Source organism: Nitrosomonas sp. HPC101, from assembly GCF_009833125.1.
In the GTDB taxonomy this organism is placed as follows: Bacteria; Pseudomonadota; Gammaproteobacteria; order Burkholderiales; family Nitrosomonadaceae; genus Nitrosomonas.
Map to the genome: position 1 here is coordinate 171958 of NZ_QRCC01000001.1, position 57671 is coordinate 229628.

General features: G+C 49.9%; 48 protein-coding genes, 2 tRNA genes and 1 pseudogene (2 of these 51 only partly in view). 26 read left to right on the top strand and 25 right to left on the bottom strand.

Annotation, left to right across the window (positions count from 1 at the left end):
* The 5 genes and pseudogenes from btuB to ABO04_RS00775 all read left to right on the top strand — a co-directional run.
* Nucleotides 1-777 carry the 3' end of a TonB-dependent vitamin B12 receptor gene (btuB, locus tag ABO04_RS00755; RefSeq protein WP_160808702.1) on the top strand. It extends 1062 nt beyond the left edge of the window, so the window shows 777 of its 1839 coding nt (coding positions 1063-1839); its start codon lies beyond the left edge, outside the window; it ends in the stop codon at nucleotides 775-777.
* A gap of 11 nt (nucleotides 778-788) precedes the next feature.
* Complete coding sequence (locus ABO04_RS00760) at nucleotides 789-1373, top strand: hypothetical protein (protein ID WP_160808703.1); 585 nt, start codon at nucleotides 789-791, stop codon at nucleotides 1371-1373.
* A 1-nt stretch (nucleotide 1374) separates the two neighbouring features.
* Nucleotides 1375-1983 carry a cob(I)yrinic acid a,c-diamide adenosyltransferase gene (gene cobO, locus ABO04_RS00765; RefSeq protein WP_160808704.1) on the top strand — a complete coding sequence of 203 codons (609 nt, stop codon included), beginning with the start codon at nucleotides 1375-1377 and terminating at the stop codon, nucleotides 1981-1983.
* A gap of 357 nt (nucleotides 1984-2340) precedes the next feature.
* Entirely contained in the window at nucleotides 2341-2679 is a 339-nt protein-coding gene (locus tag ABO04_RS00770; RefSeq protein WP_160808705.1) for a hypothetical protein, read from the top strand.
* Nucleotides 2680-3545: 866 nt separating this feature from the next.
* Nucleotides 3546-3725, top strand: a pseudogene (locus ABO04_RS00775) (IS3 family transposase); the annotation flags it as partial.
* Between the two features lie 972 nt (nucleotides 3726-4697).
* On the opposite strand, the gene ABO04_RS00780 reads toward ABO04_RS00775, so the two are convergent.
* The 10 genes from ABO04_RS00780 to ABO04_RS00825 all read right to left on the bottom strand — a co-directional run bounded on the left by ABO04_RS00780 (nucleotide 4698) and on the right by ABO04_RS00825 (nucleotide 12733).
* Nucleotides 4698-5297 (bottom strand): hypothetical protein, encoded by a 600-nt coding sequence (locus tag ABO04_RS00780; protein WP_160808706.1) that lies wholly within the window; start codon nucleotides 5295-5297, stop codon nucleotides 4698-4700.
* Nucleotides 5287-8184: a DUF927 domain-containing protein gene (locus ABO04_RS00785; protein WP_160808707.1), complete on the bottom strand. Its 2898-nt coding sequence runs from the start codon at nucleotides 8182-8184 to the stop codon at nucleotides 5287-5289. The genes ABO04_RS00780 and ABO04_RS00785 overlap by 11 nt, the downstream gene beginning before the upstream one ends.
* Complete coding sequence (locus ABO04_RS00790) at nucleotides 8181-8615, bottom strand: hypothetical protein (RefSeq protein ID WP_160808708.1); 435 nt, start codon at nucleotides 8613-8615, stop codon at nucleotides 8181-8183. The genes ABO04_RS00785 and ABO04_RS00790 overlap by 4 nt, the downstream gene beginning before the upstream one ends.
* On the bottom strand, nucleotides 8612-8923 hold the full coding sequence (locus tag ABO04_RS00795; protein WP_160808709.1) for a hypothetical protein: 312 nt from the start codon (nucleotides 8921-8923) through the stop codon (nucleotides 8612-8614). The genes ABO04_RS00790 and ABO04_RS00795 overlap by 4 nt, the downstream gene beginning before the upstream one ends.
* Before the next feature lie 323 nt (nucleotides 8924-9246).
* Nucleotides 9247-9441 (bottom strand): hypothetical protein, encoded by a 195-nt coding sequence (locus tag ABO04_RS00800; RefSeq protein WP_160808710.1) that lies wholly within the window; start codon nucleotides 9439-9441, stop codon nucleotides 9247-9249.
* Nucleotides 9434-9655 (bottom strand): AlpA family phage regulatory protein, encoded by a 222-nt coding sequence (locus ABO04_RS00805; protein ID WP_160808711.1) that lies wholly within the window; start codon nucleotides 9653-9655, stop codon nucleotides 9434-9436. Before ABO04_RS00805 ends, ABO04_RS00800 begins: the two co-directional genes overlap by 8 nt.
* Nucleotides 9656-9763: 108 nt before the next feature.
* The gene (locus ABO04_RS00810) at nucleotides 9764-10306 is read right to left on the bottom strand and encodes a hypothetical protein (RefSeq protein WP_160808712.1); all 543 of its coding nucleotides are present in this window, start codon (nucleotides 10304-10306) and stop codon (nucleotides 9764-9766) included.
* Nucleotides 10307-10433: 127 nt separating this feature from the next.
* Nucleotides 10434-10805: a hypothetical protein gene (locus ABO04_RS00815; RefSeq protein WP_160808713.1), complete on the bottom strand. Its 372-nt coding sequence runs from the start codon at nucleotides 10803-10805 to the stop codon at nucleotides 10434-10436.
* 73 nt (nucleotides 10806-10878) lie between these two features.
* Nucleotides 10879-12144, bottom strand: coding sequence for an integrase arm-type DNA-binding domain-containing protein (locus ABO04_RS00820; RefSeq protein ID WP_160808714.1), 1266 nt, complete (start codon nucleotides 12142-12144; stop codon nucleotides 10879-10881).
* A 502-nt stretch (nucleotides 12145-12646) separates the two neighbouring features.
* A tRNA-Leu gene (locus tag ABO04_RS00825) sits at nucleotides 12647-12733 on the bottom strand.
* A gap of 566 nt (nucleotides 12734-13299) precedes the next feature.
* Here ABO04_RS00825 and ABO04_RS00830 point away from each other — a divergent pair.
* Nucleotides 13300-15468: a bifunctional (p)ppGpp synthetase/guanosine-3',5'-bis(diphosphate) 3'-pyrophosphohydrolase gene (locus tag ABO04_RS00830; RefSeq protein ID WP_160808715.1), complete on the top strand. Its 2169-nt coding sequence runs from the start codon at nucleotides 13300-13302 to the stop codon at nucleotides 15466-15468.
* A gap of 559 nt (nucleotides 15469-16027) precedes the next feature.
* Here ABO04_RS00830 and ABO04_RS00835 read toward each other — a convergent pair.
* From ABO04_RS00835 to argS, 3 genes are all read right to left on the bottom strand, one after another.
* Nucleotides 16028-16678, bottom strand: a complete 651-nt coding sequence (locus tag ABO04_RS00835; protein WP_160808716.1) for a thiol:disulfide interchange protein DsbA/DsbL — start codon at nucleotides 16676-16678, stop codon at nucleotides 16028-16030.
* Nucleotides 16679-16806: 128 nt separating this feature from the next.
* Complete coding sequence (locus tag ABO04_RS00840; RefSeq protein WP_160808717.1) at nucleotides 16807-17454, bottom strand: SPOR domain-containing protein; 648 nt, start codon at nucleotides 17452-17454, stop codon at nucleotides 16807-16809.
* 23 nt (nucleotides 17455-17477) lie between these two features.
* Entirely contained in the window at nucleotides 17478-19244 is a 1767-nt protein-coding gene (gene argS, locus ABO04_RS00845; protein WP_160808718.1) for an arginine--tRNA ligase, read from the bottom strand.
* Between the two features lie 181 nt (nucleotides 19245-19425).
* Between argS and ABO04_RS00850 the strand changes: the two genes are divergently transcribed.
* The 12 genes from ABO04_RS00850 (at nucleotide 19426) to ABO04_RS00905 (ending at nucleotide 31294) form a co-directional block, all read left to right on the top strand.
* Nucleotides 19426-20085, top strand: a complete 660-nt coding sequence (locus ABO04_RS00850) for a hypothetical protein (RefSeq protein WP_160808719.1) — start codon at nucleotides 19426-19428, stop codon at nucleotides 20083-20085.
* 153 nt (nucleotides 20086-20238) lie between these two features.
* Nucleotides 20239-21132, top strand: a complete 894-nt coding sequence (gene folD / locus ABO04_RS00855; protein ID WP_160808720.1) for a bifunctional methylenetetrahydrofolate dehydrogenase/methenyltetrahydrofolate cyclohydrolase FolD — start codon at nucleotides 20239-20241, stop codon at nucleotides 21130-21132.
* Nucleotides 21133-21167: 35 nt separating this feature from the next.
* Nucleotides 21168-23825 (top strand): pyruvate dehydrogenase (acetyl-transferring), homodimeric type, encoded by a 2658-nt coding sequence (gene aceE, locus ABO04_RS00860; RefSeq protein ID WP_160808721.1) that lies wholly within the window; start codon nucleotides 21168-21170, stop codon nucleotides 23823-23825.
* A 74-nt stretch (nucleotides 23826-23899) separates the two neighbouring features.
* Nucleotides 23900-25255, top strand: coding sequence for a dihydrolipoyllysine-residue acetyltransferase (gene aceF / locus ABO04_RS00865; protein WP_160808722.1), 1356 nt, complete (start codon nucleotides 23900-23902; stop codon nucleotides 25253-25255).
* A 51-nt stretch (nucleotides 25256-25306) separates the two neighbouring features.
* Nucleotides 25307-26002, top strand: coding sequence for a nicotinate-nucleotide adenylyltransferase (gene nadD / locus ABO04_RS00870; RefSeq protein WP_160808723.1), 696 nt, complete (start codon nucleotides 25307-25309; stop codon nucleotides 26000-26002).
* Complete coding sequence (gene rsfS / locus ABO04_RS00875) at nucleotides 25999-26364, top strand: ribosome silencing factor (RefSeq protein WP_160808724.1); 366 nt, start codon at nucleotides 25999-26001, stop codon at nucleotides 26362-26364. Before nadD ends, rsfS begins: the two co-directional genes overlap by 4 nt.
* Nucleotides 26365-26604: 240 nt before the next feature.
* The gene (rlmH, locus tag ABO04_RS00880) at nucleotides 26605-27072 is read left to right on the top strand and encodes a 23S rRNA (pseudouridine(1915)-N(3))-methyltransferase RlmH (RefSeq protein ID WP_160808725.1); all 468 of its coding nucleotides are present in this window, start codon (nucleotides 26605-26607) and stop codon (nucleotides 27070-27072) included.
* 79 nt (nucleotides 27073-27151) lie between these two features.
* Complete coding sequence (locus ABO04_RS00885; RefSeq protein ID WP_160808726.1) at nucleotides 27152-27775, top strand: Maf family protein; 624 nt, start codon at nucleotides 27152-27154, stop codon at nucleotides 27773-27775.
* 33 nt (nucleotides 27776-27808) lie between these two features.
* Nucleotides 27809-29131, top strand: a complete 1323-nt coding sequence (locus ABO04_RS00890; protein ID WP_160808727.1) for a ribonuclease E/G — start codon at nucleotides 27809-27811, stop codon at nucleotides 29129-29131.
* A 214-nt stretch (nucleotides 29132-29345) separates the two neighbouring features.
* A complete protein-coding gene (locus ABO04_RS00895; RefSeq protein WP_160808728.1) occupies nucleotides 29346-30068 on the top strand; it encodes an energy transducer TonB in 723 nt (240 codons plus the stop codon).
* A gap of 3 nt (nucleotides 30069-30071) precedes the next feature.
* Nucleotides 30072-30860, top strand: coding sequence for a MotA/TolQ/ExbB proton channel family protein (locus tag ABO04_RS00900; protein WP_240141357.1), 789 nt, complete (start codon nucleotides 30072-30074; stop codon nucleotides 30858-30860).
* A complete protein-coding gene (locus ABO04_RS00905) occupies nucleotides 30860-31294 on the top strand; it encodes a biopolymer transporter ExbD (RefSeq protein WP_160808729.1) in 435 nt (144 codons plus the stop codon). The genes ABO04_RS00900 and ABO04_RS00905 overlap by 1 nt, the downstream gene beginning before the upstream one ends.
* A gap of 195 nt (nucleotides 31295-31489) precedes the next feature.
* Here ABO04_RS00905 and rlmB read toward each other — a convergent pair whose 3' ends face one another.
* Together rlmB and rnr are read right to left on the bottom strand one after the other, a co-directional pair.
* Nucleotides 31490-32242, bottom strand: coding sequence for a 23S rRNA (guanosine(2251)-2'-O)-methyltransferase RlmB (gene rlmB / locus ABO04_RS00910; RefSeq protein WP_160808730.1), 753 nt, complete (start codon nucleotides 32240-32242; stop codon nucleotides 31490-31492).
* Nucleotides 32243-32268: 26 nt separating this feature from the next.
* Entirely contained in the window at nucleotides 32269-34461 is a 2193-nt protein-coding gene (gene rnr / locus ABO04_RS00915) for a ribonuclease R (protein WP_240141358.1), read from the bottom strand.
* Nucleotides 34462-34566: 105 nt separating this feature from the next.
* On the opposite strand from rnr, the gene ABO04_RS00920 reads away from it, so the two are divergent.
* The 7 genes from ABO04_RS00920 to ABO04_RS00950 all read left to right on the top strand — a co-directional run bounded on the left by ABO04_RS00920 (nucleotide 34567) and on the right by ABO04_RS00950 (nucleotide 44191).
* Nucleotides 34567-34651 (top strand) — tRNA-Leu (locus ABO04_RS00920).
* A gap of 466 nt (nucleotides 34652-35117) precedes the next feature.
* Nucleotides 35118-36272 (top strand): DNA polymerase IV, encoded by a 1155-nt coding sequence (gene dinB / locus ABO04_RS00925; RefSeq protein WP_160808732.1) that lies wholly within the window; start codon nucleotides 35118-35120, stop codon nucleotides 36270-36272.
* 240 nt (nucleotides 36273-36512) lie between these two features.
* The gene (locus ABO04_RS00930) at nucleotides 36513-37802 is read left to right on the top strand and encodes a TolC family protein (protein ID WP_160808733.1); all 1290 of its coding nucleotides are present in this window, start codon (nucleotides 36513-36515) and stop codon (nucleotides 37800-37802) included.
* Complete coding sequence (locus ABO04_RS00935) at nucleotides 37799-38968, top strand: efflux RND transporter periplasmic adaptor subunit (protein ID WP_160808734.1); 1170 nt, start codon at nucleotides 37799-37801, stop codon at nucleotides 38966-38968. Before ABO04_RS00930 ends, ABO04_RS00935 begins: the two co-directional genes overlap by 4 nt.
* Nucleotide 38969: 1 nt before the next feature.
* Complete coding sequence (locus tag ABO04_RS00940; RefSeq protein ID WP_160808735.1) at nucleotides 38970-42104, top strand: CusA/CzcA family heavy metal efflux RND transporter; 3135 nt, start codon at nucleotides 38970-38972, stop codon at nucleotides 42102-42104.
* Nucleotides 42105-42137: 33 nt separating this feature from the next.
* Nucleotides 42138-42809: a response regulator transcription factor gene (locus tag ABO04_RS00945; RefSeq protein WP_160808736.1), complete on the top strand. Its 672-nt coding sequence runs from the start codon at nucleotides 42138-42140 to the stop codon at nucleotides 42807-42809.
* Nucleotides 42806-44191 carry a sensor histidine kinase gene (locus tag ABO04_RS00950; protein WP_160808737.1) on the top strand — a complete coding sequence of 462 codons (1386 nt, stop codon included), beginning with the start codon at nucleotides 42806-42808 and terminating at the stop codon, nucleotides 44189-44191. The genes ABO04_RS00945 and ABO04_RS00950 overlap by 4 nt, the downstream gene beginning before the upstream one ends.
* A gap of 744 nt (nucleotides 44192-44935) precedes the next feature.
* Here ABO04_RS00950 and ABO04_RS00955 read toward each other — a convergent pair.
* The 9 genes from ABO04_RS00955 to ABO04_RS00995 form a co-directional block, all read right to left on the bottom strand.
* Nucleotides 44936-46240: a M18 family aminopeptidase gene (locus ABO04_RS00955; RefSeq protein ID WP_160808738.1), complete on the bottom strand. Its 1305-nt coding sequence runs from the start codon at nucleotides 46238-46240 to the stop codon at nucleotides 44936-44938.
* 331 nt (nucleotides 46241-46571) lie between these two features.
* The gene (locus ABO04_RS00960) at nucleotides 46572-47918 is read right to left on the bottom strand and encodes an ATP-binding protein (RefSeq protein WP_160808739.1); all 1347 of its coding nucleotides are present in this window, start codon (nucleotides 47916-47918) and stop codon (nucleotides 46572-46574) included.
* Complete coding sequence (locus ABO04_RS00965; protein WP_160808740.1) at nucleotides 47915-48601, bottom strand: response regulator transcription factor; 687 nt, start codon at nucleotides 48599-48601, stop codon at nucleotides 47915-47917. The genes ABO04_RS00960 and ABO04_RS00965 overlap by 4 nt, the downstream gene beginning before the upstream one ends.
* 68 nt (nucleotides 48602-48669) lie before the next feature.
* Nucleotides 48670-48972, bottom strand: a complete 303-nt coding sequence (locus tag ABO04_RS00970) for a PepSY domain-containing protein (protein ID WP_160808741.1) — start codon at nucleotides 48970-48972, stop codon at nucleotides 48670-48672.
* Between the two features lie 83 nt (nucleotides 48973-49055).
* Complete coding sequence (locus tag ABO04_RS00975; protein WP_160808742.1) at nucleotides 49056-49409, bottom strand: hypothetical protein; 354 nt, start codon at nucleotides 49407-49409, stop codon at nucleotides 49056-49058.
* Between the two features lie 139 nt (nucleotides 49410-49548).
* The gene (locus tag ABO04_RS00980) at nucleotides 49549-51138 is read right to left on the bottom strand and encodes a type I restriction-modification system subunit M (RefSeq protein ID WP_160808918.1); all 1590 of its coding nucleotides are present in this window, start codon (nucleotides 51136-51138) and stop codon (nucleotides 49549-49551) included.
* Nucleotides 51139-51168: 30 nt separating this feature from the next.
* Complete coding sequence (locus ABO04_RS00985; protein WP_160808743.1) at nucleotides 51169-52179, bottom strand: virulence RhuM family protein; 1011 nt, start codon at nucleotides 52177-52179, stop codon at nucleotides 51169-51171.
* The gene (locus ABO04_RS00990; RefSeq protein ID WP_160808744.1) at nucleotides 52176-53504 is read right to left on the bottom strand and encodes a restriction endonuclease subunit S; all 1329 of its coding nucleotides are present in this window, start codon (nucleotides 53502-53504) and stop codon (nucleotides 52176-52178) included. Before ABO04_RS00990 ends, ABO04_RS00985 begins: the two co-directional genes overlap by 4 nt.
* Nucleotides 53497-56490: a type I restriction endonuclease subunit R gene (locus tag ABO04_RS00995; RefSeq protein WP_160808745.1), complete on the bottom strand. Its 2994-nt coding sequence runs from the start codon at nucleotides 56488-56490 to the stop codon at nucleotides 53497-53499. The genes ABO04_RS00990 and ABO04_RS00995 overlap by 8 nt, the downstream gene beginning before the upstream one ends.
* 188 nt (nucleotides 56491-56678) lie before the next feature.
* Between ABO04_RS00995 and ABO04_RS01000 the strand changes: the two genes are divergently transcribed.
* Nucleotides 56679-57332 (top strand): alpha/beta family hydrolase, encoded by a 654-nt coding sequence (locus ABO04_RS01000; protein ID WP_160808746.1) that lies wholly within the window; start codon nucleotides 56679-56681, stop codon nucleotides 57330-57332.
* On the opposite strand, the gene hemF is transcribed toward ABO04_RS01000, so the two are convergent.
* Nucleotides 57301-57671 carry the 3' portion of an oxygen-dependent coproporphyrinogen oxidase gene (hemF, locus tag ABO04_RS01005; RefSeq protein ID WP_160808747.1) on the bottom strand. Its footprint extends 535 nt past the window's final position, so the window shows 371 of its 906 coding nt (coding positions 536-906); the start codon falls outside the window, past its right edge — the gene reads right to left on this strand; it ends in the stop codon at nucleotides 57301-57303. The genes ABO04_RS01000 and hemF overlap by 32 nt on opposite strands.

Here is a 57671-nt window from a genome sequence, read left to right on the forward strand (position 1 = left end):
AATTGGGGTGTATTTGCACAACACCAGATTTCATTAGCTGCGCACAAGCTGCAGCTTTCATTACGCCATGATGATAGTCAGCAATTCGGCAGCCAGGTAACCGGTGGCGCCTCCTGGGGTTATTTGTTGACTAAACAAATCAGGCTGACTGCCGGCTTTGGCAGCGCATTCAAGGCGCCTACTTTCAATGAGCTGTATTTCCCTGGATTTGGCAACCCCCATCTCAAACCAGAAAATGCCCGTACAGTAGAACTGGGTGCAACCGGCCGGTTTGCCTGGGGCAACTGGTCACTTAACCTGTATGAAACCTGGATTGATGATTTGATCTCATTCAATGCTGCAACCTTCGCTCCGGATAATATAGACAAGGCACGCATACAAGGGTTAGAAGCTATTCTCAACACCGAAATCAAGGGTTGGCTAATCCAGTCCAATCTCACCTTTCTGAATCCGGAGAACCGTTCCAGAGGGATGAATAAAGGCAATATTCTGCCACGGCGCAGCAAACAGGCTTTTCGGATCGATGCCAGCCGTCAGCTCGGTGACTTTGTTGTTGGGGCAATGTTTCTCGCAGAAACCAATCGCTATGATGATCTGGCAAACAGCCAGAAACTAGATGATTACGTCAAAGTCGATCTGCGGGCAGAATATCTGATCAATTCACAGTGGCGCATCCAGGGGCGAATCGAAAACCTGTTTGACAAGGACTACGAAACCGCTGCATTCTTCAACCAACCCGGGCGTAACTTTTTTGTGACCCTGCGTTATCAACCATAGGATTAAAAAATATGCTGACATTGCCATTGCGACATCAATACCTGATCGGATCGATCCTGATCGTCCTGATGATCGTCACACGTGAATATCACTTCGCCTCACTGCACAATCTGCCGGGAGCCTCCTGGGCAGTTTTTTTCCTTGCCGGCATCTACCTCAGCTCAAACTGGTCACTATTCGGCTTCCTGGCACTTGCCTGGGCGCTTGATTCCTCGGCCTATTTCACCGTTGCAGAAAGCGAATTTTGTCTGACCTCGGCCTATGTTTTCCTGCTGCCCGCCTACAGCGCACTCTGGGCAGCCGGTCGCTGGTTCGCGACCCGCTATCAATTTTCATGGCGAGCGCTGGCACCCCTGTCCATCAGCCTGCTGATCGGAACAATCGTCTGTGAGTTGTTCTCCAGTGGAGGATTCTATTTCTTCTCCGATCAATTTGAAGAAACCACATTCACTGAATTCTGGCAGCGTGAATTGCACTACTTCCCGCTTTATCTCCAATCCTTGCTGTTGTATGTCAGTACTGCGGCTGCAATACATACCTTGTTTGTGTTAACTCATAGGACACGCCAACCACAAACTAATGTAATCGGCCAGTAAGATGGATCCCGAAACAGGCCAGTCACAACGCTATCAGTCCCGGATGCAGCGCCAGAAAGCAATCGTGGATGCAGCGATTGTCCGTGCCAATAAAAGCAAAGGGCTGTTGCTGGTGCTGACCGGCAACGGCAAGGGAAAATCGAGTTCCGCCTTTGGTATGGCTGCCCGTGCGCTGGGACATGGCATGCGCGTGGGCGTCGCACAATTCATCAAAGGACGCTCCGATACCGGCGAGGAAGCCTTCTTCAGACAGCAGAAAAACATCGTCTGGCACGTGCTGGGGGAAGGGTTCACCTGGGATACGCAGGATCTTGCACGTGACAGAGAGACCGCCCGGCGTGGGTGGGTAGTCGTACAAACCATGCTGTGCGATACATCAATCGATCTGCTGATACTTGATGAACTCACCTACCCGCTCAAATTTGGCTGGCTGGAAATCAACGAGATCTTGGCCGATCTTCAGAACCGACCAGCCATGCAGCATGTCGTCATTACCGGTCGTGCAGCACCGGATGTTTTGTGCCAGGCGGCCGATACTGTCACTGAAATGCGCGACGTCAAACATGCCTTCCAAACTGGTATCCAGGCACAAACCGGGATCGATTACTAATATACCTCCCTGTGTTCATCAAGCTTACAGGCCACTCCCGTTCTTTGCCATACAAACCTAAAAACCACACTCAAACAATAAAATTTTGTCTGAGATACATAAAAACAGTAGAATTTCTAGGATATATGCGCACCAATCTATTTAACAATACAGAGTGACATATAGAAAAAATGAACATAAACCGTGTTATATACGCAGATTCATTAACAGTTGCGAAGTTGCTGAATGTACGCATGTCACAAAAGAAATAATATTGCAGAAATTGGATATGGCAGCAAAGCTTCACGCAGCATGATCTGATCTGGGCAGGCGTCCCTGCAGGGTATATACGCATTCCTGGAATTATCAAAAATAACCATGCTTAAACTTGTACGAGACAAAGGACCAAAAGAAACAATCAATACACTCATAGTTGCCGAAAAGGCCAAGATCAACCATCAGGATATTGAAGAACTGCTGCTGAAGTATCAAAGGAGCTGCCCCGAAGACGCCGCCAGAAACATAACAGAGGTTACAAATCCAAATCAGGAAAAACATGAAGGCCTGAGGGTGTTTGTAATCCAAACACGGATAGCGCTTATGCTGGCAAACTCCTATGGGATTGAGGCATATCAGACTTTAAAAACATTCATGGACAGACAAGGTTACAAGACGCAACTCAGTTCTGTGCGCGCAGCTCCGGAACAGGAAGATTAAATCCACAGTAATCAAACACTGTGCTTGATCCCGGCTTACTTTAGGAAAGCATTAACAGGAGATCCGGAGACAATTTTATGAGTGCGGTGAAGTTTTTCATTGGATACCAGGCGAGTGTCACTATGACGGAACATCACATCGGCCATAGAAAAGGCGAGAAAGTGAAACCTGCAAAATAGCAATCGCGGAAAAAAACTTTTACCAGATCACTGAGACTGGCGCCAGGAAGGGGAATCAAGCTCCTCTGATGTTATCGTCACAGGATTTTGAGTGCCATGTAATGAGCATATAAATCAGCAGCCTGTCTCCAAAACCCATTCCACACTTTTCAGAAAATTACTACTCAGCAACGCCCTATACCATGCGGATCAAAAATTGATTGCGGAACAGTTTTCACCGTTTTACTGGTGCCACAATTACTAAGAAGGGTCCCCCACCGTTAGGGGTAACGGCAGGGGTGGATCTGTCAGAACGACAGTTTCCGGCAAAAATAGTGAGTCGCCTCACACGAACATGTTACCTGCTACAAAAAATTACTTTCACTGGCAATGAAGGGTTTTTACCCCCTTTATTTGCGTTAAGAAATATATTTTTTGTGGTAGTCATTAATCCTTGATGCCCAAAAGCTGACTGCTCTTGAGAAGTTGCTGATCACCGGATGGATAGAGGTATCTGCACTGGTGGCAAGGCAGGAATGTAGGGTAAGTAAGAACCACTTACTGCACAAAAAACCATTCGTCAGTACGACACATTGATCCAACGACGATTCGGCACAAGGTGAAGCAGTACAACGCAGAACAAAATGGCCAGCCAGGTATCGGCAAGCCGCTCGCTGCCGAGCGACAGCGTATCCGGAAATACGACGCAACAGCAGGCATGACTTGCCCATGGCCGCCAACGTGCTTAACCGGCAGTTCAATCCGGTCGCGCCAGACACCGCGTACATCTCGGATATTACGTACATCCGCACTGGTTTTGGATGGCTTTATCTGGCCATCGTACTAGATCTGTACGCCCGCCGAATCGTCGGTTGGGCGATGGCCCCGAAAGCGAGAAGCCTCAGCATCACTCAAAGCTTTACAAGATCAATTCCGGAAAGCGAGGGAGAGAGCAGGCATAAATAAAACGCTTTTTCGGTTCCGTGATCAAGGGCAAAGGCAGGAACGGACAAGACAGAATTAAGCGGTGATATCAAGCAAGCGCAGAAACAACCGGGATACGCAAGCGTCATCACAACTGAACATTATGTCAGAGCCAGAAAAGGTGAAGCCGACAAAATAGGAATTGTGGGAATGATTAAAAATTAATCAACTCAATAAGTCTTTGAGGGAGGGTCAACCACATACAACCTATTAAACCAGTATGAATGCTTGATCTCACACATGATGACAAATAGATATACCCCCAAATGTACCCCCAGATTACATCCGCTTGCCCCCTACCAATTACGCGGGTATGCACAAAGAGGAGGGCGATCGATCTGGAAGGTAAACAGTCCAGACTTTTGACCATCCCCCGGCTGATTCTTTTTCAGAAATTCTTCTGGTTTATTTGTGATTTTAATCTCTCTCACAGATGAGAATCTCTATCATTTAATATGAGAATATTTCTTATTTATTAAGATGATTTTTTGCTCGCTTTTTTATTTGAGGCAACCCTCTTTCCGGGTGTGTTTTCCCCTTCACCCCCCCACCCTATCCCAGAAATGTCGGGCAAGTCGGGAAAGTCGGGCATTCGTCCGGAAACCCGCATGGATACTGGATTTTACCTGCCCAACTTTATCTTTTTGAGGCAAAAACAATGTAGGGCAGCCCGACTTTTGGAGGAGTTTTTCACCTTTCCCAGGGCAAAATCGGGGGTGAATTGATGTCCTATTTTGCCCTGGAATTTGTCTCAAACAACACAGAAAAAGTGAGTTTTAGGATCAAGAAACGGGGCTCTTTTTGCCCCGCTTTCCCTGTTGAAATCTGTCAGTTTCCCCAACAAAAAACAGAATTGCAGGCTGCCCTATTTCCGTGTCAAACGGAAGAATTATTGAAAGGGAGGTAGTCTATGCAGGTATCAGGAGCGAGCAAAACCCGCTCACCCAGATAATGGGCTTCAAGTATGGCGTGCTGTTTAGTACAGTTCCAGTGGTAGCGTTTACGTTCACCTCGACGTGAGGCAAGTATCATCTCCAGGTGCTTGCAACTCATACAATCCATTGCCCAATTATTGGAGACCACGCCTGCAGGGAATACCATGCCTGGCCGAATACCTGCCCGGGCACACGCTGACAGCCAACGCCGGATCTGTTCCGCCTGGGTAATATCCTTGAGTTTTAACAGTTCCCTGGTTATTTCGTCACGGTCTGCCCCAAGCTTTTGACAACATACCAGCAGCAAAGCGATTGCAATCGGGCTGGGCGGGTAAATTCTGACACGATCAGGTGACGGTATATTCTCCACTCTGGTGGATTGATCAGATCGATCTGTTGTGTGCTGCCGGGTACCTGTTGCATCAGTGGATGTTGCTCGCTCTATAAGCTGTTGATCTTTATAGACTCCTGATTCTTCAGGAACGCATGTTGCATCAGTAGATAACGCTTCCTGAATGAGCATTGCCCATTTACTCATCATCAGAACCCAATAAACTCGGGTATATATGAAACATGCGCGGGCGCGTTCCATCTTTAAGCGTTACCTTGGTAGGAAGATTCCGGCCCTCTGGCGGGTTCATGAATCCTTTTTCACTCAATAGCCTGGCGGCCACACGGTAATTAACGCTCGCAAACAATACTTTTTTAAAGCTTTCATTAAAAACGTAATAATGCCGGCCATCCTCAAGATCTTCCCGGTAGCCGACCATATTCGGGGTACGCGGGGCATGACTATCATTTAGTCGGTCAACATCAGCAAAGCGGGCATCGCCATGCTGCTCGATGAATAACTTCACTTTGCTCAAGATCTTGGAATGCTCACGGTTTCCTGTGCCAAATTCAGCCAGCCAATCCCTAAAGCAACGGATACTGGCTGTCATTGCTTCACTTTTATCCCAACCGGTTATCTGCCATTCGCTGGCCAGCTCCCCGGCAAAGCCCGCCAAAGCAAACTCACGGGCGACCCGCCGGGCTTGTCCGGATACAGATTGATCCAATACTGAACGTTCAAATGCGGCTCTTGCTTCATTCCATTGATCAATAATTGCCTGCCGATGAGACAGGATTTGTTCAATGAACGCAATAAAGGCCGTTCCATAAAATTGCCGGGCTGCATCATCCAGTGCTTTGGAGAACTCAGCACCATTGGCGTAGCCGTGTATGTCATCAAATACGCCCGATCCCTTGCCGGCATCAGCGGGCAGATCACACAATCTCAGCTCCATCCCGGCATGCGTTTCTTTCCCGATACTGGCCATATGTTCGGATAGGCTCAATTCGCCGCTTGATAAGTAAAGCAAACGCCACTTTGCTTTACTGCGCAATGTCCCGTCTGAGTTGGATCGGCTCTTGCCTGACCCGTGACTGAGCATATAAGCAGTTTCACCTGCCACACGTGGTTCAAGTTCTTTAATCTCATCCAGAACCAGCAAGGCATCGGAATGGCTTTGAGCAATCCCTTCCATGCTGTTATCAGTAGACCGCCAACGCTGAACATATTGCCGGCCACCGCATACACTGGCAGCAACCTGTAAAACAGTTGATTTGCCTGAGGAAGAATCACCACGCCAGTGAAAACCACCTCCCTCAAGCCCAAGGATGTGAAGTAACGGGCTGGCAAAGGCGGTACAGATACTGAATATCAATCGGCTGTTTCCATGGCACAATCTGGCTACATGCTGCTTCCATTCATCCAGCGTCCCTTGCTGAGTGAAATGATTCTCCTGCCTGTGATTGGCAAACAGCCATTCATCACTGGCAGCGGCATCCCCGATGAACCGGTTCGGCAACACGTACACCATGGTATCCCCTGTACCGTGCCAGCCGGTTTTATCCGTTACGCTGGCACGTTTGTCAGGGCATTGCTCCTGCAGGTACTGCAATACCAGCTGTCGTGCCTTGGGTATAACGGCAAGACCATCATCCAGCAGCCGCCCAGTAGCTTCCATTCCGTCACCGTTGAAGGCACGCATCGGAATAACAATATTTTTCAACCGGCCATCCGGATCAGAAAATCGGACAAGCTTACCCCACTGCCCGCCGTTGGGATCGCGACTTTGTGCCAGAACTTCCAGCTGGTTGCAGATCTTCCGGCGGTGAAATGTCCCTTCCTTATCCTGTTGCAGGTGAAATACACCCTCTTTGCTTACTTCAAAATTGCCGGCTGATACAGACCCACCAGGACCGGCTGCTTTGCTTCCGGAATCCGATTGTGGTGCTGGATCTCCCCGCTGATCCAGGCTTGCACTTAGAAACAGATCAGGCACGCCAAGCGTTAACAGCAGCTGGAAATGCCCAGCCGTCCACCTGTCCCGCGTAAGCAAATCATGCGCATCATCACCCGCTTGCAAGTTAGCCGTGCCTGTCCGGTCGATCCTGGGCACGGATTCCCTGCCAGTATCATGAAAAGCAGGCATATAACCAGATACTCGATCAAGATTTAATACCTCGATCTCATGCGCCCCTATCTGCTGCAACAATTGAATTAAATCACGGGTTGCCTTTTTCCCGGCTGCATCATAATCCGGCCAGATTCGCACCCGGCGGCCTTTCAGCGGCTGAAAGTCTGATTTATCCACCGCCATGCTGCCACCTTGCCAGGTGAGGATTGGATGATCCGGCAGCAGCCTGGACAAGGCTGCTGCTGCCTTTTCACCCTCGACGATCCACACCCAGGCATCAGGGTACTGCACCAGTGAGGGCAACCCGTAGAGAGGTCTGGGAGCAGGGGGCGCCTTAAACTGCCACTTGAACTGATTGCCGTTCTGCCATAACGTCAATGGAGCAAACTGCTTTCTTCCATTATCGGCTTTGGCATTCCAGCGATCATGGTAGTAATTCAGCCTGCCATCGATGTTCAAGTATGCATAACGGCAGTCCGGTTTACCCTGTCTGCGGTGGGCTTCTGGTGGGCTGGGGGCATCCTCCGGGACAGGCATGACACAATGCCATCCATCATCAATAAAACCTTTGTCAGAATGAGCATCTTTCGATTTTTTGGATTGAGGTGATGATGTTGCATTACCCGCATCTTTTAAGGCGCTCCTGCTTCGATTCTGCCCGTCCGCTTGCTCGATGGGAATATTCAAAAATCGGGCAACCTCTTCAGCTGCCTTGCTTTGGGTGCAATCAGTCAGATACGCTACCAAAGAGACCAGATCATTGCCCTTGTCTCCGGTAGCAAAGTCTGACCATTTCCCCGTCTGCATGCTGATCGAGAACGAGCCCTCAGAATCGTCTGCCCGTCTGGGATTACGCACCAGGTATTCATGCCCCTGCAGCTTGCCCCCGGGCAGCCAATGCCCGAGGATTGCCTGAGCATTGGTTTGTGCCTGGCGGGCAATTTCCTTGATTGCCGGCGGCTTCATTCCTGCCTTGCCTCGCCTGAATCGTAGTTACCCTTGCCCTGATTTATTAGAACCTGCGCATGGTATTCAGCAATTGCTTGTAGACGTTCAAGCGCCAATTCTGCTAAATCCGCCCTGGCTTTCGCGTGTACTTTATATGCAGAAACACTATTGATAAGGGAAGAGAAGTCATCTCCATCACTTTCACGGATGAGCGGGTTGAATTTTTCAATAAGCTGGTCACTCGATTTCGAGAGAACGAGCATAGTCAGAAGGCGATCCCCTCCCCAAACTTCGTCATATTTCGCCTCAGACTCGAAAATCTCACCTTCAGTAAAAGCGGCTTCGAAATTCGGTCGTTCTGGTGCGTGTGCTTTTGGGCTCGCTTTTTTTGGGGAGTAAGATTGGGCAGGCTTTGTCATGGAAATTTTCCTTTTTCTTTTGATACTCATGACTGACACTCCCGGCCTTCTTCCTTATGGTTGCATCCCACTTCTTCAGCTGCACAGTTGATGCTATTCATAAGGTATTCAGCTTTATAGCTGATCGCCTTCAGGACATTATCAATATCATCCAGATGGCCGCCTGGATTCAGTGCTTTAATCCGGAAAGAAGCGAGATTGGCAATGGAAGCAATTTCAGATAGACATTCTTGAGATAAGCGATCAGTGTCATTGATCGCAGCACGCAAGACACGGATTTCAGCAACAGAAAATTGACGCTCGCTGTCAGGGGATTGTTGAGCAGATATATTATTCATGGATGGCTTGTTCCTTTTTCTTTACGGTTTGAGATTCCGCCACCGCTCAAATAGCTTGAACGGGTGGGCGGCACGTATGCGGGTTAGTAGACCGGTAGAAAGGAACCGGCAGGGCGTAAGCCCTCCCACATACGGCCACCCAGAAAAAGGGGTGCCATTATGATTACGGATGAACAAATAAAAAAACCGCCAATGGCGGTCATCCGCCTTTCTATTCGGGCTACTAAACCCGACTTCTGTTTTTTGCAGAAGCATGTACAGAATAAGATCAGCCACGAGGTACGTCAACAGAAACATTACTCATCCTCCACAGCATGTTCTGTTTATAAGATGAGAGATATCTCTTTTCTAATGCCACCTAAGCCTGTTTCAACCTTCCCCAGGCTGTCTGCAATGCGTTCTAAATTTTGAGCAATATGAAACAAGAGCTGAATTTGTAGCTTTTCTGGGGAAAGAACAGCCTGACGCTTTAAGACTTCACGTTCCAGAGCAACAGCAATTTGGGAAAGATCATCCATGACGACCTCCTGCCGCTATGTGGCTTGAAATCCATGAATCAATTTCAGATTGACGCCAGCGGGAAGCAATACCGATTTTTACCGGGGCGGGGAAAGCTTTATTTTTTATTTGCTTGTAAATAAAGCTTGCTTTGAAGCCAACACGCTGCTCCACTTCATCGAGGGGCAGTAATCTTTCAGACGGCAGGCTGTTGCCCGCTGCGTTTGTTTGCATGAATTAATCTCCCGTTCAATGAACATGCATCCGAATGGATATGCAGGAGATTAATCTTTTTGAATTTAGATGTATTTCCGCAAAAATTTAGAAATTCGCGGAAGTGATTCAGTCTATGTACTCTGTCTTTTGAAATGCCTCCTTAAAGATTTCTCTCCACGGTTTGACAGCATAATAATATTCACTGGTTAGTGTTTTTCCGAGACCAAATTTTTTACCGACCTTCTCAAACAAATCATCATCTATTGCAACCTTGGGCTGAGATTTTTTAATTCTAGAAATTTCATCATATACAGCGTGCTTAAATCTTCTCTCTTTTCTAAGAACAGATAAACGAACGCCCTTGGGATAAGGCATGCCAAATACTTCATCCCACGATTTAGATTCTGCATCTGCAATTTTGTTGTAGCCTTTAAGATAGGCATTTACAGCCCATGGAGGAAGCGGCAAGCCATGCAAGGCACAAACGCCTATTGCTTGCATCAGATAAAACGGATCTTTTTTATAGGCTTCTTCAAATATATCTAATTGGTGAAGCGCCTGCCATTGACGATAAGGCGATGCTGGATCATCTATTGATGATGGATCTGATTCGAATGCTGCTTCCTGAGCGGCCCAAGCTTCTTCAAATGTCCAGTTTTTATCTACCACTTGGCACTCCTTCACAGTGCCCTTCAGGAAGGAAGCTAACCCAGGCGGGTGAAGGTGCCCACTTTTCGCCCCGTCGGGCTAGGGATAGCTAAAACTTTATATCATGCTCAACAGCTTGCTGAAAACTTCATGAGCTTAATTGCTCTGAATGGGTGCATTTATTCCATAACGCTATCAGATAATCACCAATACGCTGATAGGCTGCCGATCGGTATGAGATATATGATCTTCCGCTGACACCAAGCACAGCAGCCTTTTCCTTACCCGTTCTGGCTGTACTCAAGTATTCAACCCTGATCAGAAGTTTATGCAGTTCCGGCAATTGCTCCACAGCATCATTGATCTCGATACAAGCACTATCAATATCGTCATACGCTGTGTAACTTTTGGAAGCTAATCGTACGAAATTGACCTGAGATTTAAACCCCAGGTGCGCGCCGCTACCCAGCTTCCACTTTGCCCACCTGACCAACCGGCTGACTATCAACGCCTCTTCCATTGCATTATCTCCTGATCGCTCTCAGCTTAATTGCCGGAATTTCGACTATTTAAAAGGTGGGATTTTCCCACTTTTATCCCTTCATGGCTTTATGAACCGGCAGCATGACGACATTGTTCAGTAGCGATGCCAGATAATCACTCCACCACTGCATCATTTTCCTTCGTTCCGGCAAATGTTGTGCATAGTTATACGCAGCCGATACGCTGTTACGTTCAGCATGGGCAAGCTGGCGTTCAATTACGTCATGCGGCCATCCATTTTCATGCAACAGGGTAGATGCCATGCTGCGGAAGCCATGGCCGGTCATTTCTTCCTTGCTGTAGCCAAGCCTGCGTAAGGCGGCATTGATTGTATTTTCACTCATGGGGCGGCCACCCGCTCTCAGGCTGGGAAATACATACTTGCCGCTGCCTGTTAACGGTTTGATTGTCAGCAATATCTCAATCGCCTGATGTGACAATGGCACGATATGCGTATCTTTCATTTTCATCTTGTGGGCAGGGATCCGCCATTCAGCCTTATCCATAGCTATTTCTTGCCATTCCGCCTGGCGCAATTCGCCTGGACGAACAAATACCAGGGGGGCAAATTGCAAAGCACATTTAACAACGAGTGAACCGCTAAAACTCTGGATTGCACGTAACAGCTCGGTGACTTTTTTGGGATCGGTAACGCTGGGATGGTGTTTGGCTTTAATGGGGGGCAATGCTCCACGCAGATCAGCACATGGATCCCGGACAGCTCGACCGGTTGCCACGGCATAACGGAATATCTGGCCACAATTCTGCAAAGCACGATGTGCGGTGTCCAATGCTCCACGGCTTTCAATGCGTCTTGCCACCTTCAGTATATCCGGTGCATTGATTTCCTGAATCGGCCGGCTACCCACCCAGGGGAAGACATCACGCTCTAACCGCTCGATGATTCTTCCGCTGTGACTGGCTGACCAGCCTGGCTTGTGCTTTTTAAACCACTCCCGGGCAACTGCCTCAAAGCTATTGGCCTGTAATTCCCTGGAAGTCTGCCTGCTTTGTTTCCTGGCCTCGCCCGGATCAGTGCCATTGGACAACAGCTTTCTGGCCTCACCCAGACGTTCTCTTGCATCTGCCAGTGATACATCAGGATAAACCCCCAAGGCCAGCGTCTTCTCTTTCCCGTCATAGCGATACTTGAACCGCCAGTATTTGCTGCCGTTTGGCTGGATTAACAGGAATAAACCTTTCTCATCATAGAGCTTATAGGCCTTGTCCTGAGGCTTCGCTTTGCTGATAGCAACAGCACTGAGCAACTTCCTGGGGGTATTTTCCGGGGGTATATTTTTGCCTGTTTTATCCATATTTTTTGATCCTGAACTGAACTCAAAACACAAAAACAGGGTAAAAATCCGCTTTTATGCGCAAAAGTCGGGCTGGCAGAACACCTGTTCCTGATGCGTCACTTTCCCTCCAAAAGTCGGGCCGCCCTACATTGTTTTTGCCTCAAAAAGATAAAGTTTGGCAGGTAAAATCCAGTATCCATGCGGGTTTCAGGACGAATGCCCGACTTTCCCGACTTGCCCGACATTTCTGGGATAGGGTGGGGGGGTGAAGGAGGAAAGCAATCAATTAGTGTGAGCGCGCCCTACTTTCAAGAATTCAGACCCTTTTCCTCTATAAATATATAAATATATATCTCTCTGGGGGTACATTTTAATACGGTAAAGGATATACCCCCAAATGTACCCCCATTTTTCGGGGATTGGTGCGGATTCCGACGGACTGGTATGGATAAGGAAATCTGATGAAACCCTTGTATTTAAAGGGTTTGCGGACAACTATGGACTGGCAAATAGAGGCATGTGGTGCCGGGAGGGGGAATCGAACCCCCATGATGTTACCATCGCGGGATTTTGAGTCCCGTGCGTCTACCAATTCCGCCATCCCGGCTTTAGAGTTGTGACAGGAACGCAATTATACCGAAATCGCCCTGCACGGCAACCAATACCAGACTTCACTATCCGAACCACACCAAAAACAGGAACAGGGTAAATACTGAGCCTGATGTAAGAACAATCAGAATTCAGCATTGACAAGCGCCTCTAAGCAGCTGAAGATGAATTCTAGCTGATGGAATCGCATCACAATGAACTGCTCCAGAACTTCAAGACAAACTGCTCTTCTTCAACCACCAGCAAAAAATCCTATTCTGGAGAACGACAACCTGGATGGATTTTTTGGTCAATACTTCAGGAGGAGGATAATCTGTTTTAAACATCCATCCGGGCAACATGCAGCATAATACTGCTACTCGATTGCCTGGTTAAAACTTGCTTGAAGTGTCTTTGCAAACCGATCTGCGCTGCCATCGCCAACATTTATCGGAGGGTCCTCAGTGTGACTGAACAGACAGAGCAGTGAATTTCCAGGCTTGATTGGTATTTCGGATTAAAAACAGTTTCACGGCCAAGCACCACTGTTAATAATTTTATACATACAGAAGTTTTCAGAATTTCATGTCAGAACCTATTTTGCATGACTTAAATGACTCCGTCGTTGTTATAACAGAAGCGGAGCTGCTTTTCGGTGAGGTATCCCAGTATCTCAAATCTGAAGATATGGCTTTACTCAAGAATGCTTATTTCTTCAGTCAAAAAGCGCATACAGGTCAATTCAGAAAATCCGGCGAGCCTTATATTTCTCATCCTGTTGCAGTCGCCAGGATACTGGCTGAACTACACCTGGATGCAGTAACACTCGCTGCGGCACTATTGCATGATGTGGTGGAAGATACCGGTATTCCGAAGGAAGAAATCAACAAACGATTCGGCTTTTCCGTGGCTGAGCTTGTAGATGGGGTTTCCAAACTTGCCCGGATAAGGTTCCAGACACAAGCAGACATGCAGGCGGAAAATTTCCGCAAAATGCTACTGGCCATGGCGCAAGATATCCGGGTGATACTGATCAAGCTGGCCGATCGTCTGCACAATATGCGTACACTCGAGGTAATGTCGCAGGAAAAACGGCACCGCATTGCACGGGAAACTCTGGAAATCTATGCACCGATTGCACATCGCCTTGGCCTGGAAAATATATATCAAGAATTACAGGAACTGGGCTTTCGTTTTTCTTATCCGCTCCGCTACAAGGTCCTGCTCAAGGCAATCAAAGCTGCAAGGGGCAATCGTCGGGAAGTGGTTGGAAAAATCCTGGACGCAACCCGGCAAAGTTTGCAAGAAGCAAAGCTGAACGCCATGGTAACCGGTCGCGAGAAACACTTGTACAGTATCTACAGAAAAATGGCAGAAAAACATCTGCGCTTCTCAGATGTGCTAGATATTTACGGTTTCCGGGTAGTCGTCAAAGATATTTCATCTTGTTATGTGGCTCTTGGGGCCCTTCACAGTCTGTACAAGCCGATCCCTGGAAAGTTTAAGGATTATATTGCCATCCCCAAACCGAACGGCTATCAATCACTACACAGCACATTGCTCGGGCCTTATGGATTGCCAATAGAAATTCAGATTCGCACCCATGAAATGCACCATATTGCCGAGGCGGGCGTTGCTTCACACTGGCTTTACAAGAGTAAAGGCAGCGACACGGCAATGGATGATTTGTACATGAAAGCCAATCAGTGGATGAAAAGCCTGCTGGAAACCTTGAACGATTCATCCGATTCACTGGAATTTCTAGAACATCTCAAGGTTGATCTGTTTCCAGGAGAAATATATGTTTTTACCCCGCAAGGCAAAATATTAACGCTGCCACGAGGCGCTACCGTCGTGGATTTTGCTTATGCTGTGCATACTGACATCGGAAATTACTGCGTAGCCGCCAGAGTCAACGGTGAGATCACACCACTTCGCACCCGCCTGAGAAGTGGAGATCGTGTGGAAATTATTACTGCACCTGCAGCCAAACCGAATCCTGTCTGGCTATCCTACGTTGCAACCGGCAGAGCACGCTCCAGTATTCGCTACTTTCTGAGAACCATTCAATATAACGAATCCGTCAAATTTGGGGAACGCCTGCTGAATCAGGCACTCTATTTCTTCGGCACAAATCCGGAGACAATAGGACCATTACAGTGGGAAAGGCTGATAAAAGAGAGCGGGGTTAAATCCAGAGAAGCACTCCTCGCAGATATTGCCTTGGGGAAGCAGCTTGCAGCGGTTATAGCCAAACGCCTCGTTACCCCATCGAGTGAATCCATATCGAATATTGACAACAACAACTCTATTACCATACTCGGAACAGAAGGAATGGCAGTCAAATTCGCTCGGTGTTGTTATCCCATTCCCGGGGATGGCATTGTCGGGTTGATCAAGAAAGATCGAGGTCTGGTGATCCATACACAAGATTGCTCTACGGTGACCCGGATTAAAGATCATAAAAATGTGGACAACCAGCTGGATGTCATTTGGGGAGTAGATATCGACAGAACATTTCCAGTCGGTATATTCATGACGGTTGTAAATAAAAGTGGAGTGCTGGCCAGGGTAACAGCCGAGATTGCTCAAGCCGATTCAAATATTGATGATATAACGCTGGAAAACGATAATGATTACACCACGATGCGCTTTATCCTGCAGGCCAGAGATCGCCAGCATCTTGCCCAGATTTTCCGCAGATTGAAGCATATTGGTGAAATAGTCAAAATGGGTCGCATCAGAAACCAGTAAATTAATTACTCGAAGAAGATGCGACGGAGTAGAGATTATTGGTGATGTTTTATCTGGCAACCGACCAGGAAAATAATCTGGCCAACATTGAAAAACAATACAAAAGTATTGCAGGAACACCCCTATCCGTTAATTTAGAACAAAAATATGCCTGATGGTTTAACGGAGAAGCTGCCAGCAGTCCGGTCATATTTGAAATTCAAGAGAAAATTACTGCGGAAGCACTGCCTGATAGCATGATTACTCAGCATAGCAACAACGCCCCAGGCAGCGTGCTGCTTGATTTTTCCAATATACAGGAAATTAATAACGACGAGCCCGGGAAGCTTGCAAAACTTTTTCCTCCATGACTCATAGCAGATACCAGGCTTGAGCTGAAACAAATAAACCGCTTCATCAACCACTTGCAAAACAAGGCAGAAACAAATACCGAAACACGCGCGATATGGGACATGCTGTTTGCTTCCGGAATAACAGGGATACTTTTGAGGAAAAAGCAATCAGGCTTATAGTTCTTTATGGAATATCACCACCCTCCTGGGAATGAGGGCTGCTATGACTACCGGGCTTTCCTTTCCTCACGAACTTTTTCAATCAATTGATTGAGAACCGAGATTGTATCCTGTGGAATACCGCCCGCTTTTCCGCTGGTTAAATATTTGCCGTCGATCACAAAGGCCGGTACCCCAGTCAACTGATATTGACGCGTCATTTGAGCAGCCCGATTTGCCTGATTCTGAGCCGTGAATGAATTGTAAGCGCTAACGAATTTATCACGTTCAATCCCCTGCTTTGCAATCCAGCTGAACAGCGTCTCCTCTTTTGACAAGTTTATTTTTTCACGATGGATGGCATGGTAGATCTTGTCATGAAGCGCCTCGCCAAGCCCCAGACTCTCTATTGCATAAAAAGTCCTGGCGGCTGGCACCCAGTTATTGCGGAAAACTGCCGGAACATACCGGAATTCAACATCGGCCGGCTTATTCTTCAACCAGCGAGCGAGATAGGGATTCAGATCATTGCAATGAGGACAACCATACCAGAAGAATTCAATCACTTCGATCTGTTGTGACTCGCCTTCTGTTGGTTGAGGCGTTGACAGCACCCTATAATCCTTGCCTGCAACGATCTCCGCGTGCGCAGTTAAAATTCCTGCCAGGCAGATAACGATAAAGCTCAAGAGAAAGCAGATAATTTTTCTTACGTTCATCCAATTTTCCTCGTTTTTAAAGTAGCAGAAAGAACATCTACGCATGCAAACGAATCTATCAGCACCCGGAGTTCAGTTTATTTAAACAACATAACTGCATCGACCAGGAATTTTTGTTGTTTCAGTATCTAATCATCCATTGCACGCACAAGGCTTGTCATCATTCCGTTTGATTGCAGTGAAGCACGAACCCGGTCAAGTTCTTCCATTTTGGCAAACGGACCGACACGTACACGATGTACAAGCACATTACCATCTATTTTTCCAGTCTGGACCGAAGCAACAACACCCAGCATGGCAAGTTCAGCTTTCATTCTCTCAGCATCACCAGAATTTCTGAAAGAACCCGCTTGCAAGTAATATCTATCCTTGGGTATGGCAGCTTTCTCGGGTATTTTTTCCGGAGTTTTTCTGGTCGTCGCAGCGATTGGCGGCAAAGGCGCGAGATCAAATGTATCCTCGGCTGAAGGCTCCTCAATCCCAGGCAGGATTTTATAAAAATCAAAACGTGATCCATCTGTTTCAGCCTGGCGGGTATCAGGCGCGGCCTTTTTCTCTGCCGAAAATGGCAGCGATTGCCGTGCAGATTTTCCAGATGGCTGATTCTGAGCTTCTTTCCCCTGGTTAAGGAATGGACTGGGAGCCTGGCTGATATACAGCCACACTCCAATAGCACTTGCCAACCCCAGGGTATAGCCAATAAACAAACCCAGCCATAAAGAACCGCCGTTTTTGTGTGTTTTTACTGAATTTCTGGATTTATAATCCCGACTCATTAATCTTTCCGTATTCCATTCAATTACATCTTGCCAGGTGCGGTTACTCCCAGCAATGACAATCCTTTTGCCAGCACTTGGCGAACAGCCGCAATCAATGCCAGCCTTGCCACTTTAAGCGATTCATCCGGGACAAGAAAGCGCGTCGAATTATAGTAACTATGAAATTCACCTGCCAGCTCCCGCAGAAAAAATGCAACAAGATGAGGTGCACGTTCCTTAGCCGCCGCCTCAACAGTATCCGGAAAATCAATCATTTTCTGCAAAAGCATCCGCTCGGACGGATCGGTCAGCAATTCCACCTTTGCCCTGCTAAATACACTCATATCCCCCTTCCACTGCTCAAGCACGCTGCAGATACGGGCATGTGCATACTGTACATAGTAAACGGGATTATCGTTACTTTGTGATTTGGCCAGATCAAGATCAAAATCCAAATGCTGGTCGCTTTTACGCAACACATAAAAAAAACGGGCTGCGTCATTACCCACTTCCTGACGTAATTGTCTTAACGTAACAAATTCCCCCGATCGGGTAGACATTGGAATTTTACCGCCATCCCGGTACAAAACAGCAAACTGAACCAGTGCTATTTCAAGCTTGTCCGGATCAAGAGACAACGCTTCAATTGCGCCTTTCACCCGGGAAATATAGCCATGATGATCTGCGCCCCAAATATTCAGCATGTAATCGAAACCACGCTCGTATTTGCTGAGATGGTAGGCGATATCGGATGCAAAGTATGTATATTGCCCATTTTCCCGCTGCACAACCCGATCCTTCTCATCACCAAATCTGGTAGATCGGAACCAGAGTGCACCATCCTGCCGATACAGCAGCTTTTTATCGTCCAGCAACCGTACCGCACGCGTCACCATCCCGCTATCAAATAATGACTGCTCCGAAAACCAGTTTTCAAACTCAACGCCAAATTCCATCAAATCGTTCCGACAATCCGCCAGCTGCTCCGCCAGAACAAAGTTGTGAAGATCGTCATAATCTTCACTCAAAATGGATTTTGCTGCAGCGATTAGATCGTCCAGATACTCATCTTCTCCGCCAATGACTGTCTTTGAATTGATTTCAGTCAACTTTTGCACCGGGGAATCAGAGTAACGAGCATAGCGGTCGTTGTATGTCCGGTGTATTTCCTGAGCCATATCAACAACATATTGTCCCTGATAAGCATTACCGGGAAACGGTAAAACGATACCGCACAAACCAAGATAACGCAGCCATGTTGACAAAGTCAGAATGTCCATTTGGCGACCGGCATCGTTAACATAGAATTCGCGTGTAACAACATATCCGGCCGCAGCCATGATATTAGCCAGACTGGCACCAAACGCGGCTCCACGACCATGGCCAACATGTAATGGTCCAGTCGGATTGGCAGATACAAACTCGATCTGAATCGTTTTTCCTGCTCCTAGTGTACCGTGTCCGAACGCATTGCCCGCCTGCAGCACCGCAAGCAAAAACTGCTGTTTCGCTGTTTGCTTCAGGAAAAAGTTGATAAACCCGCCACCGGCGACAACAGCCCTTTCCACACAGGAAGAATTCGGCAAAGCCTCAATCAGCTCCCTCGCCAACTCAAGCGGATTTCGGTGTAAACATTTGGCTAGTTTCATGGCCAGATTACTGGAATAATCACCATGATCCACCCGTTTGGGACGCAACAACTCAATTTGTATCTCCGTTTCATCCGGAAGAACTTGTGTCGCTGCCTGAGTAAGCAGCTGTATACAGTGGGATCTGAAATCGAATGAAGTCGTAATTGTTGTAGCCATGACAGGAATGTATTTCGGTAAGTCCGCATTATAACGGCTTGCCCACAAACTTGTTTGCGCGTTTATCTGAATTCTCTTCGCGCTTACTTTTCAGGATTTGTGGATTTCATGTGTTACCCAGCCGGTATATAATGAAAAGTCAAAGCTGTTATCGTAAAGAGTAAATTCGGGTCGACTCATCATGGAAAACACAGAAGAAAAATTTGGGGAAGATATACTCGATGCCTGCATCAAGCACACAAAAGAAGTTTTGACAGAACAACTTCCGCTCGTTAAAGACAAAAAATATGATTTCGCGCCACAATTTAAGGATCTGACTATTCAGCTTTACCTCGTTGGTGTCATGCAGCAGTTTTATGATCAATACGAAGCAACCACAGCAGATGCACAGGAAAAGGCATTTCAAGCGCTGTATTGCATGATGGTTAACGACGGTGTCAAACCCAAACGTGCAAAAAAACAAGCCGATTTTGTCAAACAAATGTCTGTGCTGGATGATGGCGATGAAGCGCTGGCACTTGCGCTGGGTTATGAATCAAAACCAGGTGATCGCAGTCTGGCCGAAGTCTTCGATAATTACATCGACGAGGCCAGAGTATCCAAAGGGCTTTGGCGCTACTACGATCAAGGTAAAATGATCCTGCTGCTGGGAGGGTTGCTCTTCGCCATGGCGGGTATATGGTTCGTAACGATCTATCTCCCGGAAAGTGATGGCATTACCATTCTGGCAGTCGGGCTGCTGGCGGCATTCATGTTCATGATACCTGTATTTCTGATTGGCCTCCTGATTTACCGCTATAAAATAAAAAAAGATGATCGCCCCAAAACGCCCCCCCTATGATTACGCGATCCCTGGGAAAGACTATGGATATATAAAAATTTTTCCACCTGGATAGAAATCAACCATAACAATATTTCGACAGAAAATTCCTGAATCTATCTTGCTCACTTACGCAGGATATTTACCCATCCTATTCGATATTTCCTGAATTTTATGAGTGCAACGATCATCAGCGGCAACTTTATCGCAAATAAACTGCGTGAAGAACTGAAGCAACGTGTCCGAACACTCACGGAAACATGGATGCAACCTGGTCTGGCAGTCATTCTGGCAGGAGATAATCCGGCATCCCGTGTATATGTGCGCAACAAGGCAAAAACCTGTGAAGAATTGGGAATTCATTCTGAGATTTTTAATTTCTCTGGCGATACCCCCCAGAAAACTATATTGCAGCAAATACAAGATTTGAACGCCAATCCTGAAATTCACGGTATTCTGGTACAGTTGCCTTTGCCTGATCACATTCAGATCAATGAAATCGTTGCAGCCATAGCAACTGAAAAGGATGTAGACGGATTTCATCCTTGTAATGTGGGCGCACTGGCAACAGGTCACGCCCTGTTTCGTCCATGCACCCCGTTTGGCATCATAAAAATGCTGGCGGAATATGACATCCCGCTTCAGGGGCAACATGCTGTTGTTGTCGGACGCAGTAATATTGTTGGAAAACCAATGGCGCTCATGCTGCTGGAGAAAGGTGCAACCGTCACAATCTGCACCTCGCAAACCCGAGAACTGGCCAGCCACACTCGCAGCGCCGACATCATCATCATGGCCACAGGAAAACCAGGCCTGCTGACGAGTGGTATGATCAAGGCAGGCGCAACTGTCATCGATGTGGGTATCAACCGTCTGGCGAATGGTCAACTCTGTGGTGATGTCGAGTTTTCAGGCGCAAAAGAAAAAGCAGGATACATCACCCCGGTTCCTGGTGGAGTGGGACCGATGACGATCACAATGCTAATGAACAATACGATCGAAGCTGCAGAGCGCGCGAAAGCAAAAGCTCAGGTTGAAGCCCGGGACGGCTCTGTGCAACAATTTTGAACTTGTAGACTTGTAAACAGGGAGCAAACCCGAATATGGATCCACTGGATATTGACCCTCAGGAAACACAGGAATGGCTGGATGCCTTGGAAACAGTGCTGATTAACGAAGGTGCCGAGCGTGCGCATTTTCTGCTGGAAAAACTGGTGGAAAAAGCACGTCGCTCCGGCGCTTACCTGCCCTACAGCGCTAACACGGCTTACATCAACACCATTCCACCCGGCAAGGAAGAACGTTCACCCGGTAACCATGCACTGGAGCACCGTATTCGCTCCTACATTCGCTGGAATGCGGCGGCAATGGTATTACGCGCCAATCGGCACACCAACGTTGGTGGCCATATCGCCAGTTTTGCCTCGGCAGCTACGCTCTATGATGTTGGCTACAATCATTTCTGGCGCGCTGCCAATGAACAGCAAAGCGGCGATCTGGTTTATGTGCAAGGACACTCCTCTCCTGGTATCTATGCACGCGCTTTCCTGCTGGATGAGCTGACGCATGAACAAATGGATAACTTCCGCCAGGAAGTGGACGACAGCAACAGTCTTCCCTCCTACCCTCATCCATGGCTCATGCCGGATTTCTGGCAATTTCCCACTGTCTCGATGGGTTTGGGGCCGCTTATGGCAATCTATCAGGCACGCTTCATGAAATATCTCGGAGCACGCGGTCTTGCCAAAACGGATGGCCGCAAAGTCTGGGCGTTCATGGGAGATGGTGAAGTGGATGAACCGGAATCTCTGGGTGCAATTTCCCTGGGTGTACGTGAAAAACTGGATAACCTAATTTTTATCATCAACTGCAATCTGCAACGCCTCGACGGGCCGGTACGGGGCAATGGCAAAATCATCCAGGAACTGGAAAGCACCTTCCGTGGTGCCGGCTGGAACGTGATCAAAGTCATCTGGGGTTCCTACTGGGATCCCCTGCTGGCCAAAGACACCAAGGGGTTACTGCAACAGCGCATGATGGAATGTGTCGATGGTGAATACCAGACTTTCAAATCACGTGACGGTGCTTATGTGCGCCAGCATTTCTTCGGCAAATATCCGGAGCTGCTGGAGATGGTCGCCAGCTTGTCTGACGATGATATCTGGCGGCTCAACCGGGGTGGCCATGATCCTCACAAGGTCTATGCTGCCTATAGCGCTGCAATGAAACACACTGGTCAGCCGACTGTGATACTGACCAAGACGATCAAAGGCTATGGTATGGGTGAAGCCGGTGAGGCGCAGAATATCACCCACCAGCAGAAAAAAATGGGTACAACCTCACTGAAAGCGTTTCGAGATCGTTTCGGATTGCCAGTGCCGGATGACAAAATTGACGAAATACCCTATCTCAAATTTGAAGAAGGCTCTCCTGAGTACAATTACATGCGTGAGCGGCAACAGGCAATGGGAGGCTTCATCCATCATCGCCGCCGTAAAGCTGAAGCATTACAGATTCCACCGTTGTCTGCATTTGAGACTCTGCTCAAGGCCGGGGGCGAAGGACGTGAAACATCAACGACAATGGCATTTGTGCGCATCCTCAATATCCTGGTAAAAGACAAGAATATCGGCAAACATGTCGTGCCCATCGTTGCAGATGAATCACGTACATTCGGCATGGAAGGTATGTTCCGGCAGTTGGGCATCTGGTCATCGGTAGGACAACTCTATACTCCGGAAGACGCCGACCAGTTGATGTATTACAAAGAAGACCGGAACGGACAGATTCTGCAGGAAGGAATCAATGAAGCAGGCGCAATGGCATCGTGGATGGCAGCAGCCACTGCCTACAGTACACATAACGTGCAAATGATCCCGTTCTACATTTTTTACTCGATGTTCGGCTTCCAGCGTGTGGGTGACCTCGCATGGGCAGCAGGCGACATGCGCTGCCGTGGCTTCCTGCTGGGAGGAACTGCCGGGCGCACCACGCTGAATGGTGAAGGATTGCAGCATGCAGATGGCCACAGCCACCTGGCTGCCTCCACCATTCCAAACTGTGTCTCCTACGACCCCGCCTTTGCTTACGAACTTACAGTCATCATTCAGGATGGTCTGCGTCGCATGTACCAGGAGCAGGAAGATGTTTATTACTACATCACTGTAATGAACGAAAATTACTCACACCCGGAGATGCCCAAGGATGCCGAGCAAGGTATTCTGCAGGGGATGTATCTGTTCCGCGCGGGAAACAAGAAAAATAAACTGCATGTGCAGTTGATGGGCTCTGGGACGATTTTACGTGAAGTGATCGCCGCAGCAGAAATACTGGAAAAGGACTACAAGGTCTCGGCAGATATCTGGAGTGTAACCAGCTTCAACCAGTTACGGCGGGAAGCTCTTAGTGTATCGCGCTGGAATCTGCTCCACCCGGATGAGCCAGCCAGACAGTCATATGTGGAAACCTGCCTGAAAGATCGTGAAGGACCGGTTGTCGCTTCGACTGATTACATGAAGATAGTTGCCGACCAGATCCGGGAATTCATCCCGAACCGTTACTGTGTATTAGGCACAGATGGATTCGGTCGCTCGGATACACGCGAGAAATTGAGATACTTCTTTGAAGTAGATCATCATTACGTTGTGGTTGCTGCGCTCAAGGCCTTGGCGGACGAAGGAAAAATCCCGGCATCGGTAGTGGCCAAGGCAATTCGTACCTTTGCAATTGATCCGGAAAAACCCGAGCCGATCACAGTCTAGATCTGTTCACAATCAGTGGAATAATCCTGCCTCACCCCGACAATATTTGTTGCAGCGAGAATCAAGGAGTACAAGTGGCTGAAATCAAGAAAGTTCTAGTCCCGGATATCGGGAATTTTGAAGATATCCCGGTCATCGAAATTATGGTTAAGCCTGGTGATAACGTACAGGTCGAAGATCCTTTAATCGTGCTGGAATCGGACAAAGCAACGGTTGAAGTACCTTCGCCCTACTCCGGGACAATTCAGAAAATCATGCTCCAGACAGGCAGCAAAGTCTCCAAGGATTCGGAAATTCTGACCATGGAGGTCATGCCCGGTGCAAATGACGAGGAAAAGGCGGCAACATCGCATGCACCCGCCACACCATCCGGATCGCAATCTGAACAAACACAGGCGGCCGAACCCAGTCAACCCAAAACGACAGCAGCAACCAAATCTGCAACCGCCGCGGTTGCAAAATCAACCATCTCGCCTCCTTCATTGCCGGAACCTGGTCAGGAAACCGGACAGCACGGCAAGATCATGCCTCATGCAAGCCCTTCGGTCAGACGATTTGCCCGGGAACTGGGAGTGGATCTAAACAAAGTGGTTGGTACCGGCCCCAAGCTGCGTATTCTCAAGGAAGATGTACAAGCCTTCGTTAAACAGGCTCTGGCGGGCGGACGTGGCAACGGAGGAGGCACACTCGATTTATTACCTTGGCCACATGTGGATTTTGCAAAATTCGGCCCAATCGAGCTGAAATCGCTGTCACGCATCCGGAAAATTTCGGGTGCCAACCTTCATCGTAACTGGGTCATGATTCCGCATGTCACACAGTTCGATGAAGCAGATATCACCGACCTGGAAGCACTCAGAAAAACACACAATGAAACCCGGAAAAACGATGGCACCAAACTGACCATACTGGCCTTTCTCATCAAGGCAGTTACGGCTGCTCTGAAAAAATTCCCGGAATTTAACGCCTCTCTGGACAACTCCACGGAAGAAAGTCAGCTCATTATCAAGCATTACTATCATTTGGGGTTTGCAGTCGATACGCCCAACGGGCTGGTGGTGCCGGTTATTCGGGACGCAGATCAGAAAGGCGTGATCAGTATCGCCGAAGAACTCGCCAGGCTGTCCTCTCTTGCCCGTGAAGGCAAATTAATGCCCAGTGACATGCAAGGTGCAAGTTTTACCATATCGAGCCTGGGTGGTATCGGTGGAACTGGCTTCACACCCATTATCAATGCGCCGGAAGTAGCCATTCTGGGCATTTCGCGCGCGAGCCTGAAACCAGTTTATCAGAATGAAAAACTGGTTCCACGCCTGATGCTCCCGCTCTCGATATCCTACGATCACCGGGTCATTGACGGCGCAGCGGCCGCACGTTTCACGGTACATCTGGCCAGCATTCTGACAGATATGCGGCTTGCGCTGTTCTGAGTTACACAACTGATCAGGTACCGCAACGCCCGATACTCTATTTACCAGCAAATGGCAGACACAAAAACATATGCGCTCATTGGAATTTATGGTGGAACATTTGATCCCGTACATTACGGGCATCTGAGAATAGCCGAAGAACTGACAGAAATTTTACGACCAGACCATCTGCTTTTTTTACCCGCAGGCCACCCCAGGTTGCGCGACACACCTGCTGCCACCGGAGCATGCCGCGTTACCATGCTGCATACAGCTATTCGTGGAAATTCCATGTTTTCAGTGGATGATCGTGAAACCAGACGTTCCGGTGAAACCTACAGCGTTGAATCATTGCAAGAAATCCGGCAAAAATACCAAACAAAACACGAAGGAAATAAGCGTGTTGCACTGTGTTTCATCATTGGAGCGGATGCTTTTATCAAACTGCCACGCTGGTACCGTTGGCGTGAACTATTTGAATTATGCCACTTTGTCATTGCCAATCGTCCCGGCTCTGTTCCGATCGCCAACACATCCAGTCTACCCGACGAACTGAAGGATGCCTGCCGGGATCGCTGGATCACAACGGCTGATGAATTGAAAAATGCTCCCTTTGGCCTCATCTTTACAGCACCTACAACTTTGCTGGATATTTCATCCACCAGAATCAGAAACATCATTGCTTCAGGAAAAAGTGCACGTTATCTGCTGCCTGAGCCTGTTCTCAACTATATTGACAGGCATGACCTGTATGCCGGAGGAAAATGAAATCAACTGAAGAATTGCTAGAAATAGCCATTATGGCGCTGGAGGATATCAAGGCCGACAACATTCGTGTAATAGACGTCAGCAAGCTGACTGCGCTATTCGACACAATAATCATAGCCAGCGCTGACTCTGCACGCCAAACCAGAGCGCTGGCCAGCCACGTGCAGGAAAAGATAAAAGCAGCTGGAGGAACCATTTACGGAACGGAAGGCGAACAAACAGGTGAATGGATGCTGGTTGATCTGGGTGATATCGTTGTTCACATCATGCAACCGGCCATTCGCAGTCACTATAACCTGGAAGGACTATGGGCAGAACCTCTCTGGCAATCTTCCCAGGAAAATCCTGTTGCATATGGCTAGAAATCCTCTCAGGAGCTCCTGCAAAACTATCTGCATCGCCATTTTTGCGTTAAGAATCGGGGCAAAATACTCATTGAGTACATATAGACTCCGCTTTTCCACCGACTTTTACCTTGAACAGACTGTCTCGTTAGCCTTTCTCAAAAACTCCCTGAAAAACCTGAACTGCAGAGAAGTCGTGCTGCTTCATGTCCAAATTTGCCTACATAGATGGAGCTCACGTGCATTTCCATCTGCATTATGAAATTTCATATTCTGGCAATCGGCAACAAAATGCCGGATTGGATCAAAAAGGGATATATGGAATACAGCCAGCGCATGCCCAGGGAAGCAGGGTTGCTGCTGATGGAAATCAAACCGGAAAAACGGGTTGGAAAAAAGACCGAACAACTACTACAAGCGGAGAGCGAGTGTATCCGTAGCGCTTTACCTCCCGGATGCCGCATCGTTGTTCTGGATGAATCAGGTAAACAGGTTACTACTGTCAGGCTGGCTGAATTAATGATCAACTGGATGGAATCCGGACGGGATGTGGCATTCATCATCGGAGGGGCAGATGGGCTGCATCAGGACATCAAGCAAATGGCTCACGAAAAGTTGGCGCTTTCTGCCATGACACTCCCGCACGGACTGGTCAGAGTATTGCTGGCGGAACAACTTTACCGGGCATTTTCCATCAACCGAAATCACCCCTACCACCGTGCATAATCTGTAATCCTATTGTAAAGTTGCAACTACAGGTTGCATCGCATTACTCATGGAAACATATCTTAAGGCTTGTCCAGGAATGTTTACTACATCTGGCAATTATATTTATCTGGTATCACGCAGTGTCCGCAGACGCGATCTGCTCAGACAGATCGGCATCAAATGCACCATATTGCTTATGCGGGAAACGCTATCTCGTCCGGCTGATGTGGATGAAACGCCCGCTCCAGGAGAATCTCCGGCCGATTACGTCTACAGAATCACCCATACGAAGACAGAAGCTGGTTTGCTGCGTCTAAAGCAACGCAATCTGCCTGTTCGGCCCGTGCTGGCCGCAGATACCATCGTTGTGCTGGATGGTCGTATTCTGGGAAAACCGAAAAATACCGGGCACGCGGAAGAAATGTTGCGTGCACTCTCCGGGCAGGAACACCAAGTCCATACAGCAGTCGGGCTGGCATTCCAGGGAGAGATCAGATTACGTTTATCGACAACGACCGTTCGGTTCCGGGATATCAGTTCGCACGAAATTCAGGCTTATATTGCTAGCAATGAAGCCCATGACAAGGCAGGCGCTTACGCCATTCAGGGAAAAGCAGCTGCCTTTATCATCAGTATTAACGGGAGTTACAGCGGCGTGGTCGGACTACCACTATTTGAAACCGCCCAACTGCTGGAAGAAACAGGAATCCCCATTTTCTGAAATGAGCATCAATATAGCCGGATCCCAGTTTATATGAACAGCGAGATTCTTATCAATGTCACCCCGCAGGAAACGCGTGTGGCTATCATAGAGCAGGGAATCACACAGGAGTTGCACATTGAACGCACCAGCAGCCGTGGCATCGTCGGCAATATTTATAACGGACGTGTCAGCCGTGTCTTACCCGGCATGCAGTCGGCCTTTATCGATATTGGTCTCGAACGGGCTGCATTTCTGCATGTAGCGGATATCCACGGATCAGGCCAGACCGAACACAACAAGCCGATAGAACAGCTCCTGTCCGAAGGCAGCAACATCCTCGTACAAGTGGTCAAGGATGCAATCGGCATAAAAGGAGCCAGGCTCTCCACCCAGATCAGTCTTGCAGGACGCTTACTGGTCTATTTGCCGCAAGAATCCTACATTGGCGTATCCCAGCGCATCGAGGATAACAACGAGCGTGAGTCACTACGCCTGAAATTACAGAACATTCTTCCACCCGATTCTTCTGGCGGCTACATTATCCGGACCATGGCCGAAACCGCCGAGGAACCGGAACTACAAACGGATATCGTTTATCTGCACAAGCTCTGGCAGGATATCCAGAAAAAAGCGTTTACTACTTCCCCACCTTCCCTGCTTTATCAGGATCTGGATCTGAGCCACCGGGTGCTGCGTGATTTTGTAAACGCCGATACTTACCGGGTTCGGGTTGATTCACGCGAAACTCACCAGAAGCTGACCACCTTCGCTCAAGAATATATGATGAGCGATATGGAAAAAATCAGTCACTACACTGGAGAGCGGCCATTGTTCGATTTATACGGTGTCGAACTGGAAATTGAGAAATCACTGGCACAACGTGTAGACCTGAAGTCCGGAGGATACGTCATCATCGACCAGACCGAAGCACTCACCACGATCGATTTCATCGACATGGATCGCGAAGAACACCGCACTGCCGTACTGGCTGAATTCAATAAAACCCTGCAGAAAGATCGAACCAAGATGACCGTTAACGGCTTCACTGCGCTGGGTCTAGTCGAAATGACTCGCAAACGCACACGCGAAAGCCTGGCACAAATCCTTTGTGAAACCTGCCCCACCTGTCAGGGACGCGGAGAAATCAGGACAGCGCAAACCATCTGCTATGAAATTTTGCGTGAACTGTTACGAGAATCCAGACAATTCAATGCCAAAGAGTTTCGTATCCTGGCTTCGCAACCGGTAATCGATCTATTTCTGGATGAGGAATCCCAGAGTCTCGCTCAACTGGGAGATTTCATCGCTCGGCCAATAGGATTACAGGTGGGCACTTCCTACACACAGGAGCAGTACGACGTAATCCTCATTTGAATACCCTCCCTGCGACAAAATGTCGCATTGTATATCACATCGGGTTGATCTAAAATTTCAAACAGGGTAACCAAGGTATTGATAATCGTTATCAGTTTTGGTAACATTTGCAATTGGCATCCAGAAGTCCAGAGTCAGACTGGTCAGGTATTTTATAAGCGATTTCAAATGGTTAACCCTGTAACCATGCAACTCACAAGCACCTATATAGCATATGACTAAAATCCGTCATAAACCGGTTCTTACCGGACTCTCTCTTTTCGGTTTTCTATTAGTAGTGGCAGCGCATGCTGCCGTGCTTTATGGCTTATGGCATTATCGCTTCAGCACCACGCATCCGGATACGATCACGCTCTATGCACAATTCATTGCCCCTCCTGAGAAACAGGAAGAAGCCGCTAAAGCGCCCGAGGTAGAATTGAAGGCAGAACATGCACCTCCTCAGGTAAAACCCACTCCCCCCGTCAAAAAAGTACAACCCCAGCCCAAGCGCCAGCTCGTCGCTAAAGCACCTGCCATTACTCCTCAGGAATACGTTGCCCCCCCGATTGAAGAACATAAACCGGAGCCAGAACCTGAGCCGGAAGAAAAAACAGTCACTGAACCGATAGCAGCAGCAAAACCTGCGCAAATGCCGACAGGTCCTGTTTCCTTGTCTTCTGAACTCTCAGTTTCCTGCCCTGATCTGGCCAGACCCTCCTATCCTGCTCTATCCCGCCGCCTGGGCGAAGAAGGAAAACTGGTACTCCAGGTGGAGCTGGATGAAACGGGACGGATAGGCAAAACCAAAGTCATCCAAAGCAGTGGTTATTCAAGACTGGACAACGCTGCTCTGTCAGCTGTCAAAACCTGGCGTTGCCAACCGGCAACGCGTAATGGTCAACCTGTACCGGCAGTTGCCCTGCAACCTTTTAATTTTGTTATTGAAGGAAGTTAATTGATGGAAAAAACACTGGGCTTCTCTAATTTCCTGACGCAGGTTGACCCTGTTGGAATGAGTGTACTGATACTGCTGCTTGCCTTATCAGTGGCAAGCTGGTACTTGATCATAACCAAAAGTATCAGCAACACGATTGCTTCGCGCCGTGCAAAAGCTTTTCTCAAGCATTTCTGGCGCATTGATTCAGTGCCTCAACTTAAAGCAGAGATTGGTGCTATGACTGAAAATCATGCATTCGTCCAGCTCGCCAAAACGGCATTAACTTCCACCGCAAATTCACAACGACACGGACTGGAGAAACTGGCAACAGCCGGTGATACAAATGAGCTGCTCACCCGTTCATTGCGCAACAGTCTGGATCAGGAAGCCGCCCGCATCGAATACGGTCTCACTATCATTGCCTCAGCGGGTTCCTCTGCACCCTATATCGGACTGTTCGGCACAGTTTGGGGCATTTATCATGCCCTGATTCAGATCGGCCTGTCCGGTCAGGGCACGCTGGACAAAGTAGCCGGACCAGTGGGCGAAGCACTCATCATGACTGCCCTGGGCCTGGCAGTCGCCATTCCCGCTGTACTGGCCTACAATGCCTTTATACGACGCAATCGCTTATGGATGGCTCAGCTGGATGATTTCGCACATGATCTCTACACCATCATGACAACGGGCAGCAAATCCAGCGAAGAAAACAATCAAAAAGCACCGGCACCAGTAACCTCGCAACATGCCCAGACAGCAGAGTCAAGTAGCACACCAGTAGGAATCACCCACGGAGAGAGGCAGCACTAATGGCTTTTGGCGATTCAACCCGTTATCAGAGCAAAACGGCCATGACCGAAATCAACGTAGTCCCGCTGGTGGATGTCATGCTGGTATTGCTGATTATTTTCATGATTACAGCCCCCCTGCTAACGCACTCGGTCAAGGTTGATTTACCCAAGGCATCAAGCTCCCCCAATCTGACCCAGCCGGAACATATCGAATTGGCCATACGTGCAGACGGTAGTTTTTACTGGGGTGGAGAACAGATCACACTGGACCAGCTACCTGCACGCTTTACCGAAGCAGTTAAAAAATCTGATAAAACTGAGTTACATATTCGTGCTGACCGTGACACACACTATGAACTCGTAGCCAAGATCATGAGTATTGCTGCCACGGCAGGACTGATACGCATTGGTTTTGTGACTGATCCGACCGAAAGCAACCCTGATACCCCCTGACAAACACCAGGGTTTACTCCGTCCGGCAAACAATACTGTCAGTATTACTCATGCCCAATTCAGTCACGAAACAAGAATCGGGCATGAAAGCCAATCTCAAATTATTTCCGACACAAACAACTTTACGGCAGCAAAAATCAGACAAGATGCGACAAGTGGGTTCGCTCCCAACTATATTTTCCCCAAACTGGATATTTAGCTGATTTCTGATCTCTGCGAATACTGGCGATGGGTTTCAAACAGACAGATCCCTGCACTGACTGATACATTCAGGCTTTCGATACTGCCGCTCATCGGGATGCGCACCAGCTGATCACAGGTTTCGCGGGTCAGGCGGCGCATCCCTTCTCCCTCAGCGCCCAATACCCAAGCGATGGGCCCGGTCAGCGTAATTAAATCAAGCGCGTCGGGCGCATCGGCAGTCGTACCCACAATCCAGATACCTTCTTCCTTTAGTTCACGCAGGGTTCTGGCCAGATTGGTCACAGCAAAGAAGGGAACCGTATCTGCCGCGCCACTGGCAACTTTATGTACCGTTGCTGATAAACCGACTGCCCGATCCTTGGGAGCCACGACCGCATGCACGCCAAACGCATCGGCAACACGCAAGCATGCCCCCAGATTGTGCGGATCCTTGACACCATCCAGCACCAGCAGCAATGCTGGCTCGGTCAATCCATCCAATAAATCCTCAAGTGCCGTGTATTGCTGCAGCTTCATCACATGGGCAGCCACTCCCTGATGATGGGTAGTGCCAGTCATTCGGCAAAGCCGATCCTGATGACAGAGAATCAGGCGCGTGGAAGTGGTTTCAGCCAGACGGATTAAATCACGCGCCCGCTGGTCCTGTCGATTTTCATCCAGATAAATTTCCCTGATGCTGTCCGGGTGTTGCCGCAAACGGCTGGTAATGGCATGAAAACCAAAAATATACTGGGCGTGAGTCATGGTGACTAAAATAGGGAAAGTGAATATTATCTGCTGGATTTTTTGCGTGTACTGTTGTCTTCAAGGACAAAATCTATTTTACGTGTTGCCAGATCAACCCGAACCAGTTTCACTCGCAGGCTGTCGCCCAACCGGAAACTGATCCCGCTGCGCTCGCCACGTAACACATGCTTGACCGCATCATGCCGGAAATAATCGCTGGGTAACTCTGAAATATAAACCAGACCTTCAACATAAATTGTATTCAGGGTCACAAACAATCCGAAAGCAGTTACGCCCGTGATAACACCATCAAAACAATCATTGATTTTGTCCTGCATATAAAAACACTTGAGCCAGGATTCCACCTCTCGCGTGGCCTCATCCGCACGGCGCTCTGTTTGTGAGCAATGTTTGCCGATTTCGTGCCAGTCACCGGGCGCATAATGCTTGCCGGCAAGCACCGCCTTGATGGCACGATGCACCAGCAGGTCCGGATAACGCCGGATGGGCGAAGTAAAATGGGTATACATTTCATAGGCCAGACCGAAGTGACCATCATTATCCGGACTGTATAGCGCCTGACTGAGTGACCTCAGCATAACCGTCTGTAGCAGTTGCGCATCCGGCCGCTCCCGGATACGATCCAGCACTCGGGCATAATCCTTGGCCTTGGGTGCATCTCCTCCTCGCAGCTGAAGACCAAATTCTTTCAGAAAATCCCGCAATGCCACAAGCTTTTCATCAGTCGGTCCTTCATGCACCCGATACAAAACAGGTTGCTCGTGCTTCTGTAAAAAATCAGCAGCACACACATTGGCCGCCAACATACATTCCTCGATCAAGCGATGAGCATCATTACGCTCTACCGGGCATATTCTCTCAATCTTACCCTGATCATTGAAAACCATTTCTGTTTCAACCGTCTCGAAATCAATCGCCCCCCGTTTTTTGCGAGATTTATGCAGCACTTTGAATAATCGGTACAGCAGCTGAATATGCGGCAGCAGTTGCGCATACTCCTTCGCGGTGTTTCCCCTGGGTTGATCCAGCAACCCGGCAACAATGTTATAGGTCAGCCGTGCATGGGAAAGCATCACCGCCGGATAAAAACGATATTCGCTCAATTCTCCCTTGGCAGTCCACAACATTTCACAGACCATGCACAAACGATCGACCTGCGGATTCAACGAGCACAACCCATTGGAGAGTACTTCCGGCAACATTGGAATAACTCTCCTTGGGAAGTAAACCGAATTGCCACGATCACATGCTTCCTTATCCAGCGCATCTTGATCACGCACATAATGGCTGACGTCCGCGATGGCAACAAACAATCTGAAATCCTTGCCTTCCTGGCAACAATAAACCGCGTCATCAAAATCCTTAGCGGTTTCACTGTCGATCGTTACCAGCGGCAAATGACGAATATCTTCCCGCCTGGCCAGATCTTTCTTCAGCACCCTCCCAGGGAACCTGGCAGCAGTAACTTCCGGCGGGAATTCATGAGGTAAATCGAACTTGCGTAACGCAATCTCGATTTCCATTCCTGGCGCTGCATAATCCCCCAGAATCTCGACAATATGACCAATGGGTTGAGCATGCTGCCCTGGCTGTTGAATGATGTTTGCCATCACCACCTGCCCGGCATGTGCATTCATGGTATTTTCCTTGGGGACAAGGATATCCTGATTAATACGTTTATCTTCGGCCACGATAAAGAAAATACCGTGGTCTTCATATAATCTGCCAACCAGATGCGTATTTGCGCTCTCCAATACTCTGACGATTCTGCATTCCCGCCGTCCCCGTCGATCCACATCACCAGAAACCCTGGCAATGACGTGATCACCATGCAATACTTTATGCATCTCTTTCGGAGTCAGGAATAAATCGGTGCCGCCATCATCCGGAATCAGAAAGCCAAAACCATCGCTATGTCCCTGCACGGTTCCCTTTACGAGTTCCAGCTTGTCTGTTACACAAATATCCCCCTTGCGATTACAGAGAATCTGTCCGTCACGTATCATTGCAGACAACCTGCGATGAAAAATCTCGGATTCTTCAGTGGTAATATCCAGCAACCTGAGCAGCTTGGATTCACTGATCGGCACTCCCTGTTTATCCAGTACTTCCAGGATAAATTCACGGCTGGGGAGCGCCAACCCGTAGCGTGCCTGCTCACGTTCCAGAAACGGATCGAGCTCACGAAGCTGATTTTTCCTGTTTCTTTTTCTCATGATTGACAAATCGAAGGTTTCCTATAGAATTTGCGGTTTTCGCGTGTTGTTTATACCTGCCTGGTTTTCATAGAACCACAACAACATAGTAGTAATCAGGATAATGCCCAGATGGCGGAATTGGTAGACGCGCATGGTTCAGGTCCATGTGCCTTCGGGTGTGGAGGTTCGAGTCCTCTTCTGGGCACCATCGTGTTTTTATTCAAAAAACAACCCTAGCATCGATCTGTATTGTATAGATTCTCTGATGAAACCAGTACGGTTTAATCAGGCAGCATTCCAGATCCATGCAACCGACGCTTGGACAAATCCCAGTTCTCATATCTTGAGAGCTGTTTAATTGCAACTACCTGCATTACCTCGCAGCTTCCTGCAAGATAACCACAGCCTCGTCAACCACGACAACAACCCTGATGCAGAAGCTAAAATGCATCGTATCATCAAATACTCGGACACCCGGAAATAAATCAGACGTCTTCTTTCCACAGTAGCATTCGGCCTCACACCATCCAATTCCACCGGCACCCCTGTATACTCCACATCAGCACCGGCACGGCCTGAGCAGTCTGTCCGGTCATTCCCACAACCAGTAATTATAGTTTTTCCAGACGCGACAAACACCAAAAATCGCTCAAAGCTATTTCTGTCTCACAACCATGGAAAACCGTCATATTGCACATCTGGACATGGATGCTTTTTACGCATCGGTGGAGCTGTTGCGCTATCCGGAATTACGAGGATCACCAGTCGTCATCGGCGGCCGGTCGGTTCATCGGCCAATCCTGCAGCAAGATGGAACATGCCAGTTTGCAAAACTGCGCGAATACTCCGGTCGCGGCGTCGTCACCACTTCAACTTATGAAGCACGTGCGTATGGGATATTCTCAGCCATGGGTATCATGCAGGCAGCCAAGCTGGCACCTGATGCCATACTATTGCCGGCAGATTTTGACGCCTATCGTCATTATTCGCGTTTGTTTAAAAGAGCGGTTGCCAAACTTGTTCCGCACGTGGAAGATCGCGGAATCGATGAAATTTATATCGATCTGAGCCCATACCCTTCCGACAAAATCGCTTCACTCGTATTACGCATCAAGCAGGCAGTACACGCAACAACCGGTCTATCCTGCTCGATCGGCATAGCACCCAACAAGCTGCTGGCAAAAATCTGCTCTGATCTCGAAAAACCGGATGGATTGACTATTCTGCAACAGACCGACATTCCAAACCGGATCTGGCCTTTACCGGTTCATAAAATCAACGGTATCGGACCCAAGGCAAAGGAAAAACTCGCCAGACTGGGTATCCATACAATCGGAGAACTGGCCAGGGCCGAGCTCATTTTGCTCCAAGCTCATTTTGGTCAGCGTTATGCGTTCCAGCTGCATCACGCAGCACATGGCCACGACGATCGCCCGGTTGTAACCAATCCGGAACCCCGATCAATCAGCCGCGAAACCACCTTTGAACGGGATTTACACGCACGCAGAGATCGGAAAAAACTATCATATATTTTCACAGAGTTATGCACACGCGTTGCAGAAGATTTGCACCGCAAAGGCTATGTCGGACGAACCATCGGTATCAAACTCCGGTATAAAAACTTTCAGACAGTTACACGCGATCAAACCTTGCGCAGCCCCACTGCTGATGCACCCACCATTCGCAGAACCGCAGGAAATTGTCTCCGGCGTGTTCCTCTCGAACAAGAACTGAGACTGCTCGGAGTCCGTGTCAGCGCCTTATCACGCGCTGATGCACTCTCAGAGAAAGATCACCCTTTTCAGGAAGAGTTGTTTTATAACCAGTAGCACAACAAGATGCCAATCAAAGGGAGGCAGCGCAAAGCAAAATTGAATAAAATGCGTCCTGTTTGAAGTATGTGAACATGTTGAGTTTGTCCTGCGCCGTATATGCGCCCTCCATGAGATCTTGAACAGTTCTGATGCACCAATCGGATCAACCCAACAAACAATCTGTAACACCACCCCTTTGTCAGGTAAATGCAAGTTGAAGCAACCTATATTCGCTCTCCATGGAGACCGACTGTCATGCGTTGCTCAACTTTATTCATTCTTGCTTTATGGGCCGTACTCCCAAACTGCGGCCTGGCTGGTGACATTGCCGTCAGCCTGGAAGAAGCCGAACATCTGGCACTGACCCGCAATCGCGATATCCGCTTCGCCCAGCGCAATATTGAAGCTGCCGCAGCAGAAACACTCAACGCCGCCGCCTTCCCCAACCCTACACTAACGCTTAATGCCAGTCATTTAAATCTAAAATCCGATCCGACTACCGCGTTCAGCAACTCCAGAACACCAACCGAAACTCAGATCGGCATTGGGCAAACCTTCGAACGGGGTAACAAACGGGCACTGCGTATCGCACAAGCAGACAGTGAACTCACTGCTACCCACCTCGATCTCGATGACACACTGCGGCAAATCCGCCTCAATGTGCGCAGTGCCTGGTTCGAGCTTAAACGAACCGAACATCACGCCGAGCTGAGCGGCATCATTGCCAACCAGTCCAGGCACATCCTGGAACTCGCACGCCGCCGCTACCGGGCGGGTGATTTATCTGGTGCCGATCTGGGGCGTTTCGAAGCCGATGCTGCCAGAGCGCAAGCCGATGAGCGAGCTATACAAGGAATACTTGCACGTACACGTACTGAGCTGGCTATTCTGCTAGCTGATGAAAATCGCGCACAACAAATTACGACACGGGGCGACTGGCCTGCGGGGACAGTCGTATTGCCGAATGCAGCCACCCTCGCCGCTACCATTGAACAGCGCCCGGACACACTGGCTGCGGCCGCCAGAGTGGAAGCTGCCCGGCGCAATGTAGACCTGGCGCAAGCCAAACGTACTCGTGATGTCACTGTCAGCCTTCAATATGAGCGCCAACCGGGTGATATCGTCCAACCCCGTAATTCTCTCGGGGTTGAAGTCTCTGTTCCGTTATTCCTCGGTAATCATTTCGAAGGCGACATTCGCCGCGCCCATGCCGAGCTGGCTCTCGCAGAGGATCATCTGGAAGCAATTCGCGCCCGTATCCGGGCCGAAATTGACCAGCTTACCAGTGAATTACAACATGCCAGTGATCGCTGGCAGGCCTTGCAGGAACAGGCACTACCCGCCGCACGCCGCACTGCTAGCGCCGCCGAACTCGCTTTCAATAAAGGAGCCATCAGCGCCCTGGAGTTTCTGGATGCGCAGCGCACCTTGCGATCCTCCGAGTTGGATACGTTACAAGCGCGCAGCGATCTGGCAAAAGCACGTGCCGCTCTGGATGCTGCACTGGAAACCGCTTCATCCAAGGAACAGGAACCCGCTTTATGAAGAAATTTGAATTCAGCAGGATAAAGGCAATCACCACTACCCTGGCCATCGTAGCTGCAAGTTTCGCCGGTTACTCCTATTTCAGCCAGACTGTCACTCGGCCTCCAGCTGAAAATATTGACCCGGATTACAACCGCGATCAGCTGACATTTTCACCAGGGGCTCCCCAGCTTGCCTATGTCAAAACCAGTGCTGCCATTTCAGCCATGCTGCCAGCCAGCGAGCCACTGGCTGCAAGGCTAGCACTGGCAGAAAATCTGACTGCCCGCATCATTCCGGCTGTAGCGGGCCGAGTCCTGCAGCTGCACGCCGAGATCGGTGACGCAGTCAATACAGGTGACCCCCTGGCAACGATTGACTCTCCTGATTTTGGCGCCGCCATTGCTGATCTGCACAAGGCCGAGGCCGATGCTGTACAAAAGCAACTTGCCTATAAACGTGCACAGGAACTGCTGGCCGGCGAAGCCATTGCCCGGCGTGATGTTGAAAGCACCAGAGCGGAATGGCAGATTGCGGCTGCAGAAGCTGAACGTGCCAGGTTGCGCGTCAGGAATCTATCCCCGAGTAATAAAATACAAAACGAACAGCTTGTATTGCGTGCCCCTGTTGCAGGCATTGTGGCCGAACGCCAGGCCAACCCGGGCACAGAGGTCCGTCCGGACCAGCCTGCACCATTATTCGTCATTTCCAATCTATCCCATCTATGGGTACTGGTAGACATACCGGAATACCTGATTGGGCGGGTGCATGCCGGTAACCCGCTGCTACTGGCCTTTGACGCGTTTCCGGGAGAATCTTTCATCGCTACCATCACTCGCATTGCCCCCCAGCTTGACCCGAACGTCCGCCGGGTGCAGGTACGTGCCGAAATCGACAATCCTGACGGTCGTCTGCGGCCGGCCATGTTTGCCCGCGCCCGGTTAGTCGATCCGAAAGCAATCAGTGTGACGCGATTGCCAGCGGTATCGGTCATCACCAATGGCGTTTATCCAACAGTTTTTGTCGAAACCAGTCCTGGCCAATTCACCCGGCGGCAGATCCGTATCGCTTTCCAGGATGCTGAATCTATCTGGCTTGAACCAAAAAATGGCGGGATAGCGGCAGGAGAAAAGGTGGTCACCGACGGGGCCATGCTGCTGGCCTCAGAACTTGCTGCTGGTAGCTGATATGCTGAGCCGTCTTATCGCATTCTCGATCAAACAGCGACTGTTCGTTCTGATCATGGTCGGCGCACTGCTGGTGGCTGGTATACGCGCCTTTATCGAACTGCCGATTGAAGCCTTTCCCGATGTGCAGGATGTCCAGGTACAAGTAATTACACAGGTACCCGGCCAGGCTCCGGAAGAAGTCGAGCGCAGCGTCACGATCCCGATCGAGCGGGAAATGAGTGGCGTATCGCAAATGACCCAGCTACGTTCGGTTTCCATTACCGGATTATCAGTCATCACAATGCTGTTCGCCGACGGCACCGAAGACCGGTTAGCGCGTGCACAAGTGCTGGAAAAGCTGCAGATCGTCGATCTACCTGATGGTGTAACGCCTGCGCTGGCCCCTTTAACCACTGCCGTAGGTGAAATTTACCGCTATGTGGTTGACGCCCCACCGGATTTGCCGCTGTACGAAGTCCGTGCGATTCAGGACTGGGTTATCCGGCCCGAATTACGGCGCGTGCCGGGCGTTGCTGATGTCATCAGCTTTGGCGGTACAGTCAAGGAAATCCAGGTTAACGTTGATCCGAATGCATTGCGTAAATTCGGGTTAACACTGGATCAGGTAAGCCAGGCTCTCAGTGAAAATAATGCGAATGCAGGCGGCGGTATCATCCGGCGTGGTGGTGAGGGGCTGGTGCTGCGCGCCATCGGACTCTTCCGTACTGTTGAAGATGTCGCCGCTACGGTCATCTCAGTACACGATGGCAAACCTATCACTATCAGCGATATCGCCGCCGTCCATATTGGTGAACATACCCCTTCCGGAATCGTTTCTCTTGCTCAGCACGGCGAGGGCGGCAAGACCTCGAATCGCGACTCTATCGTCGAAGGTATCGTGGTCATGATCAAGGGCAGTGATCCAAGCAAAATCATCCAGACGCTCAAGACCCGCGTGGATGAACTCAACAGCCAGTCCAAGCTGCCACCCGGTGTGCAAATCCATCCGATTTATGAGCGTACCCAGCTGATCAGCCACACTGTGGCCACTGTGGGAGAAAACCTGCTCGTCGGTGCGCTATTGGTCGTAGCTGTATTGGTTATATTTCTGCGCGACTGGCGATCATCATTGATCGTAGCCTGCATCATCCCGCTGACGCTGCTGTTTGCATTCATCATGATGAATGCGCGTAACGTCTCGGCCAATCTGATTTCGCTGGGTGCGGTCGATTTCGGCATCATTATCGACAGCGCCGTTGTATTAGTGGAAGCATTGATGGTGCGAATGGCGTTGCAACAGGAGCAAGCGCCGGGACATGATGCTGTCAAATGGCGTATCAGTGCACTGCGGCAGACTGCCGTCAGCCTGAGCAAGCCCATTTTGTTTTCCAAAGCGATCATCATTCTGGCCTTCGTGCCAATCTTCACGTTTCAGCGCGTGGAAGGCAAAATTTTCTCCCCGGTGGCCTTTACCCTCTCTTTCGCTCTGATCGGTGCCATCATCCTGACGCTCACCCTGGTCCCCGCCCTGCTTTCCTACCTGCTGCAGCGTGGCCCTGTATCGGAGCCTCACCTCGTCTGGATGAAACGGCTGCAACGCGGTTACCGGAAACTACTCGACTGGGTCGATGCCCGCCCACGCATCATGGCCGGGATCACGGTGGGTTCGCTGGCAGGTGCGCTTACACTATTACCGATCATCGGCACGGAATTTCTGCCCAAGCTCGACGAAGGCAATATCTGGCTGACCATCGCGCTGCCACCTGCCACTCATCTGGAGCAATCAAAAGAAATTGAACGTGCCGTGCGGGCCAAACTGATTGCGTACCCGGAAGTCAAGACTGTCGTAGCTCAGGTTGGCCGACCAGATGATGGTACCGATCCCAAGGGTGCCAATAACATGGAAATCCTGGCTGATCTCAATCCGCGCAGCAGTTGGCGATTCAGCACCAAGGAAAAACTGGTGGCGGACATGTCGCAATCGCTCAAGGCTATTCCCGGCCTGCCCACCAATTTCTCTCAGGTTATCCAGGATAACGTCGAAGAATCCCTGTCCGGCGTTAAAGGTGAAATTGCTATCAAGGTATTTGGCCCGGATCTGGAAATTCTGGAAGACAAGGCGGAACAGATCGTTTCCCTGCTCAACCACATCCGCGGGGCAGTGGACGTGGCTGCCATCAAAGTGGGCGGGCAGACTGAAGTCACCGTTACCCCGGATCGGCAGAAATTGGCACGTTACGGTATCAACATCGCAGACATCAACAATCTTTTCCAGACAGCGTTCGGAGGCAGTGCCGTCACCGGTTTTTATGAAGGCGAACGGCGCTTCAACGTCAATCTCCGGTTAGCGCCGGATTACCGGCATACCATTACTGATATTGCCAATCTGCAAATAGCAATCCCGGGCAGTACGAATGCGTTCCTGACACTGGGCGAACTGGCTCGTATCGATGTACGCCAGGGCGCCTCCCGCATTGCACGCGAGGCGGGAGGGCGTGCCGTCTCAGTCAAAGCCAATCTGATGGGACGCGACCAGGGCAGTTTTGTCAGTGAAGCCCAAAAAAAGGTAACCGAACATGTCCATCTGCCCCCCGGCTACCGCATCACCTGGGGTGGGCAATTTGAGAACCAGCAACGTGCGATGAAACGGCTAATGATCATCGTTCCCGTTAGTCTGCTTGGTATCTTTGTACTCCTGTTCTGGGCATTCAAATCACTGCGCTCAGCCTCCATCATTCTGCTGATCGCCCCGCTGACCCTGATTGGCGGCCTTTCCGGCCTGGCACTCACCGGCCTGCATCTTTCCATTTCAGCTGCGGTCGGATTTATTGCAGTCTCCGGCATCGCCGTACAGAATGGTGTCATCATGGTCGAAGAAATTGTTGGTCTGCTGCATAAAGGCCGACCATTCGCGGAAGCAGTCCGGGAAGGTGCCGTACTGCGCCTGCGCCCGATCCTGATGACAGCCCTGATGGCGGGTCTCGGACTGCTGCCGGCGGCACTTTCCCACGGCATCGGCTCGGAAACACAGCGACCGTTTGCAGTTGTGATCGTTGGCGGTATTATCTCCGCCACCTTCTTTACACTGGTACTGTTGCCGCTGATGTTCAACCGGCTGGCACGGCCGAAGCCTAAACAGGACGAGCAAGCTTGATTGTCGTGCTATCAATCAGATAAAGGGGGAGCGATGCGTATTTTAGTAGTGGAAGACGATTCCCTGGTGGCCAGCGGGATCAAACAGGGTCTGGCCAACGCCGGCTACACCACGGATATGGCAGAAAGTGCCGAACGCGCAATACAGTATCTCCAGGCAGAAAATTTTGATCTGGCGGTTGTGGATATCGGCCTTCCGGGAGCCGATGGTTTATCGCTGGTACAGCATCTGCGGAGCAGAAAAATACAACTGCCTGTGCTGTTTCTGACCGCACGGGGCAGCATGGAAGACACCGTTACCGGCCTGGATGTTGGGGCAGACGATTATATGGCCAAACCATTCCGGCTGCCGGAGTTGATTGCCCGCATCCGCGCATTGATCCGCCGCGCCTACTCGGTTACCAGCACCGAACTGCGGCACGATCAATTGGTTCTCGATACCGCCAGTCACACCGCCACGCTGCACGACCAACCCCTCTTTTTGACTCTGCGCGAATGGACCATTCTCGAAATTCTACTGATGGCCTCGCCCAGAGTCGTCAGCAAGAATAAATTGCTGCAAAGCCTGACGGGGTGGGACAGGAACATTACACCCAATGCCATCGAAGTTCATGTATCGCGATTGCGTGCCAAAATCGCACCTGGCGGCATTGGAATTCGCACGGTTCGTGGTATCGGTTATCGCATCGATCAGAGCCTTTCATGAAATCTGATCCAACTCATCCACTGGGGTTACGACAAAGATTATTGCTCTGGATATTACTCCCCCTGATCGCAGTATTTGTCGTGAGTATTCTGTTTGATTATCGCCTGGCACAAGAAACCGCCAATACTGCCTATGACTATTCGCTCAACAACGCAGCGCTGGATATTGTGGCCTATATTCATACGGTCGGTCTGAACTCCGAATTACATCTGTCTCCTGAAGTAGAAGCCATGCTGCGTTCCAATGCGATGAACAAAACTTTTTTCGCCGTTCGCAATGCTGATCAGAATCTGCTAACAGGCGATGCCGATCTGCCAATCTATCCCGGATCACTGCATGAACGACCCCCATTCGTCGATGACGTCTACCAGGGTGAAAAAATTCGCGCCACGACTCATCGAGTTGTTATCGACGGCAATGAAATCACCATCACGGTTGCTGAAACCATGCGCGAGCGGGATCACGCCAGCCATCGCATACTCCTTGCAATTACCCTTCCTAATCTGCTGGTCATCGCTGCAACACTGCTGGTGATCTATTTTGGCGTCCGACGCGGGCTGGCACCGCTTGTGCACATTGAAAACCAGATTGCCAGTCGCTCGCCACACGATTTACGCGCACTCGATATCGAGCACGCTCCGCGCGAAATCCGCCCGATGCTCGCCCGGCTCAACGAGTTGTTTGAATCACTGCGCCTGGCTGCTGCGGCCCAGCAGCGTTTTCTGGCTGACGCCGCACACCAGTTACGCACACCACTTGCCGGCCTACAGACTCAGATCGAACTGGTAGCTATTGAAGGAAAATACCTGCGCAATGAAGAACGATTAGCGCGTATCGAGGAATCAGTCGAGCGTATTGCACATCTCGTTACCCAGCTGCTGATCTACGCACAAACCGAACCGGCGGCTTCTGCCAACCAGATTTTTCAGCCCGTAGCGCTGCATGAACTGGCTGAAAGCTCAGCGTCAACCTTTATTGATCGCGCCCTGCTCAAAAATATCGATCTCGGCTTTGAAATCAAACCGGCTATTACCGAAGGGATCGCCTGGATGCTGCGTGAAGCGCTGGGGAATCTGATTGACAACGCACTACGCTACTGCCCTACCGGCAGTACCATCACGGTTTGCAGCGGCATCTGTTCCGGCCATCCCTACCTCGCGGTGGAGGATAACGGCCCCGGCATTTCGACTGAAGAACGCGACAAGGTATTTGAACGCTTTTACCGTATTCCCGGATCGGCCAGTGATGGTTGTGGCTTGGGTTTGTCCATCGTCCAGGAAATTGCACAACTGCACGCTGTAATCATTCACTTCTCTGAATCGACCGGAGGTGGCCTGACAGCAACCCTCATTTTCCCCGCGAGTACTATGCAAAACGAATGATATGCAAAAAAAAGGCCTGTCATTTCACAGAAATGTAAAAGGACAGGCACAAGTAGAGGAGGAAGCAACCTTTACTCGCAGAGCACCTGTTAATTCAGCTTAAAACACAAGGAAAAAATCTATATTTTTCCCTCATATTTTTATTCATACTGCATAAACATGAACCTGAACATCAGGTGATACGGATAATGAGATAATTATGCCTTGATAAAACCTGTTTGAAAATGTGACATATTGTCGCAGGCAAGATGATGCTGATGATGCCCGGGAAGATGAAAGAAACTGCAGGCAAAGGGCTGTGATATACAATCGGTGTCACACAAAATGATTCCATTTTAAAGAGTTGCTCACGGTTTGAGCTTTGTTGTTTTCTCTTGCCGTAGTCGACAGTGCTCACCATCGGGACAATGTCCGAGCCATCAAGGTATTCCTGTCTTTCTGACCAACTTCAACCCTTACCGATTTTATAAGCGCCGCTTCGACCCAAAACGATCAAGTCACCCGCTCATTTCTAAATCCTTTCTGCCGGCAACTCTCCTGTATTCGCCAGCAAATGTTGGCACACACCTGGATCTTGGCCTTCTCGATCTTACGTCTGACCTGCTACAGCGCACTGCGCTTATCGAGCCTCTTACGTTTTCCACGTGTACTCGGCGTCGGCGAAGATTATCTGCTTCACCGGAAAAATCGGTGCGTGAAATCCAGGTATTTTGCCAAAATCAGGAAGCCTTATTCAGAGGGTCCCTAACTCAATAAAAACTGTTTCAGCACTCTGATCATATATTCGTGATCCTGCACGCCAGCGCTTTCCCGGATGCTGTGCATCGCCCACATTGGACAACCAATATCAATACTGCGGATGCCGAGTTTAGCCGAGGCCATCGGCCCGATGGTGCTGCCACAAGGCAAATCCGAACGGTGCGAGTAGCGTTGATAAGGTACATCGGCTGCCTCACACCAATGAATAAAGTGGGCGGCAGAAATACTTTCCGAGCTGTAGCGGTGATTTGCATTGAATTTAATCACCGGCCCCTGGTTCACGAACACTTTGTGATCCGCATCATACGCCGCAGGGAAATTGGGGTGATAAGCATGTGCCATATCCGCACTGACGAGGAAACTCCGGGCCAGCGCACGCGCAGCGTCTTCATGATCAGAGGAAGCAGCCTGGCTGATCCGCAGCAATACATCGGCCAAAAGACTGCCGTCAGCGCCAATATAACTTTTACTGCCAATTTCTTCATGATCAAAGAACGCACAAACAAGTGTACCTTCGGCATGATTCAGGGCAGCATCATCCAATATTGCCTGCAATCCGGCATGGCAGGAGGCCAGATTATCAATCTGGCTATTGGCATAAAACACTTGATCTGCTCCCCAGAACACCCCTTTCTGCGTATCATAGACTGCCAGATCCCAGGACAGGACTTGTGAAGCACCGATCCCCGTCATTTGCTCCAGTAATGTCAGGAAGCAGGATTGCGGCAATTGGTCACCGGTTAACTGCGCGAGGAAGGGCAACAATTCATTCTGCTTATGCAGCTTCAGCCCTTCTTCATTGACACCACGATTCATGTGAATTGCCAGGTTCGGTATGCGCAGCAACGGTTGATCAATACGCACCAGTTTATGCGCAAGATGCCCGCGCCCGTAGGTATAGCTGACCCGCCCGGCCAGACTCAAATCGCGATCGGCAAAGGTGGCAAGAATGGGTCCGCCGTAAACTTCAACTCCCAGACGGACGATGCCATCACTGGCGGCTGCAGCATTCGGCCTGATCCGCAACCCGGGCGAGTCAGTATGCGCGCCGATAATCCTGAATCCGGATTCTGCTGGTGGCTTATGTCCCTGCACAAACAATATGATCGAAGAATCATCCCGCACGACATAATATCGCCTACCCGGCCGTAATTTCCATTTAGCCGTTTCATCGAGCCGGATAAACTGAAATTTCTCGATTTCTGCTTCAATCGTAGCAACTGCGTGCCATGGACTCGGACTCTGATCAATAAAGTCCAGCAGATGCTGTACATACATTTGAGCTGTCATGATTAGTCATTTTTGTTCAGGGATCCGCTGAAACATGCTGGCGAGACAACACAGACAGTTCTGCAGAAAATCCCTGGGGAACCTCTGCAAAACTATCTGCGTTGTCGTTTCTGCGTTAAAAGTCGGCTTAAAATGCTCATTTATTACGTCGTATAAACTCCGCTTTTTTGCCGACTTTTGCCTTGAACTGACTGCCTCGCTGACGTTTTTAAGAGGTTCTCTGGCTGTTTATAAATCAGTATCTTTCCAGAAAGAAAAATACAACCCCGGTTATTCGAGCCTATTTTAGCAATCATCCGCCATAACAGGCTGTCTGTATTGGGGATATCTATCAGCCTACATGAACAGATTCCAAGTGCAAGATCACGTTGAGGCCACCCTCAGGATGGTTCTCAAGCAACAACTCTCCTCCGTATACCTGCATGATGTCACGCACAATGGCCAGTCCGATACCATGACCAGAAGTGGACTGATCAGCACGTACGCCGCGTTCCAGAATACGGGCAATTTCATGCGGTGGAATGCCAGGGCCGTCATCTCTGATCTGAATCTCCACTCGATCTCCCTGATAACCGGCTGATAAATGAATGCTATGACGGCACCACTTGAATGCATTGTCGATCAGATTGCCAAACAACTCCATCAGATCTCCTTCGTCGATGCGCAGCCGGATGCTGCTCTCAATGTCCACTGTAACCTTCGGATGCTTGTGGCGATAGACCCGGGTAACCGTGTTGACAATTCTGTCGATCATCGGGCGCAACAGGATCACCCCCATGCCCGGTGAACTGCCGGCAGTTGCGGCGCGACGCAACTGATACTGGATTGTGTTATCCATACGGTCGATCTGCTCCTGAATCGCTCTGTACCGGATCACCTCCTTGTCTTCGCCATGAATTGCACCTTGCAATATAGCCAGTGGTGTTTTCAGGCTGTGCGCCAAATCGGCAAGACCGTTGCGATAGCGTTTCTGCTGCTTATGCTCGTGGGCGATCAGGGAGTTGATGCTGTCGGTCAGCAATTTAAGCTCTCTGGGATAAATACCCTTGAGACTTTCCTGCCGACCGGATTCGATTGCGGCAAGCTCCACGGAAACCTTGCGTAATGGCAGCAATCCCCAGCGTAATACCAGCATCTGCGCAACCAGCAAAACAATCGCCATTACACCCAGCCAGCCCCACAAATCTTCGCGATAGCGCTCTATTTGTGCTTCGAGTAGCGTGGTATCAGTAATGACGTTAAAAGTCAGCGGGTAATCACCGGAAAGGGTCTCCCAGGCAATGCTGTAACGATAGATAAAGTGCGGCTCATCGTTCAGCAGGATTTTCTCAAATATTTTTTCTCCCTGTTCCAGTGGAGCAATAGCCGGAACAGGTTTATTCAGTGACGAAGTAGAACGCCAAACAATGGTATTGGCAGGATCAACGATGAAAGCATAGGTATGTGAATTAACGCCTGCAAACTCCGCATCCAGCTGATAAACGGGTATCTCCAGTTTCCCGGATTCTTCCACTTCGGCATCACCCATCAGCATCAACAGTTTTGTAAACAGCCGATCTTTCACCCCGATGCGTGCGCTATCGTAGAAAGCACGATCCAGCGTGAATGCAATCCCGCCGATAAAAACCAGCAACACCAATGCAGCACTCAGCAGAACGCGCTGATTGAGTGACATCATGATGATTTATTACATTCCAGTACGAAGCGGTAGCCGCGCCCGCGCAGGGTTTCAATCGGTTTCAATGTACCATCGGGATCGAGTTTGCGCCGCAATCTGCCAATCATGACTTCAAGTACATTACTGTCCCGATCTTCGTTGTGCGGATAGAGCGCATCGGCGAGCGTATATTTGGAAAGCACTTCACCCTGATGGCGTACCAGTTCTTCCAGCAGGCGATATTCAAACGAAGTCAATTCGATATTCTCACCGTTGACGGCAACCTGTTGTGCCGTCATATCCAGCACAATGGGGCCACATTCCAGTAAGGCTTGTGAGATACCGGTGGCACGGCGTAACAGCGCCTTGAGCCGTGCTTGCAGTTCTTCCATTTGGAATGGCTTGGTCAGATAATCATCCGCTCCTGTTTCCAGCCCCTGTACCTTGTCTTGCCAGCTGCTGCGTGCGGTCAGGATCAAAATCGGCAGCAGACTGCCACCCTGTCGCAACGTTTTGATAATATCCAGACCGGATTGACCAGGCAGGCCAATATCAATAATGGCGGCATCGATACGGTATTCCGTGGCAAAAAACAATCCCTCTTCCCCGTTGCTGCAGGTATCAACCAGGTAACCTGCTGCTTCCAGCTGCTGACGAATCTGGTTTTGCAAATGAAGCTCGTCTTCGATGACCAGAATACGCATTCAAGCCTCTTGTCGCACAGATTGACAATAAAGTGCGCCGGATTGAATCGTCCTGACGATCATGAAATTTATTTTGAAGATTGAGTTGACACAACAGCGCCATTCTGCGCATTGATCAGAACAGTGTGAACGATCCCCCGGTCACTGAGTATTTTGACGCGATAAAGATTATCGGTCCGATTGATTGCCAGCACACGCCCCTTGAAATGCCGCTGTGCAATTGCAATTGCCCGTTGTTCAGAAATAACACCGCTCGCTGAATGACCTGCCTTATTGTGCTCGCTGGCTGCATTATGCCGGCCGGCTGTGGTATTGGACATCGCAGCGATCATGATCAGCATAACCAGTAACGCTTGCTGCCATCCATTCATAACCCCTCATCCTTGCACGCCGGTCATTGAAATCAGACGAAAGCAGGATAAGTTTTTAGTTTATGCCTGCTCTCGCCTTCGCATCAGAAACGTAACATAAAATCTACATTCCCGGTATTGATCCCCATATTCACCCGGGGCGGAATAACATAAACCGGCGCCGGGGGATAATAGTTGTAATTATAGCCATATTGCGGTTGCGGATAGTAGACAGGTGGCTGACTATAGAGCTGCACGTACCCTCTGGAACGACGATGGCGATGACGATGGCGATGACGATCATCATCGTAATCGTCATCGTAGTAATGATGGTGATGGTGATGGTGTTTATGGCCACGATGTCCTCTATCGGCGTGTACCAAAGAAGGGACTGCCAAACCGGCAGTTAATAATGTGATTAATGCCAAGCCACCCAGTTTCCCAATTTTGACATTCATGGTATTTCTCCTTGGTATTCTTTTCAGGTTGATTCCTGATGGTACCAATTTACGTCATCTGACTGAACCAAAGCTGAATAGAAACATTCGATAATGCGCCGTCTGATAGTGTCAGGAATATAAAAAAACTGACCAGCCATTACGGCAGTACCGGCAGACCCAATTCCTTCAGAAATTCATTATGCCTGGCTTTTGTCTGCGCAATCTCCAGCTCGATATCCACCAGTTGCTGCTGTGTGTCCGCAAGGTCAATTTTTTTTTCCGCCACTGCGGTGCTCACATAACGTGAAATATTCAGGTTGAAATCGTTTTGCCTGATTTCTTCCATCCCCACCCGCCGCGCATAACGCGCTTCCTCCTTGCGAAACTGGTAGGTATCAACGATCTTGTCGATGTGCCCCGGTAGCAGGCGGTTTTGGCGTTTGCCTTTCTCAAAATTTTCTGGGCCTGAAGCATTGATGAACAGCACATCATCCGGCTTTTTGCAGCGTTTCAGCACCAGAATGCAGACCGGGATGCCGGTGGAAAAAAACAGGTTGGCGGGCAGGCCGATCACGGTGTCGATGTGGCCGTCTTTTAACAACTTGGTGCGGATACGTTCCTCCGCGCCACCCCGGAACAGTACACCATGGGGCAGGATGATGGCCATCACCCCGCTGTCGCTCAGAAAATGGAAACCGTGCAACAAGAAGGCGAAGTCGGCAGCGGACTTCGGCGCAAGGCCGTAGTTCTTGAAACGAAAATCCTCACCCAGTGCTTCGTTCGGCTCCCAGCGGTAACTAAAAGGCGGATTAGCCACCACGGCATCGAATTGCAGCTTTTTGGCCGGATTCATCTCATTGAGGATATCCCAGTCGTTGAGCAGCGAATCGCCGTGGTGTATCTCGAACTCGGTATCCTTCACCCCGTGCAGCAGCATGTTCATGCGTGCCAGGTTGTAGGTGGTAATGTTTTTTTCCTGCCCGTAGATTTTGCCAATACCGTGCGCACCCAGTTGCTTGCGCACATTCAGCAACAACGAACCGGAACCGCAGGCGAAGTCGTAGACACTATTTAATTTTGGTTTCAGACCTGTTTTTGGCTCCTGGCTATCGAGCGTAACGATCCTGGACAGAATGCTGGAAATCTGTTGCGGCGTATAAAACTCCCCCGCCTTTTTGCCGGACCCGGCGGCGAATTCACCGATCAGGTACTCATAAGCATCGCCCAGGATATCAGTGTCGGTACTGAATTTTGCAATGCCTTCAGCGATTTTCTGGATAATGGTGCAGAGCTTGGCATTGCGATCAGCCGGCTTCTTGCCCAGCTTTTCGGAGTGCAGGTTGATTTCGGAAAATAGCCCCTGAAACGTACTCTCGAATGATTTTTCCTCGATGTACTTGAAGCCCTTCCACAGGGTATCCAGCAGGTCGTCATGGTGCGTACGCGCCATTTCAGCAACACTGCTCCACAGGTGCTGCGGCTCGATCACGTAATGCACCTTGAGGCGCATCTGCTTTTCAAAATCCTCGATATCGTCGACGTTCTGTTCGTACCAGATTGCCAGCGGCGCGCGCCAGTCTCCTGCTTGGGGCACGGGATAGTCCCTGCCCAATTCCTTTTTCGCCGCCGTCTCGTAGTTGTCGGAGAGATAGCGCAAAAACAGAAACGACAACATATAGTCGCGAAAGTCGTCGGCATTCATCGCGCCGCGCAGATCATCAGCGATCGCCCAGAGCGTTTTGCCCAGAGCGTTTTGCCGAACTGGTTCAGTTCTTCTTTAGTCATGAGGGTGATCCTTGCGATGCTTGATCTTGTTTTCCAGTGCCTTCAACTCGGCATCATCTTGCGCATCCGCCGCTTGCGCCTCCTGGGCTTTGCGGCGCCGGTCGTAGCCCAGGAACAGCGGAGCTATTTGTTGCTCCATACGGTCATGGCTGACCAAGCCGGCGCCTGCCAGCAGTGGGAAACCGTTGGCGGTGATGATCTGCCCGACGTTCTCACGCCAGAAGGCCATACTGGTAATGGTTTGCCGTTTGGCGCGCAGCTCGGCGGTTTCCAGAAAGATCACCACCAACCGGTTCAGCGTGTCGATTTCATCTTCGATCAGGTAATTCTTGGCAATCAGAATATCCTGCTTGCGTACTTGGGCCCCCTTCCACGTGAGCAAACCAAAATGCACATCGGCCGGGTTGGCGCGGGCCAGGATGATCTCGGCGGCTGTCTTTTGCGTCACCGCATACAGCAGCAGGTTTTGCACCGTAGCGAAAAACTGCTGAGTGGCCTGGTCGGTCTTGTCATAATCGGCCGCCAGCGCGAACAGCTCGCGCACTTTCTGATAAAACCGCTTTTCCGAGGCGCGAATATCGCGGATGCGCGCCAGCATCTCGTCGAAATAATCCGGGCGGCCATCGGGATTCTTGAGCCGTTCGTCGTCCATGACAAAACCCTTGCGCAGATATTCCGCCAGCACCGTGCTGGCCCAGCGGCGAAACTGCACGCCGCGCGGTGAGCGCACGCGGTAGCCCACGGCCAGAATCGCGTCCAGGTTGTAATGCGCTACTCGGTAGTTCTTGCCATCGGGGGCAGTTGTCAACCAATGGTTGACAACTGATTCCTCGCTCAATTCTTTTTCAGTGAATATAGCCTTCAGGTGCTTGGCAATATTCTGCTTCGTGGTATGAAAAAGCTCCGCCATCTCCAACTGGGTCAGCCAAACCGTACCCTGGTCGGCCCGCAGTTGCACCTGGGCCTGCCCGTCTTCGCTGGTGTAAAGGATGAGCTGTGTCATGTGCTTACCTCGGCTTTGGCATCCTGCGCCGCTCTACCTCCTGCGTCCACGCAATCGTCATCCATAGCAGGGAAAAGCTGCTGCATCAGGCCTTTTTTATGAGCCTTGAGAGCGTCGAGTTTTTGGGTTTGGGCGGTGACCAGTTCGTCGATGGAGGTGAGGCAATCAGCGATTTTTTGTTGTTCCGGCAGACCTGGAACATTGATATTTAGCCTTTGCAGTTGGCTTGAATATAAATGAACAACTGAAATCCCTTGAGCCAATCGGGCAATCTCTTTCTTTTTGGCGTTGTTCAAGTAATAAGAGAGAAAAACCCCATTCAAGTTTGATCGAATAATATTTAGATCACCTCCTAACGCGATGCCACTATTCAAAACGCATGAGGCAGTTGCAATGTCTTCTTCAGTTTCGCCAGATGCGGGAATGATCACATCATTTGCTTCACTGAGAACCAACTCATTGACTGGAACATCCGTAAAAGATATGACCGTTTTTATTGTCTCATTGCAATGAGTATAAAGTTCGCCATATCTAATGCATGGCTGTTTGCCATTCGGTGATATATCTGATTTAGAAACACCCTTACCTTTTGAAAAGATCGCCACTTTTTCAAGTGGCTTTTCTTCCCACCCTCCCTTATCCCCAAACTCAGGAAAGCGGAGTTTGGGGACAGTTTCGCCTTCAACGGGGAAGAGTTGCTGCATCAGGCCTTTTTTATGGGTCTTGAGGGCGTCGAGTTTTTGGGTTTGGGCGGTGATGAGGTCGTCAACGGAAGTGAGGCAATCAGCGATTTTTTGTTGTTCTTTTAAGCTTGGAAGCGGAACCCTCAAGGATTTAATAATCTGTAAATTTAGCCCGCCACGCCCTTCACCGCCTGCGGATAGGCTTCTTAATTCATCGTATCTGTTATTCAGATTGTGATATAGAAAATCGCTGTAAAAACTGTCCTCGTTTGGAAAAATTGCAGCGATTGATTGGTTGATACATAGCTCAACCATATTCATGGCAACAGTGCCGCGAGTTTTCCCTTGACCGGCTAAACCTATTAATATGCACATTTTTGGAATTATTTTAGTGCTTGAGTTTCGCAGCCCGTTTTCTGTAATTCGGCCTTGCACCTCGTGCACTCTCTTATAATTTAGCTCTCCTGAATTCATCCATCTTATGCCGCCGCCCCAATACTCTTTTTCCGAAGTGCTTGGCGTACCACCAGCCGTTACAGTTTCAGAAATCTGACCAATCTTCTTTCCCTCCCACTCACCCGCGTCACGGAACTCAGGAAAGCGCAGTGCTGGCACCAAGCCCTTTTTCTCTAGCTTACTCATATGCATTCAACCCCGATATCTCGCGTCCACCCGCGAGTTTTTGCAGATAGGGCACCAGCTCTTCCATCAAGGCCAGCTCAGCTTCACGTCGCGCTCTCCAACCTAACCCCAGGGGGCTAAGCAGGTCGGTGAGCTGTTCGCCGTCGAAGATCATGCGGCCCATGATGGTATCGACAAAGGCTTGCAGTGCTGCGGTTGGCAGGCCGTGCTTGTCGGCGATGCAGGCCAGGTCGGCGGCGGCCTTTTGTACTTTATATTCCTGATAACCTTCACGAATCTGGAATTCTTGCAGCGGGCTGTCTGTCGGCAGAGTGTAGAGATAGGAAATGATGTCATCCCGCTCGTTGATCAAATTGGCGTTGGCGCTGATCAGCTCGACCAGTTGCCCGCGTGACATTTTGGTTTTGCTCACCGCTCCGGTTGATTGGGCAATCAGCCCCATGATGTAGTCGTAGTCGATCAGGCTGGAGGCGAACAGCACCAGATCGAATTCCAGTTGTTCCACTTCTGGAGCGGTTTCATCGCCTTTGCCCTGCTTGCGCTTGAGTTCCAGTGCGGTGTCGAGATAGGCAGCCTTGAAGCTGCGCAGGGTGTCGGTGGGCAGTTTCTGCTCGATGATCTGCTTGCTCTGGTCATCGAGATCGGTGTATTGCTCCAGTTGGGTCTTGAGCTTTTGCACCTCTTTGAAGTGGTTGATGAATTCCGCCTTGGCGGTGTCGCTCCTGAGGTTGAGCACTTGCGAAGGCTCGCAGGGCAGTCCCTTGGCAGCCATAAATTTTTCCAGCGCGCCCACAGCAGTGGTGAATTTTTCCACCACCCTGGGGGCGGGGTCGACCAGCCAGATTTCCCGCGCCCGATCGATGGCTGCGCCGGAAAACAGCTCGATGGCGGCATCCACTTCATCTTCCTGATAGCGGAAGTCGAGGATATTGCCCCAGGGTTTGCTGTCGTTGAGCACGCGATTGGTGCGCGATAAGGCCTGGATCAGGCCGTGGTGTTTGAGGTTTTTATCGACGTACAGGGTGTTGAGGTATTTGGAGTCGAAGCCGGTGAGCAGCATGTCCACCACGATGGTGATGTCGATCTTGTTTTTTCGCGGGTAGTCGGCGTTGCTGTATTTCTGATCCTTGATACGCTGTTGCACGTCCTGATAGTAGAGGTCGAATTCGTTGATGCTGTGATTGCTGCCGTATTGGCGATTGTAGTCGTTAATAATGGTTTTGAGCGCGGCCTTCTTTTTCTCAGGCTCCTGCTTGTTGTCTTCCTTTTCCTGCGCCAGATCTTCCTGTAACTGCTGCACGTCTTTGTTGCCTTCCGCCGGTGGCGAGAAGACGCAGGCGATATGCAAGGGCTCGAAGGCTTCATCTTCGGCCTGTTTATTGGTCTGTAGAGTTTTAAATAACTCGTAGTATTCAATGGCGTGGTTGATGGAGGCGGTGGCCAGTATTGCGTTGAAGCGGCGGTGGCCGGTGGCGCTGTCGTGCTTTGCCAGGATGGCATTGATAACGGCTTCCGGCGGCGGGGTTTGCCCTTTCTTCGGCTTTTTGTCGCCCTCCTTGCCAAAGTAGTCGATGTGGAAACTCAGCACGTTTTTGTCGTCGATGGCGTGGGTGATGGTGTAGGCGTGCAGCTCTTTTTCAAAGATGTCTTTTGTGGTTTTGTAGGAGCCGACATTGCCATCGATCTGCTGATAGGTGGCGTTTTCATCAAAAATCGGCGTGCCGGTAAAACCAAACAATTGCGCCTTGGGGAAGAATTCCTTGATGGTCTTGTGGTTCTCGCCAAACTGGGAGCGGTGGCATTCGTCGAAGATAAAGATCACGCGCTTGTCGCGCAGGGGTTCGAGGCGTTCCTTGTAGGTCTGTTTACCCTCTTTTTGTTTGGCCTTGTTGCGCTTGCTGTTTTCATCCAGTGCCAGGCCCAGCTTCTGGATGGTGGTGACGATCACCTTATCGGCATAATCCTCCGAGAGCATGCGGCGCACCAGGGTTTCAGTGTTGGTGTTGTGCTCGACACAACCTTCCTGAAATTTGTTGAATTCCTCGCGGGTCTGGCGGTCGAGATCTTTGCGATCCACCACGAACAAGCATTTTTCAATATCAGGGTTGTCTTTCAGCAGCGTGGAAGCCTTGAACGAGGTGAGCGTCTTGCCACTGCCGGTGGTGTGCCAGATATAGCCGTTGCCGCGATTCTGGTGAATACAGTCCACTATCGCTTTGACCGCGTAAATTTGGTAGGGGCGCATGATGAGGATTTTTTGTTCACTCTGCACCAGAACCATATAGCGGCTGATCAAGCGACCCAGACTGCACTTTTCGAGGAAGTCTTCAGCAAATTCGTGCAGGTGGGCGATTTTGTTGTTTTTTTCGTCGGCGTGCTGGTAGATGGGCAAGAAGCGCTCTTCCGCGTTAAAGCTGAAATGCTGGTTGCGGTTGTTGGCAAAGTAGCGGGTGTCGTTTTCGTTGCTGACGATAAACAACTGCATGAAGCAGAGCAGCGAGTTGTTATAGCCGTTGCCAGGATCATTTTTGTAGTCGACGATTTGCTCCATGGCGCGGCGCGGGCTGATTTGTAGTGTTTTCAGCTCGATCTGCACCAGCGGCAGGCCATTGATCAGGAGGATAACGTCGTAGCGGTGGAGGCTGTTGTCGGTATTGATGCGCAGCTGGTTGACGACTTCAAACTCGTTTTTGCACCAGTCGCGGAGATTAACCAGCATATATTCCAGCGGCGTGCCGTCCTCGCGGGTGAATTTACCTTTCTCGCGCAAGGTCTGGGCAGCGGCAAAGACATCAGTGGTGACGATCTCGTCGCGCAGGCGGGCAAATTCGGCATCGGTCAGATGAACGCGATTCAGCACCTCGAACTTGTCGCGAAAATTCTGCTCAAGTGAATCCTTGTCACGGATGTCCGGGCGGGGGGTATATTTGAGTTCGCCCAGCTTGGCGATCAAGTTTTGTTCAATTTGGTTTTCTGTTGTAGCCATTGATCTGATTCAGAGATATCACTGGATAGTGCGTCATAGAAAATACATCATTCAAGGTGACGCCATACTGAACGAAAAAATCATGTGCACCGTAAATACGGTACCGGCCTTCACTCATTATCCGGCCAAACACCCTATACTATAACTACCCGTCATAAAACAGTCATTTGTTACAGGACCTGTCATCCATGCCCAATGAACAAAAACGCTTCGTTACCGGCCCGGCCGGCCGACTGGAAACCGTTGTCACACTGCCGGAGGGGACGCCGCGCGGGCTTGCCGTGGTGGCACACCCGCATCCGCTGTATCAGGGCAGCATGGATAACAAAATCGTCTACATCCTCACCCGGGCTTTTATCGAACAGCAGTACATCACAGTAAAATTCAATTTTCGTGGTGTGGGAAAAAGTGAAGGCAGCTATGCGGAAGGAAAAGGAGAAATCGAAGATGTGCTGGCGATTACCCGGGCCATGCGCGAGCAGTACGACACCGGGCCGGAACCACTGCCGCTGACACTGGCCGGATTTTCATTTGGCGGCGGGGTTCAGGCGCATGTCGCACAGCAGCTAAAGCCCGATACGCTGGTGCTGGTCGCGCCGGCGGTGGAACGTTTGCATGCCCCACCCGTAGTTGATCATGCCCGGCATATTCTGATCATTCAGGGTGATCAGGATACCGTTGTGCCGCTGCAGAGCGTACTGAACTGGGCAACGCCTCAAACCCTTCCGGTAACCGTCATTCCCGGGGCTGAACATTTCTTCCACGGCAAGCTGCCTGTTCTGAAAAACATCATCCTGCAGAGCTGCAGCATCAATCAAGCGGCAACCAGTCCTTCCCGATGAGGAAATCGCTATAAAGCCTGGCCTCTGAGCTGCCTGCTGCGGGCGACCAGTCGTAACGCCACTTGACGATGGGTGGCAGCGACATCAGGATAGATTCGGTACGTCCTCCCGACTGCAGGCCGAACAGCGTGCCGCGATCCCATACCAGATTGAATTCTACATAGCGGCCGCGCCGATACGCCTGAAAATCCCGTTCACGTTCACCATAGGAAATATCTTTGCGTTTTTGTAGAATCGGCAGATAGGCGGCCAGAAAATGATCACCGACACTTCTGGTCAGACTAAAACAGGTGGCAAAATCCGGCTGGTTAAGATCATCAAAGAACACTCCGCCGATAC

Bases quoted from the DNA above. Each gene is read 5' to 3' on its own strand.
- ABO04_RS00955 (WP_160808738.1), bottom strand. From the start codon at position 46,240: ATGACAGCTCAAATGTATGTACAGCATCTGCTGGACTTTATTGATCAG.
- ABO04_RS00895 (WP_160808728.1), top strand. From the start codon at position 29,346: ATGACTAAAATCCGTCATAAACCGGTTCTTACCGGACTCTCTCTTTTC.
- argS (WP_160808718.1), bottom strand. From the start codon at position 19,244: ATGGCTACAACAATTACGACTTCATTCGATTTCAGATCCCACTGTATA.
- ABO04_RS00905 (WP_160808729.1), top strand. From the start codon at position 30,860: ATGGCTTTTGGCGATTCAACCCGTTATCAGAGCAAAACGGCCATGACC.
- ABO04_RS00900 (WP_240141357.1), top strand. From the start codon at position 30,072: ATGGAAAAAACACTGGGCTTCTCTAATTTCCTGACGCAGGTTGACCCT.
- ABO04_RS00960 (WP_160808739.1), bottom strand. From the start codon at position 47,918: ATGATGTCACTCAATCAGCGCGTTCTGCTGAGTGCTGCATTGGTGTTG.
- folD (WP_160808720.1), top strand. From the start codon at position 20,239: ATGAGTGCAACGATCATCAGCGGCAACTTTATCGCAAATAAACTGCGT.
- rsfS (WP_160808724.1), top strand. From the start codon at position 25,999: ATGAAATCAACTGAAGAATTGCTAGAAATAGCCATTATGGCGCTGGAG.
- rlmB (WP_160808730.1), bottom strand. From the start codon at position 32,242: ATGACTCACGCCCAGTATATTTTTGGTTTTCATGCCATTACCAGCCGT.
- ABO04_RS00995 (WP_160808745.1), bottom strand. From the start codon at position 56,490: ATGGCTACAACAGAAAACCAAATTGAACAAAACTTGATCGCCAAGCTG.
- ABO04_RS00830 (WP_160808715.1), top strand. From the start codon at position 13,300: ATGTCAGAACCTATTTTGCATGACTTAAATGACTCCGTCGTTGTTATA.
- ABO04_RS01000 (WP_160808746.1), top strand. From the start codon at position 56,679: ATGCCCAATGAACAAAAACGCTTCGTTACCGGCCCGGCCGGCCGACTG.
- ABO04_RS00885 (WP_160808726.1), top strand. From the start codon at position 27,152: ATGTTTACTACATCTGGCAATTATATTTATCTGGTATCACGCAGTGTC.
- rnr (WP_240141358.1), bottom strand. From the start codon at position 34,461: ATGAGAAAAAGAAACAGGAAAAATCAGCTTCGTGAGCTCGATCCGTTT.
- rlmH (WP_160808725.1), top strand. From the start codon at position 26,605: ATGAAATTTCATATTCTGGCAATCGGCAACAAAATGCCGGATTGGATC.
- ABO04_RS00780 (WP_160808706.1), bottom strand. From the start codon at position 5,297: ATGATGAGTAAATGGGCAATGCTCATTCAGGAAGCGTTATCTACTGAT.
- ABO04_RS00850 (WP_160808719.1), top strand. From the start codon at position 19,426: ATGGAAAACACAGAAGAAAAATTTGGGGAAGATATACTCGATGCCTGC.
- ABO04_RS00805 (WP_160808711.1), bottom strand. From the start codon at position 9,655: ATGCAAACAAACGCAGCGGGCAACAGCCTGCCGTCTGAAAGATTACTG.
- ABO04_RS00840 (WP_160808717.1), bottom strand. From the start codon at position 17,454: ATGAGTCGGGATTATAAATCCAGAAATTCAGTAAAAACACACAAAAAC.
- ABO04_RS00940 (WP_160808735.1), top strand. From the start codon at position 38,970: ATGCTGAGCCGTCTTATCGCATTCTCGATCAAACAGCGACTGTTCGTT.
- dinB (WP_160808732.1), top strand. From the start codon at position 35,118: ATGGAAAACCGTCATATTGCACATCTGGACATGGATGCTTTTTACGCA.
- ABO04_RS00800 (WP_160808710.1), bottom strand. From the start codon at position 9,441: ATGGATGATCTTTCCCAAATTGCTGTTGCTCTGGAACGTGAAGTCTTA.
- ABO04_RS00945 (WP_160808736.1), top strand. From the start codon at position 42,138: ATGCGTATTTTAGTAGTGGAAGACGATTCCCTGGTGGCCAGCGGGATC.
- ABO04_RS00890 (WP_160808727.1), top strand. From the start codon at position 27,809: ATGAACAGCGAGATTCTTATCAATGTCACCCCGCAGGAAACGCGTGTG.
- ABO04_RS00815 (WP_160808713.1), bottom strand. From the start codon at position 10,805: ATGGAAGAGGCGTTGATAGTCAGCCGGTTGGTCAGGTGGGCAAAGTGG.
- ABO04_RS00835 (WP_160808716.1), bottom strand. From the start codon at position 16,678: ATGAACGTAAGAAAAATTATCTGCTTTCTCTTGAGCTTTATCGTTATC.
- nadD (WP_160808723.1), top strand. From the start codon at position 25,307: ATGGCAGACACAAAAACATATGCGCTCATTGGAATTTATGGTGGAACA.
- ABO04_RS00795 (WP_160808709.1), bottom strand. From the start codon at position 8,923: ATGAATAATATATCTGCTCAACAATCCCCTGACAGCGAGCGTCAATTT.
- ABO04_RS00930 (WP_160808733.1), top strand. From the start codon at position 36,513: ATGCGTTGCTCAACTTTATTCATTCTTGCTTTATGGGCCGTACTCCCA.
- ABO04_RS00985 (WP_160808743.1), bottom strand. From the start codon at position 52,179: ATGACACAGCTCATCCTTTACACCAGCGAAGACGGGCAGGCCCAGGTG.
- ABO04_RS00790 (WP_160808708.1), bottom strand. From the start codon at position 8,615: ATGAGTATCAAAAGAAAAAGGAAAATTTCCATGACAAAGCCTGCCCAA.
- ABO04_RS00935 (WP_160808734.1), top strand. From the start codon at position 37,799: ATGAAGAAATTTGAATTCAGCAGGATAAAGGCAATCACCACTACCCTG.
- ABO04_RS00785 (WP_160808707.1), bottom strand. From the start codon at position 8,184: ATGAAGCCGCCGGCAATCAAGGAAATTGCCCGCCAGGCACAAACCAAT.
- ABO04_RS00975 (WP_160808742.1), bottom strand. From the start codon at position 49,409: ATGAATGTCAAAATTGGGAAACTGGGTGGCTTGGCATTAATCACATTA.
- ABO04_RS00965 (WP_160808740.1), bottom strand. From the start codon at position 48,601: ATGCGTATTCTGGTCATCGAAGACGAGCTTCATTTGCAAAACCAGATT.
- ABO04_RS00770 (WP_160808705.1), top strand. From the start codon at position 2,341: ATGCTTAAACTTGTACGAGACAAAGGACCAAAAGAAACAATCAATACA.
- ABO04_RS00820 (WP_160808714.1), bottom strand. From the start codon at position 12,144: ATGGATAAAACAGGCAAAAATATACCCCCGGAAAATACCCCCAGGAAG.
- cobO (WP_160808704.1), top strand. From the start codon at position 1,375: ATGGATCCCGAAACAGGCCAGTCACAACGCTATCAGTCCCGGATGCAG.
- ABO04_RS00990 (WP_160808744.1), bottom strand. From the start codon at position 53,504: ATGAGTAAGCTAGAGAAAAAGGGCTTGGTGCCAGCACTGCGCTTTCCT.
- ABO04_RS00950 (WP_160808737.1), top strand. From the start codon at position 42,806: ATGAAATCTGATCCAACTCATCCACTGGGGTTACGACAAAGATTATTG.
- ABO04_RS00970 (WP_160808741.1), bottom strand. From the start codon at position 48,972: ATGAATGGATGGCAGCAAGCGTTACTGGTTATGCTGATCATGATCGCT.
- ABO04_RS00760 (WP_160808703.1), top strand. From the start codon at position 789: ATGCTGACATTGCCATTGCGACATCAATACCTGATCGGATCGATCCTG.
- aceE (WP_160808721.1), top strand. From the start codon at position 21,168: ATGGATCCACTGGATATTGACCCTCAGGAAACACAGGAATGGCTGGAT.